Annotated in this window: 52 protein-coding genes and 1 tRNA gene (1 of these 53 only partly in view); 14 read left to right on the top strand and 39 right to left on the bottom strand. The window is 71.7% G+C overall.

Annotated elements, in window-relative coordinates; translation table 11 throughout:
- Positions 1–104, top strand: partial view of a permease prefix domain 1-containing protein gene (locus ABZS77_RS04905; protein ID WP_354817342.1) — the final stretch only. It extends 571 nt beyond the left edge of the window; the window shows 104 of its 675 coding nt (coding positions 572–675); its start codon lies off the left edge, out of view; it ends in the stop codon at positions 102–104.
- Positions 105–127: 23 nt separating this feature from the next.
- Here the strand turns inward: ABZS77_RS04905 and ABZS77_RS04900 are convergent, their stop codons facing one another.
- Entirely contained in the window at positions 128–469 is a 342-nt protein-coding gene (locus ABZS77_RS04900; RefSeq protein ID WP_354817339.1) for a helix-turn-helix transcriptional regulator, read from the bottom strand.
- 161 nt (positions 470–630) lie between these two features.
- Here ABZS77_RS04900 and ABZS77_RS04895 point away from each other — a divergent pair, with 161 nt between their 5' ends.
- Together ABZS77_RS04895 and ABZS77_RS04890 are read left to right on the top strand one after the other, a co-directional pair.
- Positions 631–1,602: a DNA primase gene (locus tag ABZS77_RS04895; protein ID WP_354817336.1), complete on the top strand. Its 972-nt coding sequence runs from the start codon at positions 631–633 to the stop codon at positions 1,600–1,602.
- A gap of 39 nt (positions 1,603–1,641) precedes the next feature.
- Positions 1,642–4,071, top strand: coding sequence for a transposase (locus tag ABZS77_RS04890; RefSeq protein ID WP_354819522.1), 2,430 nt, complete (start codon positions 1,642–1,644; stop codon positions 4,069–4,071).
- A gap of 187 nt (positions 4,072–4,258) precedes the next feature.
- On the opposite strand, the gene ABZS77_RS04885 is transcribed toward ABZS77_RS04890, so the two are convergent.
- The 4 genes from ABZS77_RS04885 to ABZS77_RS04870 all read right to left on the bottom strand — a co-directional run bounded on the left by ABZS77_RS04885 (position 4,259) and on the right by ABZS77_RS04870 (position 9,366).
- Positions 4,259–4,852: an ATP/GTP-binding protein gene (locus ABZS77_RS04885; protein ID WP_007455465.1), complete on the bottom strand. Its 594-nt coding sequence runs from the start codon at positions 4,850–4,852 to the stop codon at positions 4,259–4,261.
- A 1-nt stretch (position 4,853) separates the two neighbouring features.
- Positions 4,854–5,228: a DUF742 domain-containing protein gene (locus ABZS77_RS04880; protein WP_354817333.1), complete on the bottom strand. Its 375-nt coding sequence runs from the start codon at positions 5,226–5,228 to the stop codon at positions 4,854–4,856.
- 98 nt (positions 5,229–5,326) lie between these two features.
- Entirely contained in the window at positions 5,327–5,731 is a 405-nt protein-coding gene (locus ABZS77_RS04875) for a roadblock/LC7 domain-containing protein (protein WP_007455462.1), read from the bottom strand.
- Positions 5,728–9,366 (bottom strand): nitrate- and nitrite sensing domain-containing protein, encoded by a 3,639-nt coding sequence (locus ABZS77_RS04870; protein WP_354817330.1) that lies wholly within the window; start codon positions 9,364–9,366, stop codon positions 5,728–5,730. Before ABZS77_RS04870 ends, ABZS77_RS04875 begins: the two co-directional genes overlap by 4 nt.
- Positions 9,367–9,868: 502 nt before the next feature.
- Between ABZS77_RS04870 and ABZS77_RS04865 the strand changes: the two genes are divergently transcribed.
- A complete protein-coding gene (locus ABZS77_RS04865; protein ID WP_354817328.1) occupies positions 9,869–10,162 on the top strand; it encodes a hypothetical protein in 294 nt (97 codons plus the stop codon).
- A gap of 4 nt (positions 10,163–10,166) precedes the next feature.
- Here the strand turns inward: ABZS77_RS04865 and ABZS77_RS04860 are convergent, their stop codons facing one another.
- The gene (locus tag ABZS77_RS04860; RefSeq protein WP_354817325.1) at positions 10,167–11,240 is read right to left on the bottom strand and encodes an adenosine deaminase; all 1,074 of its coding nucleotides are present in this window, start codon (positions 11,238–11,240) and stop codon (positions 10,167–10,169) included.
- Positions 11,241–11,285: 45 nt separating this feature from the next.
- Positions 11,286–11,702, bottom strand: coding sequence for a PPOX class F420-dependent oxidoreductase (locus tag ABZS77_RS04855; RefSeq protein WP_354817322.1), 417 nt, complete (start codon positions 11,700–11,702; stop codon positions 11,286–11,288).
- Between the two features lie 58 nt (positions 11,703–11,760).
- Between ABZS77_RS04855 and ABZS77_RS04850 the strand changes: the two genes are divergently transcribed.
- Positions 11,761–12,249, top strand: coding sequence for a MarR family transcriptional regulator (locus ABZS77_RS04850; protein ID WP_354817319.1), 489 nt, complete (start codon positions 11,761–11,763; stop codon positions 12,247–12,249).
- Between the two features lies 1 nt (position 12,250).
- A complete protein-coding gene (locus tag ABZS77_RS04845; protein WP_354817316.1) occupies positions 12,251–13,261 on the top strand; it encodes a putative RNA methyltransferase in 1,011 nt (336 codons plus the stop codon).
- 2 nt (positions 13,262–13,263) lie between these two features.
- On the opposite strand, the gene ABZS77_RS04840 is transcribed toward ABZS77_RS04845, so the two are convergent.
- The 3 genes from ABZS77_RS04840 to ABZS77_RS04830 form a co-directional block, all read right to left on the bottom strand.
- A complete protein-coding gene (locus ABZS77_RS04840) occupies positions 13,264–13,944 on the bottom strand; it encodes a DUF4272 domain-containing protein (RefSeq protein ID WP_354817313.1) in 681 nt (226 codons plus the stop codon).
- A 111-nt stretch (positions 13,945–14,055) separates the two neighbouring features.
- Complete coding sequence (locus ABZS77_RS04835) at positions 14,056–15,339, bottom strand: thymidine phosphorylase (protein ID WP_354817310.1); 1,284 nt, start codon at positions 15,337–15,339, stop codon at positions 14,056–14,058.
- A 53-nt stretch (positions 15,340–15,392) separates the two neighbouring features.
- On the bottom strand, positions 15,393–16,097 hold the full coding sequence (locus ABZS77_RS04830; RefSeq protein ID WP_354817307.1) for a cytidine deaminase: 705 nt from the start codon (positions 16,095–16,097) through the stop codon (positions 15,393–15,395).
- 257 nt (positions 16,098–16,354) lie between these two features.
- Between ABZS77_RS04830 and ABZS77_RS04825 the strand changes: the two genes are divergently transcribed.
- Positions 16,355–16,849: a nitroreductase/quinone reductase family protein gene (locus ABZS77_RS04825; RefSeq protein ID WP_354817304.1), complete on the top strand. Its 495-nt coding sequence runs from the start codon at positions 16,355–16,357 to the stop codon at positions 16,847–16,849.
- Between the two features lie 54 nt (positions 16,850–16,903).
- On the opposite strand, the gene ABZS77_RS04820 is transcribed toward ABZS77_RS04825, so the two are convergent.
- From ABZS77_RS04820 to ABZS77_RS04785, 8 genes are all read right to left on the bottom strand, one after another.
- A complete protein-coding gene (locus ABZS77_RS04820; protein WP_354817301.1) occupies positions 16,904–18,184 on the bottom strand; it encodes an ABC transporter permease in 1,281 nt (426 codons plus the stop codon).
- Positions 18,185–18,187: 3 nt separating this feature from the next.
- Positions 18,188–19,564 (bottom strand): ABC transporter permease, encoded by a 1,377-nt coding sequence (locus ABZS77_RS04815; protein WP_354817298.1) that lies wholly within the window; start codon positions 19,562–19,564, stop codon positions 18,188–18,190.
- The gene (locus tag ABZS77_RS04810) at positions 19,561–21,108 is read right to left on the bottom strand and encodes an ABC transporter ATP-binding protein (RefSeq protein ID WP_354819519.1); all 1,548 of its coding nucleotides are present in this window, start codon (positions 21,106–21,108) and stop codon (positions 19,561–19,563) included. The genes ABZS77_RS04815 and ABZS77_RS04810 overlap by 4 nt, the downstream gene beginning before the upstream one ends.
- Positions 21,109–21,362: 254 nt before the next feature.
- Positions 21,363–22,430 carry a BMP family ABC transporter substrate-binding protein gene (locus tag ABZS77_RS04805; RefSeq protein WP_354819516.1) on the bottom strand — a complete coding sequence of 356 codons (1,068 nt, stop codon included), beginning with the start codon at positions 22,428–22,430 and terminating at the stop codon, positions 21,363–21,365.
- 278 nt (positions 22,431–22,708) lie between these two features.
- Positions 22,709–23,050 (bottom strand): hypothetical protein, encoded by a 342-nt coding sequence (locus ABZS77_RS04800; RefSeq protein WP_354817295.1) that lies wholly within the window; start codon positions 23,048–23,050, stop codon positions 22,709–22,711.
- 67 nt (positions 23,051–23,117) lie between these two features.
- Positions 23,118–23,933: an ABC transporter permease subunit gene (locus tag ABZS77_RS04795; protein ID WP_354819513.1), complete on the bottom strand. Its 816-nt coding sequence runs from the start codon at positions 23,931–23,933 to the stop codon at positions 23,118–23,120.
- Positions 23,934–24,034: 101 nt separating this feature from the next.
- Entirely contained in the window at positions 24,035–25,675 is a 1,641-nt protein-coding gene (locus ABZS77_RS04790; RefSeq protein ID WP_354817292.1) for an ABC transporter permease subunit, read from the bottom strand.
- Positions 25,675–26,922 (bottom strand): maltose ABC transporter substrate-binding protein, encoded by a 1,248-nt coding sequence (locus ABZS77_RS04785; RefSeq protein WP_354817289.1) that lies wholly within the window; start codon positions 26,920–26,922, stop codon positions 25,675–25,677. Before ABZS77_RS04785 ends, ABZS77_RS04790 begins: the two co-directional genes overlap by 1 nt.
- Positions 26,923–27,119: 197 nt before the next feature.
- Between ABZS77_RS04785 and ABZS77_RS04780 the strand changes: the two genes are divergently transcribed.
- On the top strand, positions 27,120–28,166 hold the full coding sequence (locus ABZS77_RS04780; RefSeq protein ID WP_354817286.1) for a LacI family DNA-binding transcriptional regulator: 1,047 nt from the start codon (positions 27,120–27,122) through the stop codon (positions 28,164–28,166).
- A gap of 74 nt (positions 28,167–28,240) precedes the next feature.
- Entirely contained in the window at positions 28,241–29,875 is a 1,635-nt protein-coding gene (locus tag ABZS77_RS04775; protein WP_354817283.1) for a glycoside hydrolase family 13 protein, read from the top strand.
- Positions 29,876–30,113: 238 nt separating this feature from the next.
- On the opposite strand, the gene ABZS77_RS04770 is transcribed toward ABZS77_RS04775, so the two are convergent.
- The 6 genes from ABZS77_RS04770 to ABZS77_RS04745 all read right to left on the bottom strand — a co-directional run bounded on the left by ABZS77_RS04770 (position 30,114) and on the right by ABZS77_RS04745 (position 34,697).
- Entirely contained in the window at positions 30,114–30,551 is a 438-nt protein-coding gene (locus ABZS77_RS04770; protein WP_354817280.1) for a hypothetical protein, read from the bottom strand.
- A gap of 80 nt (positions 30,552–30,631) precedes the next feature.
- Positions 30,632–31,018, bottom strand: coding sequence for a GntR family transcriptional regulator (locus tag ABZS77_RS04765; RefSeq protein ID WP_354817277.1), 387 nt, complete (start codon positions 31,016–31,018; stop codon positions 30,632–30,634).
- Positions 31,018–31,941, bottom strand: coding sequence for a YhjD/YihY/BrkB family envelope integrity protein (locus ABZS77_RS04760; RefSeq protein ID WP_354817274.1), 924 nt, complete (start codon positions 31,939–31,941; stop codon positions 31,018–31,020). The genes ABZS77_RS04765 and ABZS77_RS04760 overlap by 1 nt, the downstream gene beginning before the upstream one ends.
- 79 nt (positions 31,942–32,020) lie before the next feature.
- On the bottom strand, positions 32,021–32,590 hold the full coding sequence (locus ABZS77_RS04755; protein ID WP_354817271.1) for a 2'-5' RNA ligase family protein: 570 nt from the start codon (positions 32,588–32,590) through the stop codon (positions 32,021–32,023).
- Between the two features lie 25 nt (positions 32,591–32,615).
- A complete protein-coding gene (gene trpS / locus ABZS77_RS04750; protein WP_354817268.1) occupies positions 32,616–33,641 on the bottom strand; it encodes a tryptophan--tRNA ligase in 1,026 nt (341 codons plus the stop codon).
- Between the two features lie 33 nt (positions 33,642–33,674).
- A complete protein-coding gene (locus tag ABZS77_RS04745; RefSeq protein ID WP_354819511.1) occupies positions 33,675–34,697 on the bottom strand; it encodes a hemolysin family protein in 1,023 nt (340 codons plus the stop codon).
- Between the two features lie 264 nt (positions 34,698–34,961).
- On the opposite strand from ABZS77_RS04745, the gene galE reads away from it, so the two are divergent.
- Positions 34,962–35,945, top strand: coding sequence for a UDP-glucose 4-epimerase GalE (gene galE / locus ABZS77_RS04740; protein ID WP_354817265.1), 984 nt, complete (start codon positions 34,962–34,964; stop codon positions 35,943–35,945).
- Complete coding sequence (gene galK / locus ABZS77_RS04735; RefSeq protein ID WP_354817262.1) at positions 35,942–37,102, top strand: galactokinase; 1,161 nt, start codon at positions 35,942–35,944, stop codon at positions 37,100–37,102. The genes galE and galK overlap by 4 nt, the downstream gene beginning before the upstream one ends.
- A gap of 298 nt (positions 37,103–37,400) precedes the next feature.
- Here galK and ABZS77_RS04730 read toward each other — a convergent pair whose 3' ends face one another.
- The 8 genes from ABZS77_RS04730 to ABZS77_RS04695 form a co-directional block, all read right to left on the bottom strand.
- Entirely contained in the window at positions 37,401–38,696 is a 1,296-nt protein-coding gene (locus ABZS77_RS04730) for a GTP-binding protein (RefSeq protein WP_354817259.1), read from the bottom strand.
- Positions 38,696–39,607 (bottom strand): sulfate adenylyltransferase subunit CysD, encoded by a 912-nt coding sequence (gene cysD, locus ABZS77_RS04725; protein ID WP_139584194.1) that lies wholly within the window; start codon positions 39,605–39,607, stop codon positions 38,696–38,698. The genes ABZS77_RS04730 and cysD overlap by 1 nt, the downstream gene beginning before the upstream one ends.
- Positions 39,608–39,682: 75 nt before the next feature.
- On the bottom strand, positions 39,683–40,513 hold the full coding sequence (locus ABZS77_RS04720; RefSeq protein ID WP_354817256.1) for an inositol monophosphatase family protein: 831 nt from the start codon (positions 40,511–40,513) through the stop codon (positions 39,683–39,685).
- Positions 40,514–40,646: 133 nt separating this feature from the next.
- A complete protein-coding gene (gene pth, locus ABZS77_RS04715; RefSeq protein WP_354817253.1) occupies positions 40,647–41,237 on the bottom strand; it encodes an aminoacyl-tRNA hydrolase in 591 nt (196 codons plus the stop codon).
- Between the two features lie 83 nt (positions 41,238–41,320).
- A complete protein-coding gene (locus tag ABZS77_RS04710) occupies positions 41,321–42,010 on the bottom strand; it encodes a 50S ribosomal protein L25/general stress protein Ctc (RefSeq protein WP_354817250.1) in 690 nt (229 codons plus the stop codon).
- A 340-nt stretch (positions 42,011–42,350) separates the two neighbouring features.
- Entirely contained in the window at positions 42,351–43,331 is a 981-nt protein-coding gene (locus tag ABZS77_RS04705) for a ribose-phosphate diphosphokinase (RefSeq protein WP_030329105.1), read from the bottom strand.
- Positions 43,332–43,388: 57 nt separating this feature from the next.
- Complete coding sequence (glmU, locus tag ABZS77_RS04700) at positions 43,389–44,924, bottom strand: bifunctional UDP-N-acetylglucosamine diphosphorylase/glucosamine-1-phosphate N-acetyltransferase GlmU (protein ID WP_354819508.1); 1,536 nt, start codon at positions 44,922–44,924, stop codon at positions 43,389–43,391.
- 106 nt (positions 44,925–45,030) lie between these two features.
- A tRNA-Gln gene (locus ABZS77_RS04695) sits at positions 45,031–45,102 on the bottom strand.
- 300 nt (positions 45,103–45,402) lie between these two features.
- On the opposite strand from ABZS77_RS04695, the gene ABZS77_RS04690 reads away from it, so the two are divergent.
- Together ABZS77_RS04690 and ABZS77_RS04685 are read left to right on the top strand one after the other, a co-directional pair.
- Positions 45,403–46,365, top strand: coding sequence for an acyl-CoA desaturase (locus ABZS77_RS04690; RefSeq protein ID WP_354817247.1), 963 nt, complete (start codon positions 45,403–45,405; stop codon positions 46,363–46,365).
- A gap of 239 nt (positions 46,366–46,604) precedes the next feature.
- Positions 46,605–47,291, top strand: coding sequence for a TetR/AcrR family transcriptional regulator (locus ABZS77_RS04685; RefSeq protein WP_354817244.1), 687 nt, complete (start codon positions 46,605–46,607; stop codon positions 47,289–47,291).
- Positions 47,292–47,297: 6 nt separating this feature from the next.
- On the opposite strand, the gene ABZS77_RS04680 is transcribed toward ABZS77_RS04685, so the two are convergent.
- From ABZS77_RS04680 to ABZS77_RS04655, 6 genes are all read right to left on the bottom strand, one after another.
- Positions 47,298–47,774 carry a DUF4383 domain-containing protein gene (locus tag ABZS77_RS04680; protein ID WP_354817242.1) on the bottom strand — a complete coding sequence of 159 codons (477 nt, stop codon included), beginning with the start codon at positions 47,772–47,774 and terminating at the stop codon, positions 47,298–47,300.
- Positions 47,775–47,969: 195 nt separating this feature from the next.
- Positions 47,970–48,425, bottom strand: coding sequence for a DUF4383 domain-containing protein (locus ABZS77_RS04675; protein ID WP_354817239.1), 456 nt, complete (start codon positions 48,423–48,425; stop codon positions 47,970–47,972).
- A gap of 102 nt (positions 48,426–48,527) precedes the next feature.
- Positions 48,528–50,333: an ABC-F family ATP-binding cassette domain-containing protein gene (locus ABZS77_RS04670; RefSeq protein WP_354817236.1), complete on the bottom strand. Its 1,806-nt coding sequence runs from the start codon at positions 50,331–50,333 to the stop codon at positions 48,528–48,530.
- Between the two features lie 123 nt (positions 50,334–50,456).
- Positions 50,457–51,407, bottom strand: coding sequence for a 4-(cytidine 5'-diphospho)-2-C-methyl-D-erythritol kinase (locus tag ABZS77_RS04665; protein ID WP_354817233.1), 951 nt, complete (start codon positions 51,405–51,407; stop codon positions 50,457–50,459).
- Positions 51,408–51,493: 86 nt separating this feature from the next.
- Positions 51,494–52,363, bottom strand: a complete 870-nt coding sequence (gene rsmA / locus ABZS77_RS04660; protein ID WP_354817230.1) for a 16S rRNA (adenine(1518)-N(6)/adenine(1519)-N(6))-dimethyltransferase RsmA — start codon at positions 52,361–52,363, stop codon at positions 51,494–51,496.
- The gene (locus ABZS77_RS04655; protein ID WP_354817227.1) at positions 52,357–53,256 is read right to left on the bottom strand and encodes a TatD family hydrolase; all 900 of its coding nucleotides are present in this window, start codon (positions 53,254–53,256) and stop codon (positions 52,357–52,359) included. Before ABZS77_RS04655 ends, rsmA begins: the two co-directional genes overlap by 7 nt.
- A 75-nt stretch (positions 53,257–53,331) precedes the next feature.
- Between ABZS77_RS04655 and ABZS77_RS04650 the strand changes: the two genes are divergently transcribed.
- On the top strand, positions 53,332–54,570 hold the full coding sequence (locus ABZS77_RS04650) for a hypothetical protein (RefSeq protein ID WP_354817224.1): 1,239 nt from the start codon (positions 53,332–53,334) through the stop codon (positions 54,568–54,570).
- A gap of 45 nt (positions 54,571–54,615) precedes the next feature.
- Here ABZS77_RS04650 and metG read toward each other — a convergent pair whose 3' ends face one another.
- Positions 54,616–56,418: a methionine--tRNA ligase gene (gene metG, locus ABZS77_RS04645; protein ID WP_354817221.1), complete on the bottom strand. Its 1,803-nt coding sequence runs from the start codon at positions 56,416–56,418 to the stop codon at positions 54,616–54,618.
- Positions 56,419–56,817: the final 399 nt, after the last annotated feature.

Genomic DNA, 56,817 nt, shown 5'->3' with positions numbered 1-56,817 from the left:
CGCTGACCTGGCCCCCGATGATCATCGGCGTGGTGCTGGCCGGCGCGGCCTACTTCTCGCTGGCCCGCGCGGCACGCGGTTGGGTGCTGGCCACCTCGGGCTGAGCCGTGCGGGGCCGCGCCGGGGCTCAGACCGGGGCGCCGGGCGCGGCGCCGGGGTCGAGGAATCGGCCGACGGTCAACCGGAACTCGTGCCAGCCGGCGCGTTCCCCGGCCAGCGCGCGACGGCCGGCGTCGGTCAGCTGGTACGTGCGCCGCTCGCGCCCGTTGACGGTGCTCCACGTGCTCGCCACGTGCCCGGCCCGCTCCAGCCGCCTGAGCGCCGGGTAGATGGTGCCGGTGGGCAGGTCGAGGCTGCCGTCGCTGCGGGCCCGCAGGGCCTCGATGATCGCGTACCCGTGCAGCGCGCCCTGTTCGAGAACGGCGAGCAGCAGGGCGTCGAGGTGGCCGTGCAGCGCCTGGGCCTTCATGTGTAGCTACGCTACTTGTTGGGCGGCCGGTCCGCCACCGGTGGCGATCCGCAGGCCCGGGCGGGTGCGTCGAGACGCCATCGGGGTGCGGGCTCCGGTCTTCCCGAGCAGCCGACTAGGGTATGTGCCCAGAGTCACTCGCCGGTCCGAGACGCCGGCGGGTGGGCAACCCGAAGCACACGGAGGTCAGCGTGGCCCGCCAGTCGCCCCAACGGCCCGACGCCGACGAGCCCGAGCTCGACGACACCACCGGCGCGGCCGAGCCAGATGACACCGAGGACACCGGCGTCGCGCCGACGTCGGCCGACCGGTCACTCTGGGACGAGGTGCGGATCGACCCGGTGGAGATCGCCCTGCCCGCCGGCACCGGCTTCACGCTGCGCGCGTACCGGCCGGCGGGGGTGCTGACCCCGACCGACGTGACCGAGCGCGACCAGGACGACCCGTTCCTCGCCCGCCGTCAGGTCGTCGAGGAGGAGGACGACGAGACCGTCGTCATCCTCGACGAGGAACTGGCCGAGGAGTTCGCCGAGAGCGACGAGGACGACGGGGCGACGCGTCGCCGGCGGGACGGCGACGCGACCGCCGACACCGAGACCGAGACCGACGAGGCCGACGACGAGGACGCCACGGACGAGGCGGACGACGAGGAGGTGCCGGTCTTCCTCAGCCACCGCGGCAAGCTGCTGCTGTTCAAGACACCCGAGTCGCTCGTCAGTTTCATCCGGTCCGGCGCGCCCAATGATCTGTCTCAACTGGACAGCTGGAATGAATTGTCCGAACGGGTGGAGCCGGCCGATATCGCGCCGCTCGACGAGGACACGTACGAACTCGACCTCGTTGTGGAGAACCTGCGCGGCGGGCACGACGCCTGGGATTCGACCCTGCTGATCGAGGCCGGCGAGGTCGCTCGCGACCTGTCGTACGCGTTGCGGCTGCCTGCGGTACTCGACATGCTCTCCGCCGGCTCCAGCCTCGACAACCTGGACGAGGCGCTCCGGGCGACAGTCAACGGCGGGATCGGCGGATTCATGGGCCGTCGGCGGCTCAAGAAGATCGGGGCACAGACCGCGAGTCTGGGCTGGCGCACCATTGTCGGCAAGATCTCTGCGGTCGTGGACTGGCGCGACTGACCCGTTCCGGGGAGCATCAGTTGCTGGCAGAGGAAAGACCTGTCCCGGGAGGAGGACGACGCCGTGGCGCTCGTGCGCGTGTACTGCGGTCTGGCCTCGGCGGACTCGGCTGACCGACCGGCCTCGGCCGGTTCGACGCTGACGTCCGCAGTGGTCGACGACGCAGGCCGTCTGCTGCATGTCTGCGAGATCAGCGACGACGCCGCTGGCTACGCCCAGCTCGTCGCGCTGCTCGTGGAGCGGTCGGGCGGGCCGAGCGGTGCGGCCATCGCCGCCGACAGCGACGACCACACGGTCACCTCGCTGTTGAGCGCCGCCGGTCGACCCCTGGCGATCGCCGACGACGACTCGGTGGACGACTTCGCCGAGCGGTTCGCCGACGACGACTCCCTGGAGGAGATGCAGTCACCGCCGGCCGAACGACGCGCCGTGGGCCTGGCCCGCGCGTTGCAGGCGGGCGCGCTCTCCGCGGTCACCCTTCCCGCACCCCGGGACCTGGCCGGCTACAAGCAGGTGCTCGCCGCGCACGCCGCCCTGGCAAGTGGCCGGCACTCCGCCGCCGTGGCGCTGCGCGAGGTCCTGCGTGAGCTGTACCCGGCGGCGCTGCGGGCGTACCCGGACCCGGCCGAGCCCGTCTCCCTGGCGGTGCTCGACGCGCTGCCCGAGCCGGGCATGCTCGGCGGCACCGTCGCTCGCGGCCGGGAGGTGTCGGTCGCGGCGGACGCCATCGCCGCGCACCTCGCCGCGGACGGGGTGGCCGACGCCGAAGAGATCAACGACGCGGTGACCGCGCTGCGGGTCGCCATCTCCGAGACGCCCCGCCGCGCGGCGGTGAACCGGGCGCTCACCTCCGCGGTGGCCGAGACGGTCCGCCAGGCGGTCGCCTCGGTCCGAGCCTGCGACGCCGGCTGCGAGGCGCTGGTGAGCGCTCTGGGCGCCCGCGTGAGCGCTCCCGCGCCCGCCCCCGGTCGGCGTGCAGCCGCCCGCCGTGGCGAGTCGGTCGGCGAGCTGACCGGCCTGACCAACACCGGCGCCGGTCTGACCAACACCGGCGCCGGCCTGGGTAGCACCGGCACCGGCCTGCGCGCGGTCCGGCCGACGCCGGCCGGCGCCGACCCGACTCCCGGCTTGGGCCGGCGGAGCCGCCCCGAGCCCGCCCCCGGCAGCGCGCCGCTTGCCACGCCCCGCCCACTCGGGCCACCGCCGGTCGCCCCGGCCCCCGTCACCCCGCCCCCGGTCGCGCCCGCGCCGATGGCCCCGGCCGCCGTCGCCGGCCCGCCGGTGTCCGCCCTGCCGGTACGCGGCGAGCCGAGCCGGATCGACGGTCCGACCAACCGGCCGGTCTCCTCGCCGCCGCCCCCACCGCCGGGGATCACCCCGATCGCCCCGACGCAGCGGGGCACGGTGCCGCCGGCCGAGGCGGGCGAGCCGTTCCGGCCGACGCTGACCACCGCCGCGATCAACCACGCGCGGGCCGAACGGCAGCGCACGGTCATCCCGCCCCGCCCGAAGACCAACGGCGAGCCACGGCCGAGCCACCAGCAGCGCCCGGTGGACGAACCCCCCACCGGCGGGTTCAGCGCCACCGACCTCAGCATCCCCGTGCCGGCGCCCCGGCCCGGCCAGGACTCCCCGCCGCCGGGATCCCGGGCCAACTGGCCGCTGGTCAACAACCCGGAGGACCCGGGCGACAGCTCGGCGAACAACCCGGTCGCCTACCCGTACGGCGGCGGCCGTGGCGTCGACGCCCCGACCGACCCGGGTCGGGCCGACGGCCGGGTCACCCCGCCCTGGCTCGCGGACGACCTGCCGCAGGAGCCGCCCATGCTGCGGCTGGTGGAGCCGCCGCCGCTGGCCGACCGGGCGCTGCGCGAAGGGCTCAACCCACCCGCCGACGCGCATCTGGACACCCCGCCGCTGCGGCTCGTCGACCGGGAGCAGGCGGCTCGCGGTGGCCGTCCCGCACCCCGGGTCGAGCGTGCGCCCGAGCATCGCCCGTCTCCCCCGGTCGAGCACCGGCCACCACCGGTGGCCGACGAGGGCGACGGCGACCTGTTGATCTTCGCGCAGGCGAAGTCGGCCTGGTTCGTCGGGCAGACCGAGGAGACCGACCTGGACTGGTCGACCACGGCCGACACCGGGTGGCAGGCGGCCGAGCAGGCGGCCCGCCCCGCGGTGGGCGCCGAGACGACCGCTGGGCTGCCGAAGCGGGTGCCGCAGGCCAACCTGGTCCCCGGTTCACCGCTGCGCGAGGAGCGTCCACTGCGGATAGTGCGTGACGCGGCGAGTCTCGCGGAGAACACCACCGGCTACTTCCGCGGCTGGCGCCGGGGGCAGGAGATCGGGGGGTTCGCGGTGGGCGGCCGGCCGGGTCGCGAGGCCGCCGGCGGCTGGGACTTCAGCCGCGACCACGGCGACCGCGACGACGACCGGGAGTACGAGTACCGCTCCGCCGGCTACCAGTCCTGACCCCACAGTCCGTAAACGACGATCGCGCCCTCAGTCAGCCGACTGGGGGCGCGATTCGTGTACCGGTGACCGGCGCGAGCAGGGCCACGCACGAAGCCGCGCCGACCGTCGACGTGACGGCCGGCGCTGGGCAGGATGCGTCGCCCGGTGGCGGCCGGAGCCACCACCGGGCGTGGAACCGTCCCGGTCAGGCCGGGGCGACGGCGCGCGTACGGCGCATGGTGAGCACGTACTCGACCAGCGAGATCAGCACGTGCTTCGTCGACTCCCGGTTACGGGCGTCGCAGGCCACCACCGGCACGTCGCTGGAGATCGCCAAGGCGTCCCGGACGTCCTGCGGGTCGTGGTACTGCATCCCGTCGAAGCAGTTGATGGCCACCAGGTACGGCAGCCGCCGGTGCTCGAAGAAGTCGATCGCCGCGAAGCAGTCCGCCAGCCGGCGGGTGTCCACCAGCACGACCGCGCCGATGGCACCCCGGACCAGTTCGTCCCACATGAACCAGAAACGGGTCTGACCCGGCGTACCGAACAGGTACAGGATCAGGTCACGGTCGATCGAGATCCGGCCGAAGTCCATGGCCACGGTGGTCGTCGTCTTGCCCGGCACCTGCCGGGTGTCGTCGACGCCCACACCGGCCGAGGTCATGATGGCCTCGGTGGTCAGCGGCGTGATCTCCGAGACCGAGCCGACCAGCGTCGTCTTACCGACGCCGAATCCACCGGCGATAACGATCTTCGCCGACGTCACGCGGCCGCTCGGGTTCGGCGGGCGGTGCGACATGTCAGAGCCTGCGAAGTCCACTCAGCACCCTCTCCAGCAGTTCAGTGCCCACCGCGTCGTCGGAGTCGTCCAGGATGGTCGGCTCGTGGACCGCGACCAGGCCGTCCGTCGCCATATCGGCGATGAGCACCCGGGCCACACCGAGCGGGAGCTGCATCCGCGCCGCGATCTCGGCGAGCGATTGCACGCGTCCGTCACACAGCGCGGCGATGTACTGGTGTTCGCGACCACCACCGTTGCCATTGGCAGCGGCGCGACCGCGCACCGTCGTCTCGACGAGCGCCTCCAGCGCGATGTCCAGCCGGGGGCGGGTACGACCACGGGTCACGGCGTATGGACGGACCAACGCTCCGGTCGGTTCGTCACGATCGGCCATGTCGCCGCTCACCTCCTTCGCACCCGGTACCGGCTCCCACCGGTGGAACTCGTCGTTGTCGTCCTTGCAGTTGCGCCGACCTCACGATCGGCCGGGGGTCAGCCCAGCATCCCCGCGGCCGCACGCGGCTGCGGGGTCAACGCGTCGCCCACCCGGTCGACCAGCAGCGCCATCTCGTAGCCGACCTGGCCCACGTCGGAACTGCGAGCGGCCAGCACGGCGAAGGACGAGCCGTCCGAGATGGACATCAGGAACAGGAAGCCATTGTCCATCTCCACGACGGTCTGCAGCACGGCGCCTCCCTCGAAGCAGCGGGCTGCTCCCTGGGTGAGGCTGACCAGGCCGGACGCGATGGCGGCCAACTGGTCGGCCCGGTCCCGCGGCAGGTCCCGTGACGACGCGAGAAGCAGGCCGTCCGCCGAGACGGCGACCGCGTGTGCGACACCGGGTACCCGGTCGGCGAAGTTGGCCAGCAGCCAACCAAGATCCTGCGTAGTTGTCATCCTTCTTGCTCCTTCTGCCCGCTCCCGGCCGCTGGGCCTGAGCCAGACTGCGAGGATTGCTGCCCTCCCGGAGTCGCCTCCGGGCTGGTCGGGTTGTCCGAGGTGCTACGCCCTCGCTGCACGCCCCGGTGGTAGGCGGAGAGCAGGCCACGGACCGCCTCCGGGGAGCGCCGTTGGACCGAGGTGGTGGGCTTCTCCACCGCGCCCGGCACGAGCTGCGCCATCGGCTTGCGCTTCGGCAGACCGGTCGTGGTGGTCTCGGCCACCGGTACCGCGGTGGCCGCTGCCGAGGCGGCACGCCAGCCGTCGTCGGCGGCGGTCTGCCAACCGTTGGTCTGCTGCTGCTGGGGCCGGCGGTTCGGCAGGCTCTCGGCGAGGCTGGGGCGTGCGCCCCCGTTCGCTGTCGACCCGTTGTCCCGCGGCGCTCCTCCGGCCGTCGGAGTGTCTGCCATCGGTGTGTTACCTGTCGTCCCGGGTGGTGTCTTGTGGACTGCCGGTCCGCTCGCCTCGACCGTGGCGAACTGCTGCGTCGCGGCGCCGCCGTTCGTCGCCGGCTTGGCAGCTGCCGCCGCCTCCTCGGGACCCGGACGGCGGGTACGGAACCAGGCCGACTCGAGCTCCCGGAAGATCGGCAGCTCCATCGTCTCGTCCGCGTACCGCTGCCGGTTCTGGGCCTGCGGCTGTTGCGGCGCCGGCCGGCTCTGTGGCGCCGGAGCCGGAGTGGGCGCCGGGGCCGGAGTCGGCGCCGGCGGCTGGGCCGCGGTGGTCGGCTGGTCGCCGGGCCGGGGCACCCTCGGCAGCTCCGTCGTCATGTCCAGGGCGGCGGCGAACCGCTCGGGCACCGGCGGGGTCGCCGCCTCACGCTCGCCACCCGGCACCGGCGGCCAGGCCGGCGGCGCCGGTGCGCTGGGCGCCTGGGCGGGTGGGGCGGAGCGGGGCACGAAACCGCTGAACGACTGACCGGAGGAGGCCGGCGGCGCCGAGTACGGCTGACCGGAGGAGGCCGGCGGCGCCGAGTACGGCTGACCGGAGTACGGATGGCCGGACGCCGGCGAGGCCGACACCGGGGACGCCGACACCGGCGGGCCGCCGTACGGCTGACCCGACGCCGGGGCGGCGGACACCGGCGGACCGCCGTACGGCGCACCCGAGTAGGGCTGGCCCGAGTACGGCTGACCGGACGCCGGCGTGGCCGACACCGGCGCGCCGGAGTACGGCTGCGCGGAGACCGGCGGCGCCGAGTACGGGTGTGCCTCCGGGCTGCTGGGCAGCTGCCGCGGGATGGACTGCTGCTGACCGGTGTTCGGGGAATCGTCGCCGGCCCGGCGCTGCGGCAGCGGGTCGATCGGCTGGCCGTTGGCCGGGCGGGGCGTGAACCCGTCGCCGCCGTTCGTGCCCGCCGCGCCGGTCAGGTCGGACCAGGCGGGCATCGAGCGGTACCCGCCGGAGTTGGCGGGGGTGCCGGCACCGTTGCGCGGTGCTGGGTCGAACGGTCGACCGCCCAGGGTGACCTGGTTGCCGGACTCGCTCGCGCTCGGGCGGGGGCCGTTGCCCAGCGCCGGCAGCGCGCCGAAGGTGGGCGCGGGCCCACCCTGCTGGCCGCCGGCGGAGGCGGGCAGGGCCGGGGGCTGCTGCACCCGACCGGAGAGCGCCCGGGGCACCAGCACCGAGGTGGGCAGGGTCACGTCGGCGACCGTGCCCCGGTCGGAGCCGGGACGCAGCTCGACCCGGACTCCGTGCCGGGACGCCAGTCGGGCGACCACGACCAGGCCCATCATCCGGGAGACGGCCACGTCCACCTGCGGCGGAGTCGCCAGGCGCTCGTTGAGGTCCTGCAACTGCTCGCGGCTGATCCCGATGCCGCGGTCCTCGACGTAGAGCGAGGCGCGGTCGCCGACCCGACGGGCCTCGACCATCACCTGCGAGTCGGGCGGCGAGAACGCGGTGGCGTTGTCGAACAGCTCGGCTACGAGGTGCACGAGGTCGTTGACGGCGTGCGCGGCGACCTCGATGTCGCGGTCGATGACCCCGAACTCGATCCGGGTGTAGTGCTCGACCTCGGACTGGGCGGCGCGCAGCACGTCGATGAGGGCGGCCGGCTCGCGCTGCACACGCGTGGAGTCGGCGCCTGCGAGCACCAGCAGGTTCTCGTCGTTGCGGCGCATCCGGGTGGCCAGGTGGTCGAGCTGGAACAGCTCGGCCAGGCGGTCCGGGTCCTCCTCGCCGCGCTCCAGCCGGTCGAGGTGCCCGATGAGGCGGTCGACCAGGATCTGGGAACGGCGGGCCAGGTTGACGAACATGGTCGCGACGGAGGCGCGCAGCGCCGCCTGCTCGGCGGCCGTGCGGACGGCTTCCAGGTGGACGGCGTTGAACGCCTCGGTCACCTGACCGAACTCGTCCTTGCTGCGGACCGGCAGTGGCTCGGCGATCTGGTTGGCCAGCTGCACCGGGGAGAGCTGACCGACGACCTGCGGGTCACGCAGCCGGGCGACCGCCTGTGGCAGGCCGTACTGGGCGACGGACAGGGCGCCCTGGCGCAGCTCACGCAACGAGCGGGCCATCGAGCGGGCGACCAGGTAGGCGAAGAGGATGGCCAGCAGCAGCATGCTGAGCAGCAGGCCGGTCTCCAGGAAGACCTGACGTTGGACGTCGGAGCGCAGGCTGTCGGCCTCGGCGACCACGTCGTTGTCGAGTTTCGTCTCGACGGCGCGGATCAGCTTGGCGTTCGCCGTCATGGCGGACTCCCACTGGTCCGGGCCGAACGGCGCACCGCGCATGTCGCCGGTGATGTTGCCGTCGATCCAGCCGGTGTAGTTCTGCGCCTCCCGGCGGTCACCGCCGGCGACCGTCTGGTCGTGGAACTTCGCCTCGTCCGGGCTGGCCACGGCCTTGAAGCTCTGCAGTGCCTGCTGCTGGCCGGTGCCGCTGGCGATGTAGTCGGTGCGCAGCACCGGGGTCATCCGCTGCTGCGCGCCGAGCGCGCGGTGCACGACGACCCGGCGTGCGGAGAGGAACTCCTTCTCCCGGGCGACCGCCGCGGCGGCGCGCATCCGGTCGCTCAGGTCGTTGTCACCGGCGAGCTGCGTGGCCGAGTCACGGATGGCGAGCAGGTCGCTGATCAGACCCTCGTACGCCTGGATCGTCTCGGTGAGCTTGAGCTTGCCGCTGAACACCTGGCTGCGAACGCCCGGCAGGTCCTTCAGGGACTGGTCGATCCCGTCGAGCTGGCTCTCCAGGCTGCTGGGCAGGTCCTCGACCTCGGCGCGCTGCTGCCGGTAGGGGCCGGTCCGCTGGTCCACCCGGGAGTTCACCCGGCTGTAGGCCTCCTGGTACTGGGCCTTGGGCTGGGTCCCGGCCGCCTGCAGCAGCAGTACGGCGGCGGTCCGCTCGTCCTGCAGTGTGTCGACCAGGTCGCCCGAGTAGCTCGACAGGTTGGCCAGGTCGCCAGCTCGGTTGGCGTTGCTGAGGGTCTCCAGGTGGTCGACGAGACCACTGGTGCCCACGACGACCGTGGCGATGGTCGGCACGATCATGATGAGACCGAGCTTTGACCAGATCGGCATGTCCCGGAGCCGGCTGGCCGGCCGGCGCAGCCGCGACAGGAAGGAGCCCGCCGTCTTTGGCCGTTTGCTCACGTCACCGCCCTCGCGATTACAGCTTGAACGCGTTGCCCCGGGCAACGCTCAGCGACCGACCCGGCGGGTCGGACCCCCGAGATTCCATCACGACGCCCGGCAAGAAGAAAGCCCAGGTTGTCACCCGCCGAAGGTGTGATGAGATGTTGATACGATTTGATAGCAGTCCGTCTGGCCGGAGTAACTGAAGGTAATGAAACATCCGCACCGCGTTGTCCTGCTCGCCGGTCCTTCGGGCTCCGGAAAGTCGTACATTGCGCAGCAAACCGGCCTGCCGGTGCTCTGCCTGGACGACTTCTACAAAGACGGCGATGACCCTACGTTGCCGCACCGAAACGGCCAGGTCGATTGGGAATCACCCGACTCCTGGGACGCGTCGACGGCTGTGGAAACGATTGCCCAACTGGCTCGCGACGGCCGGGCCGATGTGCCGGTTTATGCGATCGGCGCAGATCGAAGGGTGGCCACCCGGCCATTTGATGTCGCCGGATCGCCAATTTTCGTGGCAGAGGGGATCTTCGCCGCCGAGATCGTCGAGGAGTGCCGTCGTCGAGGGCTCCTGGCCGGGGCGTACGCGCTGCGTCGCCCGCGTGGGGCGACCTTCGTACGGCGGCTGGCCCGCGACCTCGCCGAGCAGCGCAAGGCACCCCGGGTACTGGTCCGGCGAGGGGTGGCGTTGTTGCGGGCCGAGCCCGCCGTGCTGCGCCGGCAGACCGGGCTGGGCGCCGAGGCGGCCCGCGCGCGGGTGGTGCTGCGCAGGGTGGCCGGCCTGCTCGCCGGCCACCCGCACGGCTGAGGGATCAGGCCAGCAGCTTGGCGTACGCCGGCTTGATCACCTCGTCGATGATCCGCAGCCGTTCGTCGAACGGGATGAAGGCGCTCTTCATCGCGTTGATGGTGAACCACTGCAACTCACGCCAGCCGTAGCCGAAGGTCTCCACCAGCAGCGCCATCTCGCGGGACATCGAGGTGCCGCTCATCAGCCGGTTGTCGGTGTTGACGGTGGCCCGGAACCGCAGGTCCCGCAGCAGGCCGATCGGGTGGTCGGCGATCGAGTCAACGGCACCGGTCTGCACGTTCGACGACGGGCACAGCTCCAGCGGGATGCGCTTGTCCCGCACGTACGCGGCGAGCCGGCCGAGCGTGCCGTCGGGCGCGATGTCGTCGACGATGCGTACCCCGTGGCCGAGCCGGTCGGCGCCGCACCACTGGATGGCCTGCCAGATCGACGGCAGCCCGAACGCCTCGCCGGCGTGGATGGTGAAGTGGAAGTTCTCCCGCTGGAGGTATTCGAAGGCGTCCAGGTGCCGGGTGGGCGGGAAGCCGGCCTCGGCGCCGGCGATGTCGAAGCCGACCACCCCGGCGTCCCGGTGCCGCACCGCCAGCTCGGCGATCTCCTGGGAACGCGCGGCGTGCCGCATCGCGGTGAGCAGGGTGCCCACCCGGATGGTCAGGCCCGCCTCGACGGCCTGCGCGGTGCCCTCGGCGAACCCGGCGAGGACCGCCTCGACCACCTCGTCGAGGCTGAGGTCCTGCTCGAGGTGCTGCTCGGGTGCGAACCGCACCTCGGCGTAGACCACCCCGTCGGCGGCCAGGTCGAGCGCGCACTCGCGGGCCACCCGCCGCAGCGCCGGCGCGGTCTGCATGACCGCCACGGTGTGCGCGAACGTCTCGAGGTAGCGCTCCAGTGAGCCGGAGTCGGCCGCCTCGACGAACCAGCGTCCGAGCGCGTCCGGGTCGGTGGTGGGCAGCTCGTGGCCGACCTCCGCCGCCAGTTCGACGATCGTCGCCGGCCGCAGTCCGCCGTCGAGGTGGTCGTGCAGCAGCGCCTTCGGGACCTTGACGATGTCCTCATACCGGATAGTTGCGACCATGCTCAGACCCTAGTCAGCCTGCTGGGGCCGGCCACGCCAGCCCGCTCATCCGGGCCATCCGTAGACGCGGTCGACGGCGAGCCGGAGGACGACCCGCCCGTCGGCGACCATCGCGGCGCGGTAGTCAGCCCAGTCCGGGTGGTCGCCGCAGATCCGCCGGTAGACCTCGACGAGTTCGTCGACAGCCGCGTCGTCGACGGCCGCGGCCGGCTCGGTGAGTGTCACGGTCCCCTCGGCGACCGCGTACGCGCCGCCGTCCGGCGTGGTGACGTGGAAGCTGGCCCGGGGGTCACGGCGCAGGTTGCGCACCTTCGCCCGGTCGCCGGTGGTGGAGCAGCGGATCAACCCCGGCTCGGCCAGGTAGTCGAGGTTGGACAGTTGGGGCCGGCCGTCACGGCGCAGGGTGACGAGCACCCCACGTCCCCGCTCGCCGAACAGGTCCCACAGCCGATTCGTTGACATGTCATCGACCCTAGGAGGCGTTTCGATGACATGTCAACCAAGACGCTAGGCTGGTGCCATGGAAGCGACCCGGTGGCTGGACGAACGGGAGGACCGCGCGTGGCGCGGGTACCGCCGGATGCGTCGGCTGCTCGACCTGGAGCTGGCCCGGGAGCTGACCCAGGACGCCGGCCTCTCCGAGGCCGACTACGACGTGCTGTCCGACCTCTCCGAGACGCCGCACGGGCGGTTGCGGCTGCGGGAGCTGGCAGACCTGATGCTCTGGTCGCGCAGCCGGCTCTCGCACCACCTCACCCGCATGCAGCAGCGGGGCCTGGTGACCCGCGAGGAGTGCGCCGACGACGCCCGGGGTTCGGTCGTCGCACTCACCCCCGCCGGTCGCCTGGCCATCGAGTCCGCCGCCCCCGGCCACGTGGCCGCCGTCCGCCGGCACCTGATCGACCTGCTCACCCCGGCGGAGATCGACGCCCTCGGCGCACTCACCCACCGGGTGGTCGACCACCTCGGCGCACGGGCACCCCGGCCACGCCACGCTCCGGAGGCCTGACATGGATCCCCGGATCCTCGACCGACTGCGTTGCCCGGTCTGCGGCGAGCCACTGGCCGAGGTGACCGCCGGCACCGCCAGGGCCCTGCGCTGTCCGCGCCGGCACAGCTTCGACATCGCCCGCCAGGGCTACGTCAACCTGCTCGCCGGCCGCGCCCCGCACGTCGGGGACACCGCCGAGATGGTGGCCGCCCGGGTGGACTTCCAGTCCGCCGGGCACTACGACGTCATCTCGGCAGCCCTCGCCGCCGCCGCGACGGAGGCCACCGCCCGGCGCTCCGCACCTTCCGCCCCGCACCCGGAGCCCACCCCACCACCCCTTTGCTCTGCTTACCTCGGCGCACCGGCCTCCGCGCCGGACCGTCGCACCGAGGTAAGCAGAGCAAAGGAGCCGAACACCGGGGTACCGGTCGGACCAGAAACACCCGACGTCGAGGCGTACCCCCTGGTGGTGGATGCCGGTGCCGGCACGGGCCGCTACCTCGGCGCGGTGCTGGCGGCGCTGCCGCACGCCGTGGGCCTGGCCCTGGACGTCTCCAAGCCGGCGCTGCGCCGCGCCGCCCGGGCGCACCCGCGGGCCGCCGCGGCGCTCGCCGACACCTGGCAGCGCCTGCCCCTGGCCGACCGCTCGACGGCCGTGCTGCTGAACGTCTTCGCCCCCCGCAACGGGCCGGAGTTCCACCGGGTGCTCGACCCGGGCGGCACACTCCTGGTGGTCACACCCGCCGCCGACCACCTCACCGAACTGGTGGACACCCTCGACCTGCTCCGGGTCGACCCCGACAAGGCCGACCGGGTGGCCGCCAACCTGGGCGGGCACTTCACCCCGGTCAGCTCGACGGTGCACCGCGCCGAGCTGACACTGAACCGCACCGAGGTGGCCACCCTCGTCGGGATGGGCCCGAGCGCCTGGCACACCGACCCGGACGCCCTCGCCACCCGGCTGGCCGCGCTGCCCGAACCGGTCCGGGTCACCGTGGCGGTCCGGCTCGACGTCCTGACACCTCGCTGACCTCAGGTGGAGAGGTCGACCTCTTCCCAGCCGGGCGGCTCGTCGTGGTACGGCCCGCGCAGGATCACCGCCCACTCCAGCGCCCACCGTCGCTGGCCGATCGCGTTCGCGTCGACCAGCCCCGGCGCGCGCCGGCCGCCGCGCTCGGTCTCCAGGTACGCCCAGTCCAGGCAGTAGTGCAGGTCGAGCAGCGCCGCCGCGTCCGCCGGACGCTGCGGCGCGGTGAGGATCCGGGCCTGCCAGCGCGGAAAGGTCTCCCCCTCGGCGATGTGCGGCAGCCGCTCCACCAACCGCTCGTCCACGGCCAGGGTCGGGTCGAGCTGCTTGCTCAGCCCCAGCACCCAGGCCAGCGCGAACAGGGCGTCGTGGTGCAGCACGAACGATCGGTGGTCACCCTTGCCGCCCATCACGAACTGCCACTCCGGCGGCGTGACCATCTCGACCAGATGCGACCCGAGCAGCCAGCTCATGGCCGCCTGCGGTGGCATCCCGAAACAGCGGGCCAGGATCAGGTGCAGGACGGCGATCCGCGCCTCGATCTCCGGCGTCGGACGCAACTCGATCCCATCACCCGGCTCCCACACGAGCGGAAACTGGGCCGGCGGCAGCGGCAGGCCGAGCCGGGACAGCTCGTCCAGGCTCGCCTCACGCACCTCACGAGGGTCGGGGGCAGGTACGGTCACGGGGCAATGTCCTGTCTGCTCGCGCCGGCACAGGGCCGGTTATCCCCCCTTGGCCTGCGACAATAGCGCTCCCACGTGACCGGCACCACGCCCACCCCGACCCGCGACCGATCAGCCGATCCGCTCGATGACCAGCGGCGTCGCGGACGGCGCGGACGGCGCGATCCGCACCGCGCGCGCCGCCTCCGCCAACGCCGCCGGGATCCGCGCCGCGTCCTCGGCACGCAGCTCGTACAGCGGGTCACCGGCCCGCACCGCATCACCCGGACGCCGGTGCAGCACCACACCGGCCGGCACACTCACCGGGTCCTCCTTGCGGGCCCGGCCCGCGCCGAGCCGCCACGCCGCAACCCCCATGGCGTACGCGTCGACGGACGCCACGTACCCGTCCCGCTCGGCGCGGACCACCTCCACCTCGTCGGCGGTGGGCATCGGTGCGTCCGGGTCGCCGCCCTGCGCCCGGATCATCGCCCGCCAGGAGTCCATCGCCCGGCCGTCGCGCAGTGCCGCCTCCGGGTCGGCGTCCGGCAGGCCGGCCGCGGCCAGCATCTCCCGAGCCAGGGCCACCGTCAGCTCCACCACGTCCGCCGGGCCACCGCCGGCCAGCACCTCGACCGACTCGGTCACCTCGACGGCGTTGCCGATCGCCAGGCCCAGCGGGGTGGACATGTCGGTGAGCAGGGCGACCGTCCGCACGCCGTGCGCGCCGCCCAACTCGACCATCGTCCGGGCCAGCTCACGCGCCTGGTCGACGGACTTCATGAAGGCACCCGAGCCGACCTTGACGTCGAGGACCAGCGCGCCGGTCCCCTCGGCGATCTTCTTACTCATGATCGAACTGGCGATCAGCGGGATCGCCTCCACGGTGCCGGTCACGTCGCGCAGCGCGTACAGCTTGCGGTCGGCCGGGGCGAGCCCGGCACCGGCCGCGCAGATCACCGCGCCCACCTCGTCGAGCTGGGCGATGAACTCGTCGTTGCTCACCGTGGCCCGCCAGCCGGGGATGGACTCCAGCTTGTCGAGCGTGCCGCCGGTGTGCCCGAGACCGCGACCACTCAACTGGGGTACGGCGGCGCCGCACGCCGCCACCAGCGGGGTGAGCGGCAGAGTGATCTTGTCGCCGACGCCGCCGGTGGAGTGCTTGTCGACCGTGGGCCGGCGTACCGCCGACAGGTCCAGCCGCTCACCGCTGGCGATCATCGCGGCGGTCCACCGGGCGATCTCCGGCCCGGTCATGCCGTTCAGCAGGATCGCCATGGCCAGCGCGGACATCTGCTCGTCGGCGACGACCCCCCGGGTGTACGCGTCGACCACCCAGTCGATCTGCGCGTCCGACAGCACCTCGCCATCCCGCTTCACCCGGATGACGTCGACAGCAGCAAAACCATTACTCATCAGAAGATCTTCCTAGTCCCTTGGCGAACCGACTCCGTGCCGTGCCCTCGAGCTCAACCCCAGCGAACCGGGATCTCCGCGGGCGGCTCCCCCTCGCCGGCCCAGAAGATGGTGCCGGTGGCGTCCACCACCACCACCCGGGGCGTCCGGGCCAGGCCCCAGGTGATCGCCTCGGCCGGGTCGTCCCAGCTCGGCGCCTCCTCCAGCACTCCGGTCTCGGCGCCGGCGTCGTCGCCGGCCGACCGCTCCCAGTACGCGGTCCAGACCTGCTGGCCGGCGGACATGTCCGGGTGCACGAAGACGGTGCCGCGCCCGCGCCAGGCGGCCAGCCGCTCCGGCACCACCGGCACCGACGTCTCCCCGGTGACGGCCTCCAGGTCCTCCACACCGAAGGCGTGCGGCAGCAGCTCGGCCATCCGCAGCGGGCGGCCCTTGCTCTCGATCAGGCACTCCGGCCCGCCGTGCTCCCAGAGCAGCTGCCGACAGCGGCCGCACGGCATCAGCGGCTCACCCGTGGCGTCGACGCAGGAGAGCGCGACGAGTCGTCCGCCGCCGGTGGCGTGCAGGCTGGAGACCACCCCGCACTCGGCGCAGAGCGTCACCCCGTACGCGGCGTTCTCCACGTTGCAACCGACCACGATGCGGCCGTCGTCGACCAGCGCGGCCGCGCCGACCGGGAACGTCGAGTACGGCGCGTACGCGTGCCGCATCGCCTCGGTGGCGGCGGCACGCAACCGCGCCCAGTCAATGTCGGTCATGCCGCCATTCTGCCCAGGCAGCCCAGGTCAGGAGCGGGCAGGGCCGGGTCCACTGGCGGGCGCAGCCGCGCCAGGCATGAGTCCGACCCATCGGCCGCGCCACCCGCAGCGGTAAGCAGCGGTCAGCCGTCACCACGGTCGGAGGCGATGCCGAGGATGACGGCTCGGGGTGAAAGTGACGTTCGGCTCTGTATCTCCCGCTCGGGACAACCAACCCTGAAGCCGAGGACGGACACGTGCGACCGAGGGGACATGTGATGGCGAAGTTGGGGAGCTGGCCGTTGTCCGAGGACACTCTTCGTCGGATGTACGCGGGGGGCCGCGGTAATCCGGCGGCCCGCCGGTTCGCCCGGCTGTGGGCGGCCGTGTACGGCGCCGGCCTGCACCCGAGGCGGTGGGTGACACTCGAGGTCGTGGGACGCCGTACCGGTCAGATCACCCGGTTCCCGCTGGGTATGGCCGACTGGCAGGGCGACTGGTATCTGGTGCCGATGCTGGGCGAGAACTGCAACTGGGTCCGGAACGTACGTGCGGCCGACGGCCTGGTGACCATTCGGCACGGGCGCGCTCGGGTATGCCGCCTGGTCGAGGTGCCGGTCGACGAGCGCGCCCCGATTCTCAAGCGGTATCTGGCGACGGTCCCCGGAGCCCGGCCGCACCTCCCCGTCGACCGGCACGCGCCCCTGTCCGAGTTCGCGGCAGTCGCGGCACAGTATCCCGCGTTCCGTGTCGAGACGGCCCCCGTGAGATGACCGGCGCGCACCTCGCTGTGCCCGACGGGAGTCCCGCCGGGCACAGCTCGGCCGTCAGCCCTTGATGTACGGCTTACCGTCGGCGGCGGGTGCGCGGACCCGGCCGACCAGCCCGGCGACCGCCAGGATCGTGGCCAGGTAGGGCAGCATGGCCAGGAACTGGCTCGGGATGGAGCTGTTGATGGCGCCCAGGTAGGTGGCGAGCTGGTCGGCGAAGCCGAAGAAGAGCGCGGCGAGCAGCGCCCCCGTCGGGTTCCACCGGCCGAAGATCAGCGCGGCGAGCGCGATGAACCCCTTGCCACCGATCATGTTCTTGGTGAACGAGTAGAGCGCCAGGGTGTACGACGCGCCGCCGATGCCGGCGACGACGCCCGCCAGCAGCACGTTGCGGTAGCGCACCCGCAGCACCTTGACGCCGAGGGTGTCGGCGGCGGTCGGGTGCTCGCCGACCGAGCGGGTCCGCAGCCCCCACCGGGTCCGGAACAACCCGATGTGGATCACCAGCACCAGCAGCAGGCCGAGGTACAGGAAGATGTTGCCGCGGAACAGCGCCGGCCCGAGCACCGGGATGTCCTTGAGCAGCGGGATCTCCCAGTTGCTGAACCGGGGCGCGCTGTTGTACTTCTCCGCGTCGGTCTGCATCAGCCGCTCGTAGAGGAAGCCGGTGACGCCGACCGCCAGCAGGTTCAGCACGATGCCCATGACGACCTGGTCGACCAGGTAGCGGATGGCGAAGACGGCAAGCAGCAGCGAGATGAACGCGCCGCCGATCGCGGCGGCGACCAGGCCCACCCAGACGCTGCCGGAGAGGCTGCCGAACAGCGCGCCGCTGAACGCGCCCATCAGCAACTGGCCCTCGATGGCCACGTTGACGACACCGGAACGCTCGCAGAGCACCCCGGCGAGCGCGCCGAAGATCAACGGCAGGGCCAGGATGAACGTGCCCCGGATGATGTTGACCAGCGGCATGAAGTTCTGCCCGGCCGGTGCCGCGGAGACCTGCCAGCAGAGGAAGGAGAGCACGAAGCCGACCAGCCCGGCGGCGAGCACGGGCAGGAACCACCGCTTCGGCACCCCGGCGAGCAGCGCCGCGCCGGCGGCGATCGCGATGATCCCGAACAGGATCGCCCCGATGGTGCCGTTGATCTCCAGCGCGGCACCGGCGGCGTCGTCGCTGAGCGTGAACCGGGCCTGCTGGTCGGTGGCGAGCGCCCCGAAGAGCACCGCCGCCAGCAGTCCGAGCGCCAGCAGTGTGAGGCCGACCTTGCGGCTACGGGTCCAGAAGCCCTCGTCGACCGGGGCGACCGCGACGTCGGGGACAGCCATGGTGGACATGAGTTACCAGCCCTTCGCCAGGCTCGTCTGCAACCGGGCGGCCCGTGCGGCCCGGAGCTGGAAGATCGCCTTCACCAGGGCCGGCGCGGCGATGAAGATGACGATCAGCGCCTGGAGCACGGTCACCAACTCCAGCGAGATCCCCGAGTACGACTGCATCCGGTTGCCGCCGGCCTGGAGCGCGCCGAACAGCAGGGCGGCCAGCAGCACCCCCCACGGCTTCACCCGGCCGAGCAGTGCCACGAGGATCCCGTCGAAGCCGATCTGCGCGACCACCAGCGGCGTCAGGGCGCTGGCGGTGGAGCCGAGCACCATGTTCGAGCCGCCCAGGCCGGCCAGGATCCCGGAGAACACCATGATCAGGATGTACGTCCGGGTGACGCTGATGCCGGCGGTGCGGGCGGCGTCCGGGTTGGCCCCGACGGCGCGCAGCTCGAAGCCGAGGGTGGAGCGGTTGAGCAGCCAGGCGACCGCCCAGGTGGCCACGACGGCGAGCAGGATGCCGGCGTGCACCCGCAGGTTGTCGCCGAGCAGTCGGGGCAGCTGGGCGGAGTTGTCGACCGCCTTGCTGATCGCGTCGGTACGGGTGGGGTCCTGTACGCCGTTCTGCACGATCAGCCAGGTCAGGAAGTACGTGGCGACGTAGTTGAGCATGATCGTGTTGATCACCTCGTGTGCGCCCGCGCGCGCCTTGAGGATGCCCGGGATGAATCCCCAGAGCGCCCCGCCGAGAGCGCCTGCGAGTACGGCCACCAGCAGGTGCAGACCGGGCGGCAGCGGCAGCAGGAAACCGGCGAGCGCCGCCATGATCACGCCGATGGTCGCCTGACCCTGCGCGCCGATGTTGAACAGGCCGCCACGGAAGGCCAGCGCCACCGCCAGGCCGGTGAAGACCAACGGCGCGGTGTACGTGAGCGTCTCGGAGATCGGCGCCAGCACGGCCTGCCAGCCGTTGCTGCCGTTCAACCAGCCGGAGAACGCCTCCGGGTCGAAGACCGAACCCTTGAACAGGTTCGCGTACGCCTCACTCACCAGCGTCCAGCTCGCGTTGAACGCGTCGGCCGGGCGGGCGGTGATGTACGTGTAGGTGTGCAGCACGTCCGGGTCGGAGACGATCATCAGCACCGCGCCGACCACGATCGCCAGCACCAGCGACAGCAGGGTCACCGTGAAGGTGTTGGCGGCCCAGAGGTTGTCCAGGAACAACCGGCCCAGGGACGGCTTCGGTTCCGCCTCCGGGTCGGGCTTCGACGACGCGGGGCGGGTCGGTTCGGTCGCCGACTCGGCCTGTTCGGTGTTGCCGAGCGCGTTCTGCGCGGCCTGCGCCTCGCTCGCCGGTTCCTTGTCCGGCGAGCCGGACTGCGGGGTGGGGTCGCTCATGCCTCGTCCTCGTTCGCGGAGCCCGCGTCGCTCGCCGGGCTCCCGTCGGTGGCCGCGCCGTCGGTCGGCTCGGCGTCCGTGCCGTGCTCGTGGGCGGCGTCCGGGCTGATGCCGGCCATCAGCAGGCCGATCTCCTCGCGCGGGGTGTCCGGGCCGACGATGCCGATGATCCGCCCGCGGTACATCACCGCGATCCGGTCGGCCAGCCCGATCACCTCGTCCAGCTCGCTGGAGACCACCATGACGGCGGTGCCGACGTCCCGCTCGTGGATGATCCGGCTGTGGATGAACTCGATGGATCCGACGTCGACGCCGCGGGTCGGCTGGGCGGCGATGAAGAGCTTCAGCGGCCGGGACAACTCCCGGGCCACGATCACCTTCTGCTGGTTGCCGCCCGACAGGGTGCCCACCGACGCCTCTGCCGACGAGGTACGGACGTCGAACTGCTCGATCCGCTCCTTGGCCGACGAGGCGATCGCGTCCGGCTTGAGCGCGAGCCCGCTGCCGAACGGCGGCCGGTCGTAGATGTCCAGCACCAGGTTCTCCGCGACGCTGAACTCCTTGACCAGGCCGTCCACGCTGCGGTCCTCGGGTACGTAGCCGACGCCCGCGCGGAGCACCTTCTTCGTCTTCCACCCGTCGATGCGGTCGCCGGCCAGGCTGACCGTGCCGGCGAGCACCGGGCGCAGGCCCATGATCGCCTCGATCAGCTCGGTCTGGCCGTTGCCCTGTACGCCCGCCACGCCGAGCACCTCGCCGGCGCGTACGGTCAGGTCCACCCCGTCGACCGCGCGGATCTGCCGGTCGTCGTCGACGACCAGTCCCGCGACCTCAAGCACCGGCTCGCCCGGCGTGGCCGGGGACTTGTCCACGGTGAGCCGGACGTTGCGCCCGACCATCAGCGCGGCCAGCTCGTCCCGGCTGGCCTCCGGCGAGGCGGTGCCGACGGTCTTCCCGCGCCGGATCACCGTGATCCGGTCGGCGATGGCCTTGACCTCGCCGAGCTTGTGGGTGATGAAGACGATCGACTTGCCGGCTGCCTTGAGTGACCGCATGACCGTCAACAGCTCATCGGTCTCCTGCGGCGTGAGCACGGCGGTCGGCTCGTCCAGGATCAGCAGGTCGACGTCGCGGGTGAGCGCCTTGACGATCTCGACGCGCTGCTGGATGCCGACCGGCAGGTCCTCGATCACGGCGTCCGGGTCGACCCGCAGGTTGTAGCGCTCGGAAACCTCGGTGACCTCACGCCGGGCCCGCCGCCGGTCCAGGAAGCCGGCGATGCCGCCCTTGACCTGCTCGGCGCCGAGCATGACGTTCTCGGCCACGGTGAAGACCGGCACCAGCATGAAGTGCTGGTGCACCATGCCGATCCCGGCCGCGATCGCGTCGGAGGGGCCCTTCAGCTTCAGCGGCTTGCCGTCGACCAGGATCTCGCCCTCGTCGGGCTGGTACAGCCCGTAGAGCACGTTCATCAGGGTCGACTTGCCCGCGCCGTTCTCGCCGAGCAGGGCGTGGATCTCTCCAGGCTCCACCGTCAGATCGATGTGGTCGTTGGCGACCAGATCACCGAACCGTTTGGTGATGCCGCGCAGTTCGAGTCTCAGCGCAACCTCCTGGAGTGCGAGCGATGGTGCAGCGTAGCTGCCGGTCGACCGGGCCGGACCGGCCCGGTCGCCGTGGCGCGCGATCGGCCGCCCCGGCCCCGCGGGTGGTTGCCCGCGGTTCCGGAGCGGCCGGATCGGTCGTACGTGTTCCCCGCCGCTCCTTCGATGATCTCACCGGAGGAGCGGGCCGGTCGTCACTTGGTCGGCTGGGCCTTCGAGGTGACGGTGATGGTGCCGGCGGCGATGTCCGCCTTGATCTTGTCGACCTCGGCCTTCAGCTCGGCCGGAACCTTGCTGTCGAAGTCGTGGTACGGGGCGATCGACACGCCGGTGTTGGCCAGGGTGCCCACGAAGCCCGGCTGAGCCTGCAGCTTCTCGCCACCGGCGGCCTTGAGCACGGCCTCCTTGACGGCCTCCGGGATGTTCTTGACGACCGTGGTGATGATCGCCGAGCAGTCCGGGGTGCTCTCGCAGCCGTCCACGTCCACCCAGATGGTGTTGTACTTGCCACCCGAGGCCTTGGCCGCGGCCGTGGTGCCGAGGCCAGCGCCGCCGGCGACCGGCATGATGATGTCCGCGCCCTGGGCGACCAGCGCGTCGGAGACCTTCTTGCCCTCGTCCTGCTTGGCGAAGTCGTTGGTGAAGGAGCCCTTCTGGGTCTCCTTGTTCCAACCCAGCGCCTGGACGCTCTTGCCCTTGGTGGTGTTGTAGTACGTCACACCGTCGACGAAGCCGTCCATGAAGATCGTCACCGGCGGGATCGGGAGGCCACCGTAGGTGCCCACCTTGCCGCTCTTGGACATCCCAGCCGCCAGGTAGCCGGCCTGGAACGCGGCCTGCGCGGTGTCGAACTGCATCGGGTAGACGTTGGCGTCACCCGGGTTGGCGTCGACGATGCCGAACTGCTGGTTCGGGTTCGCCTTGGCGATCTTCGAGGTGGCGTTGGCCATCAGGCCGCCGACCGCCAGGATGAAGTCGCACTTCTGGTTGACGTACTGCGTCAGGTTCGGCTCGTAGTCGGCCTCGGCCTTCGACGCGACGTACTTGATGTCGATGTTGCCGTTGGCGGCCTTGGCGTCCTGCAGGCCCTTCCAGGCCGAGGTGTTGAACGACTTGTCGTCGATGCCACCGACGTCGGTCACCATGCAGGCGCTGAACTTCTTGGCGCCACTGCCGGCGTTGTTGTCATCATCGGGCGCCTCGCCACAAGCGGCGGCCGTGAGCAGAAGCCCACCTGCCGCGACGATCGAGGCGATCCGCATCCCACGCACCGAGCGCAAGACGTCTCCTTCCCATTGCACACCGCGCCTAGTGCGGTGGCAGCCCATCAGCCGACCTGCGGGTGTGCCGCCGGCTGTCCCACGTTACGGACGGGAGCGTACGCCCGCGCCCACCCACCGGCCGACAATCGTGCACGACTGTTGAGCGCCTGTTACCCGGGTGTAACCCTTGGGTGGGGCAAATCACTCTTCGTGCTGGTAGGTGAGCGTCGGGGCGTCCCGAACGTCCGGTTCGCAGGGGCTGATCCCCTGCCCGGACGTTACCGCCAAAAGACCGCCACCGCCGCGTTGACCAGGGTCAGCCCGACGATCGCGAGGAAGTGGCCGCGGCTGACCACGTCCCGCTTCCGGGAGAAGAAGACCATGACGAAGATCAGCAGCGCGATCACCAACTTCGTCACAAGTTTCGCCGGTGCCGGCTCGTCGCCGTCGCGCAGTGGCGCGGACAGCCCGATGCCGGTCAGCAACTGGATCACAGCCCCCCAGAGCATCGCGGGGTTGATCCGCAGCTTGCCGCTGACGTACTGGGCGATGGAGCCGCCGAGCAGCAGGGCGAAACCGATCAGATGGACGTAGAGGAGAGTCAGTCTCAGTGCTTCCACGCCGCCCATCCTCCCTCATCAACGACACTTTGTAGTAGTGGGGTCGGCCGGCCGGCGCGTCGAAGGCTCATCCCTTGACGGCGCCGGAGGTGAGGCCGGAGACGATGAAGCGCTGCAGGAACTGGAAAACCAGCACGGTGGGGATCGCGGTGAGCAGGGTGCCGGCGGCGAAGATCCCGAAGTTGGAGTTCCGCTCGCCGCCCTGCAACATGCCCCGCATGCCGACCGCGAGGGTCTTGGCGTCCGTGTCGGTGAGGAAGACGCTCGCCATCAGGAACTCGTTGACGGTGCTGATGAAGGCGAGCAGCCCGGTCACCGCGAGGATCGGCGCCACCAACGGCAGCATGATCCGGAAGAAGACCTGGGCGTGCGAGGCGCCGTCCATGGTTGCCGACTCGTCCAACTCCCGGGGCAGGGTGTCGAAGAAGCCCTTCATCAGCCAGGTGTTCACGCCCAGCGCGCCACCCAGGTAGAGCAACAGCAGGCCCCACGGGGTGTTGAAGCCGATGGCCGGCCACAGGTCGGTGATCCCGCCGAAGATCAGGAAGATCGCGACGATCGCCAGGAACTGCGGAAACATCTGGATCAACAGCAGCGACAGCAGCCCCACCCGTCGCCCCTGGAACCGCATTCGGGAGAACGCGTACGCCGCGAGCGCCGACAGGAAGACCGAGGCGAACGAGGCGCCACCGGCGATGAGCAGCGAGTTCACGAACCAGTGGGCGAACTCGGTGCGCGCGAACAGATCCCCGAAGTTGCCGAACGACACCCCGCCGGTGGGCACCAACTCGGTGGACGACAGGGTGCCGAGCGGGTTGAGCGCCGCCGAGACGACGAAAACGAGCGGGAAGAGACTGAACAGCACACCGAGCAGGCCGACCAGGTGCCGCCAGCCGACCTGGGCGAACCAGCGGCTCTTCCGCCTCCCCCCGTTGCGGTCGACCGTCGCCGGGCCGTTCGTGACGGTGGCCCCGCTGAGCGTGGTCACGCGTACACCTCCTCCTGTTGCCGGGTCCGCCGGAAGCTGACCGCCGAGACCACCGCGACGATGGCGAAGATGAACAGCGAGATCGCCGCGGCGAAGCCGAACTGGGCGTCCTGCCCGCCGAACGCCAACCGGTAGGTGTAGGTGATCAGCAGGTCGGTGGCGCCGTTGCTGGGGTTGTCCGCCGGGAACGGCGCACCCTCGGTGGTCAGGTAGATCGCGTTGAAGTTGTTGAAGTTGAACGCGAACGACGAGATCAGCAGGGGTGAGAGCGCAACCAGCAGCAGCGGCAGCGTGACGGCTCTGAACGACTGCCAGGGCGACGCCCCGTCGACCGAGGTGGCCTCGGTCAACTCCCGCGGGATGGCCTGTAGCGCGCCGGTGGCCACCAGGAACATGTACGGGTAGCCGAGCCAGAGCTGCACCAGGATCACCGCGACGCGGGCCGACCAGTCCTGCCCGAACCAGTCGACGCTGAGCCCGAACATGTTGTTGATCAGCCCGAAGTCGGTGTTGAACATGTCCCGCCAGATCAGCAGCATCGCGAAGGACGGCATGGCGTACGGCAGGATCAGCAACATCCGGTAGAGGTTGGTGCCCCGCATCCGGGGCGAGTGCAGCGCCAGCGCGATCAGCATGCCGAGGATGAACGTCCCGCCGGTGGAGCCGATCGCGAAGGCGAAGTTCCAGATCAGCGTGCCGAGAAACGGTCCGGAGATCCGCTCGTCGGTGAGTACCCGGGTGAAGTTGGACAGCCCGACGTTCACCTTCCAACCCTGGGCCAGCCGTTCACCGTCGGCGGCGACGAACGCGCCGACCTCGCCGTCCGCGGTCCAGGTTCTGCCGCTGTCGCTGTCCTTGACGCAGTCGCAGCCCGCGTCGTACGCCCGGACGGCGGTGCCCTCGTACGCCCGGGACAGGCCAGAGGACCGCAGCGCGCCGCCGGCGGTCGGCACCACCAGGTCGGTGACGTCCTTGCTGCGGGCGCTGGCCTGCCCGACGTTCAGCACGGTGTAGCCGTCTGCGGCGGTGACCTTGCCGCCCGGTGCGACGGTGGCCGCGCCGGGGTCGAGCGGACGCAGACCCCGCGCGTCGCCGACGGAGACCGTGCCGGTCTCCGGGTCGGTGACCAGGAAGACCAGCGGGCCGGTGGTCGGGTCGCCCTTGGTGGCGACTGACAACGGGTACTGGGTGGAACCCGGAACCTGCTTCACCGAGGAGCTCTGGATCGCGACGATCGCGTCGTCCTTGCTGCCCCGGTGGCCGTCGCCGAAGTTGGTGAACGCCGTGCTCGCCGTGTAGAGCACCGGCACGACCTGGAAGGCGATCAGGAAGAGCGTGCCGGGGACGAGGTACTTCGCCGGGACGTGCCGGCGGCCCAGGTACAGATAGAACAGTGCGGCGGTGGTCAGCACCAGCACTGCCAACCCGATCCACTGCTCCGCCTCCACGAGCGGGAAGGCCGCCCAGATCGCGATCCCGGCCACCAGGCCGAGCAGGACCACCTTCACGGCGAGGCCGGCCGCGGTGATCGGCGCGTGGTTCCGCGCGGTACGGGTCGTGCGCGGGGGCCCGGTGCGGCCAGGCCCCGGGCCCGGGGCCTGCTGGGCAGACCCCGGGCCGGACAGCGGTGTGCTCATTACTTGATCGAGCCGGCGATCGTCTTACCGGCCGCGGTGACCGTGCTGGTCGGGTCGGCGCCGCCGATGACGGCCGCCTCGGCCTTGCCGAACGGGTCCCAGATCGCGGCCATGGCCGGAATGGCGGGGAGCACCTGGCCGTTCTTTCCAGCCTCGATGAACTTGGCCAGGTCCGGGTCGCTGGCCTTGACCTGGTCCAGCGCGGCGGTCAGCGCCGGCGGGCGTGGGTCTGCCTGGTACAGGGCCACGGCCAGTTCCGGCTTCGCGACGTAGTTGGTGACGAACTCCTGGGCGAGGGCCTTGTTCTTGCCCTTGGCGGCCACGTAGAAGGACTGGACGCCCACGAACGGCGCGGCCGCCTTGCCGCCGGCGAAGCCCGGAACGGCGGAGACGTCGTACGTGATTCCTGCCTTCTTCACGTCGGCGGTGGCCCACGGTCCGGAGACCAGGAAGGCGCACTTCTTGCCGGTGAAGGTGGCGGTCGAGTTGGTGTCGGCGATCGAGCGCTTCAGCACGCCCTCGCCCTTCTCGCCGAGCGCGGCGATCTTCTTGAACGCGGCGATCGACTCCGGCTTGCCCACGCCGAGGTCCTTCGGGTCGTAGTCGCCGTTCGCCGTGGTGCCGAAGAGGTAGCCACCGGCCGAGGCGTACAGCGGGTAGATGTGGTACGCGTCGCCCTTCTGGCCGACCTGGAGGCAGAGGATCTCGGTGACCTTCTTCTGCGCCTTGAGCTGCTTGCCGGTGGCGACCAGGTCCTCAATGGTCTTCGGCGCCTCGGGGGCCAGCTCGGTGTTGCGGATCAGCGCCAGGTTCTCCTGCGCGTACGGCACGCCGTAGAGCTGGCCGTTGAACGTGACGGCCTTGATGGCGGTCTCGTTGAAGGCGGCCTTCTGGTCGTCGGGCAGCTGGACCGGGTCGATGGCGCCGTTCTGGACCAGGTTGCCGATCCAGTCGTGTGCGCCGATCACCACGTCCGGGCCGCCGCCCTGGCTGGACACGGTCACGAAGTTGTTCTGCAGGTCCTCGTTCGGGACGGCCTGCACCTCGACGGTGACACCGTTCTCCGTGCCGAACTTCTCGGCGAACGGCTTGAGGGCCGCGGTCCGCTTGTCGTCAGCCCAGATGACCAGTGTGCCGCCGGCGGCTTTGGGGGACTCCTTCGCGGCCGGCTCGTCGCTGTCGCCACAGCCGGAGGCGGCGAGCGCCAGGGCGAAGAGGGCGACCACACCCGCGGTACGGATGCGCATCGGTACTCCTGTCGTCATGGCGGGTCCGCCGGGGGAAGGGCGGCCCGCCGTGGAAATGCTGGAATTTCTTGCCAACCGGCACAGACGTGCTGCGCCGCAGCTTGCGCATGTTGCGGGGACGTTAGCAAGACGTTGCAGATAATGGAAGCGCTTGCAGAGTGCCCCGCAAGAACTTGCCGGTGGGCTAAAGTGCCGCCATGCGCGCTCGACTGTCCGACATCGCCCAGCAGGCCGAAGTCAGCGAGGCCACGGTGTCGCGGGTGCTCAACGACCGCCCCGGCGTGGCCCCGGAGACCCGCCAGGCCGTCCTCACCGCCCTCGACGTGCTCGGCTACGAGCGCCCGGCCCGGCTGCGCAAACGCAGCGCCGGACTGGTCGGCCTGGTGGTGCCCGAGCTGGACAACCCGATCTTCCCGGCCTTCGCCCAGGTCATCGAGTCGACCCTGGCGCAGAGCGGGTTCACACCGGTGCTCTGCACCCAGACCGCCGGTGGCGTCACCGAGGACGAGTACGTGGAGATGCTGCTGGACCGGCAGGTCTCCGGCATCGTCTTCGTCTCCGGCCTGCACGCCGACACCGCCGCCAACCACGACCGCTACCGGGCGCTGATCGCCCGCCCGCTGCCGGTCGTCATGATCAACGGGTACGTGCCGGGCATCGGCGCGCCCTTCGTCTCCTGTGACGACCGCGAGGCCGCCGAACTGGCCGTGGCCCACCTCGTCGCACTCGGCCACCGGCGGATCGGCCTGATCACCGGCCCGGACCGGTTCGTCCCGGTGCGGCGCAAGGTGGCCGGCTGGCGTGCCGCGATGACCCGGCTGGCCGGCGTGGCCGAGGCCGACCTGGGCCCGCTCGCCGAGCTGTCACTGTTCGGTGTGGAGGGTGGCGAGGCGGCTGCCGGCCGGCTGCTCGACCGTGGCGTCACCGCCGTGGTCTGCGGTTCGGACCTGATGGCGCTCGGCGCGGTCCGGGCGGCCCGCCAGCGCGGCCTGACCGTTCCTGGTGACCTCTCCGTGCTCGGGTACGACGACTCGCCGTTGATGGCCTTCACCGACCCGCCGCTGACCACCATGCGCCAGCCGGTGCCCGCGATGGCGGTCGCGGCCGTCCGGGCCCTGGTGGACGAGATCAACGGGCACGGTGCCCCGCACTCCGAGTACCTGTTCCGTCCGGAGCTGGTGGTGCGCGGTTCGACGGCGGTCGCCCCGGCCGCGGTGCGATTCCCTTACGCAAGATCTGCTTGACTCTTGCAGGGCGCTGCCGGCATATTGCTCAGACAGTCGCGCCCGAGCACGAGACAGACGGGGAACGTCAACCGATGACCGCAAGCACCACCACCCCGACCCACCCCGCCGACGACTGGTGGCGCGCCGCGGTCGTCTACCAGGTGTACGTCCGCAGCTTCGCCGACAGCGACGGCGACGGCGTCGGTGACCTCCAGGGGATCCGGGAACGCCTGCCGTACCTGCACGACCTCGGGGTGGACGCGCTCTGGCTGACCCCCTTCTACACGTCCCCCATGGTCGACGGCGGCTACGACGTCGCCGACTACCGCGACGTCGACCCGATGTTCGGCACCCTGACCGACTTCGACGCCATGATCACCGACGCGCACGCCCTCGGCCTGCGGATCATCGTCGACCTGGTGCCCAACCACACGTCCAGCGCGCACCGCTGGTTCGTCGACGCCCTCGCCGCCGGCCCCGGGTCACCGCAGCGGGCCCGCTACCTCTTCGCCGACGGCCGGGGCGAGCGGGGCGAGCTGCCGCCGAACGACTGGGAGAGCATCTTCGGCGGCCCGGCCTGGACCCGCGTCGCCGACGGCCAGTGGTACCTGCACCTGTTCGACCCGGCCCAGCCGGACCTGAACTGGCGCCACCCGGAGGTCCGCGCCGAGTTCGAGGACGTGCTGAGGTTCTGGCTGGACCGGGGCGTGGACGGGTTCCGCGTCGACGTGGCCCACGGCATGATCAAGGCCGAGGGGCTGCCGGACGTCGGCTTCAGCACCATGACGACCGGCCAGCGCCAGGTCGAACTGCTCGGCAAGGGCCGCCTGCCCTACTTCGACCAGGACGAGGTGCACGAGATCTACCGCGCCTGGCGGCCCATCCTGGACAGCTACCCCGGCGGCCGGATGGCCGTCGCCGAGGCGTGGGCCGAGACGCCGCAGCGGCTCGCCCGCTACATCGGCCCGGACGAACTGCACCAGGCGTTCAGCTTCGACTTCCTCGACGCCACCTGGTCGGCCGACTCGTTCCGCAAGGTGATCGACACCGCGCTCGCCGAGGCGGCGGTGGTCGGCGCACCCACCACCTGGGTGTTGTCCAACCACGACAAACAGCGCCACGTCACCCGCTACGGCGACGGCGTCGAGGGTCTGCGTCGGGCCCGCGCCGCAAGCCTGCTCATGCTCGCCCTGCCCGGCTGCGCCTACCTCTACCAGGGCGAGGAACTGGGCCTGCCCGAGGTGCTCGACCTGCCCGACGAACTCCGCCAGGACCCGGCCTTCCTGCGCACCGGCGAGAGCCGCGACGGCTGCCGGGTGCCCATCCCGTGGACCGGTGAGCTGGCCCCGTACGGCTTCGGACCGGCCGGCAGCGACCTGAGCTGGCTACCCGCCCCCGCCACCTGGCGGACGCTGTCCGTCACCGCGCAGACCGGCGTACCCGGCTCGACGCTGGAGCTGTACCGGGCCGCGCTGCGGATCCGCCGCGAGCATCCGGCGCTGTCCGTCGACGCCGGCGGGGTCACCTGGCTGGAGACCGGCCCCGGCGTGCTCGCCTTCTCCCGAACCGCCGGCGCAACCGTGCTGACCTGCGTGGTCAACCTCAGCGGGGCGCCGGTCCTGATCGACGGGTACGGCCAGCCGGTCGTCGCCAGCGACACCGTCACCGCGCAGGGCTCCGGTCATCTGCTGCCGGTCGACGCCGCCGCCTGGTTGGAACGCCGCTGAGCGGGTAACCCGTTCTCGACCTGGTCGTCCGTCGTGCCCCGCGCCAACGGGCGACTGGGCTACCGGCCCCTTGTGGTGGGGGGTGAGGTGGCGCCGGCGCCACGCGGATTCTACTCCGCGCGGCGCCGGTGTCCGTCTGCGCCGGCGTGTGGGCCGCCGCCGACGTGGGTACCGCGAGGTACGACGGCTCGTCGACCTGGGTGCGCGACACCCCACCCACCCGCTGACCGTCCCGGGGTCACTTCGCGGTGAGCAGCGCCGCGATCCGGGTGAAGCCGGCGCGTACCTCAGCCGCGTCCGGCGGTTCGACGGGCTCCCCGTGGCCCGCCTCGTCGGCGGCGGCGTCCAACTCCTCGTCGATCACGTCCTCGAAGTCGCCGTACAGGTCGGCCCCCTCGACCTGGCTGGCCTCGTCCTCGGCGGCGACCTGCGCGGCGGCGATCTCGCTGCGGATCTCGTCGGCCGACAACGCCGGCAGCAGCGGTTCCACCACCGCCATCAGCTGCTCGTCGGCCACCACCGCCTCGGCCAGCGCCAGCGCGTGCGGTCGCTCGTACGGCCCGCAGACCACCGGTTCCCACTCGTCGAGATCGCCGAGCGGACCGAAGGTGATGATCCACGGAAGCCCGAGCAGCGGCGAGTCCGCCGGCAGGTCAAGTGTCATGAGTGCGCCCACCGGCTCATCATGTACGCGAACGCGAGCGCCGGACGCGGTTTCGCCGCAGGACCGCCCGTCCGGCGGCGGATCCGGGGCGGTCAGCCGGGGCGCGCCGCGTCCAGGGCGGCACGGACCAGCGCGAGCGCGGTGGCGGGCGGTACGCCCAGCCGGGCCGCCTCGGCCGCGTAGCCGGCCGCCGCCCGCTGGAGCCGGTCGACGGCGTCGTCCCGCCCGGGGGCGACGAAGGTGCCGTTGCGCCCCCGGGTCTCCAGCAGACCGGCCGCCTCCAGCTCGCGGTACGCCCGGGCCACCGTGTTCGCGGCCAACCGCAGGTCGGCGGCGAGCTGCCGGACGGTGGGAAGTCGACTGCCCACCGGGAGCCGGCCGTCGCCGATCAACTCGGCGAGCTGCACACGCACCTGCTCGTACGGGGGCACCGACGAGTCCGGGTCGACCGAGATCAGCACCTGCGCACCTTCCGCCATCAGCCAGCGCCGCCCGGCGTTCCGGGATCGGTGTCCTCGTCGATGGTCGCCGCCGGGGCGCCCTCGGCCAGGTCGACCACCCGCCCGTTGGTGCTGGTCGCGAGCAGCGCGGCCCCGAACAGCACCAACTGGTTGAGCAGGTAGAGGTAGAGCAGCAGACCGACGGCGCCGGCCACCACCGTGTACGCCGGATTCCGCTCGGTGCGCACCACGTAGTACCGGCCGACGGTGTTGAGCAGGGTGATGCCGACCGCGACCAGCAGCACCACCGGCCGCAGCCGGGACCGGCTCATCCGCAGCCGGGGCACCGCGAGCAGCAACGCGGTGGCGAGCACCGCGTTGACCAGCACGCTGAGCACCGCGCTGACCGTGGTCAGTCCGACCGATCCGGTGCTGCGCAGCAGGAAACGCAGCAGTGATTCCAACGCGTCCACGGCCGCCACCGAGACGCCGAGGAGCACGAAGACGCCGATCATCACGCCGAGGTCGACGAGTCGTCGGACCACCAGGTTGCCGGGCTGCTGGTTGAGCGCGTACATGAGCCGCTGCGAGGAGCGGATCGCCTCGACCCAGCCGATCCCGGTGAAGACCAGGATGACCAGACCGACCACCCCGACGGTGCCGCTGGAGTTGGCGATCTGCTGCGCGTCGAGGAACGGCAGATTTTCCTTCAGGAAGTCGGCCGCCGCCGCGCTGACCTCGTCGTTGTCCTCCAGGATCGCGCCGAAGATCGAGTACGCGACCAGGGCGAGGGCGAACACCGCGAAGAAGCCGTAGTAGGCGATCGCCGCCGCCAGTCGACCGGCCAGCAGCTCGCCGTAGAGCGTGCCGGCGCGCCACACGTGGTCGAAGAGACCGGATCGGCTGCGCGCGGCACTCACCCAGCGGTCGATGCCCGCCTCGATCCGGCCGATCACGTTCACGCGATCATCCTCGCCGATCTCCCACCGCCGTAGTGGCAACCGGCTGCCGACGCTCGCCGATCGGCGCGTCGCCGGCCGCTCAGTCGCCGAGCCGGAAGTCCCGACGTGGCTGCCACCGGGCCTGTCCGCTGTGCGAGAAGAGGGTGAACGCGTCGACCTCGAACATCGCCGAGAAGTCGGCAAGATCCTCGTACGCCTTGTCCAGTGCCTCGGGCGCGACGTCCTGCGCGACGGTGACGTGCGGATGGTACGGGAAGCGGGTCTGGCGGTGCAGGCCCGGCGCGGCGGCGATGGCCGCGGCCAGCAGCTCACATTCGCTGATCCCGGCGGCCACCGCGACGAAGACCACCTGCGTCACCGGGCGGAACGTGCCGGTGCCCCGCAGGTGCAGCGCGAACGGCAGGTGCGCGGCGGCGACCTCGGCGAGGTGCCGCTCGATGGCGGGCAGGTTGGCCGTCGGGATCTCGGTCGGCCCGAGCAGCGTCACGTGCGCGGGCACGGCGAGCGGGTCACCGGCCTCGATCCGGCGCCGGGTGAGCTGGCCACCCCACGGCTCCGGGATGTCCACCGCGATGCCGATCTGGATGGTGTCGCCGGTGTGCGGCACCCCGCCACTGCGATCCACGCTCCGCGCCGCCTGCTCGGCCACCGACCCGCCCACCCGTCCCGCGGCGCTATTCGCCGCGTACCGGCGGGAAGAACCCGACCCGCTCGTACGCGGACCGCAGCGTCGGCCCGGCCACCGCCCGGGCCTTCTCGGCGCCGGCGGCGAGCAGCTTGTCCAGCTGCGCCGGGTCGTCGAGGTACGTGCGGGTGCGCTCCTGGATCGGGCGGACGAACTCCGCCACCACCTCGGCCAGCTCCTTCTTCAGGTCGCCGTAGCCGCGACCGGCGTACGCGGCCACCAGGTCGTCGATGCTCCGACCGCTGAGCGCCGAGTGGATGGTCAGCAGGTTCGACACACCGGGCTTGGTCTCGGTGTCGAAGACGATCTCCCGGCCGGTGTCGGTCACCGCCGAGCGGATCTTCTTGGCCGAGCGGGCCGGGTCGTCCAACAGGTCGATGATGCCGGCCGGCGAGGACGACGACTTGGACATCTTCGCCGTCGGCTCCTGGAGATCGGTGATCTTCGCGGTGTCCTTCACGATGTGCGGCGCCGGAACCGTGAACGTCGTGCCGAACAGCGAGTTGAACCGCTGGGCCAGATCGCGGGAGAGCTCCAGGTGCTGGCGCTGGTCCTCGCCGACCGGCACCGCGTTGGCCTGGTAGAGCAGGATGTCGGCGGCCTGCAGGATCGGGTAGGTGAAGAGCCCGACGCTTGCCCGCTCGTTGCCCTGCTTCTGCGACTTGTCCTTGAACTGGGTCATCCGGCTGGCCTCGCCGAAGCCGGTGATGCAGCCGAGCACCCAGGCCAGCTGCGGGTGCTCGGGCACCTGCGACTGCACGAACAGGGTGCTGCGGTCCGGGTCCAGGCCGACAGCGAAGAGCTGGGCGGCGGCCACCCTCGTCCGCTGGCGCAGCAGCGCCGGGTCGTGCCCCGCCGTGATGGCGTGCAGGTCCACCACGCAGTAGAACGCGTCGTGGGTTTCCTGGAGGGCCACCCAGTGCCGTACCGCCCCGAGGTAGTTGCCGAGGTGGAACGAGTCGGCCGTCGGCTGGATGCCGGAGAAGACGCGGGGACGGGCGGGAACGTCGGACATGGCGATAATTCTGTCAGCAAGCAACCCGGTCCGTCATGACGGGCCGGCGGGTCGCCCCCGGCCCGCCGGTGCCGGGGCGCTGACCTCGTGCGGCTCCCCCGCGTCGAGCGGGCGCGCCGGCACGCCCGGGCCGCGGCGCCGCTGCCCGGCCACCGGATCCCGGGGCTGCGCGCCGTTGGTCTCCTGCCGCTGGTCCGTCGCCCGAACGGCGGCGACCGCGAGGCGTGCCACCCGCCGCCCGTCCAACGCCAGCACCCGCAACGACCAGCCGCCCGGCGGATCGGGATCGCCCGCGACGAGCGGCTCACCGGGCACCGGCACCTCGTCGCCGGTCACCGGCAGCCGCCCCAGCGCGGCCATCACGAAGCCACCCACCGTCTCGTACGGCCCGACGGGCAGCGCCACCCCGGTCCGCTCGGCGAAGTCGGACAGGTTGAGCCGTCCGTCCACCACGGCGGGCAGGCCGGCGTGCACCGGATCGGGGGCGGCGTCGTACTCGTCGTGGATCTCGCCGACCAACTCCTCGATCAGGTCCTCCAGGGTGACGATCCCGGCGGTGCCGCCGTACTCGTCGACCACCACCGCCAGGTGCTGGCCCTCGCGGCGCATCTCGGTCAGCGCGGCCAGCACCCGCTTGCTGCCGGGCAGCCGCTTCACCTCGCGGGTCAGCTGGCCGACGGTGGCGCACGGGTCCACGTCCGGGCGCAGCAGCAGGTCCCGTAGGTGCACGAAGCCCACCACGTCGTCGTGGGTGCCGTCGGTGACCGGGTAGCGGGTGTGCGTCTCGGCGCGGACCAGTCGGGCGGCCTCGGAGATGGTCAGCCGGGCGGGGAGGAAGACCACCTCGGTGCGGGGCATCATCACCTCGCGGACGAGGCTCGCGCCGGCCACCAGGACCTCGTCGATGATCCGCCGCTCGTCCGGGTCCAGCACGGTGTTCGCGGCGACGAGGTCCCGCAGTTCGGCTTCGGAGATGCGTTCCCGGCCGGCCGCCGGGCCGGCGCCGAGCAGGTCGGTGACGAGGCGGCTGGCCCCGTCGGCGGTGCGGACCAGCATCCGGGCGACGGCCCGGGCGAGCGGGCCGGGGTCGCGGCGGGGTCGCCCCCGCACGCGTCGCCGGAGCCCGTCACGGGCCGCTTCCCGCATGACAGAGATGGTAGACACCGTTGGCCCACCCCACCGGCATTGTGCGAGTCTGTTCGAACCTGAAGGATTATGATGGAATGCCGATGGCGGCACGATCGGTCGGGGTGCCGCCACAGCCGTAGGGTGATCACCGAAGGGCCAGCCCCGGGCGGGGTCGAATCAGGAGGCAACGACGTGAAACTGCTCGTCACCGGGGGCGCCGGCTTCATCGGCAGCGTGGTGACCCGGATGCTGCTGGACGCGGGGCACGAGGTCGTCGTCCTCGACGACCTGCGTACCGGCCACCGCGCGGCACTCGCCCCCGACGCCACCCATGTCGAGGCGTCCGTCCACGACGCCGCCCGGATCGTCACCCCCGACGCCGGCTTCGACGGGGTGCTGCACTTCGCCGCCCTGATCGCCGCCGGCGAATCGATGGTCAAGCCCGAGCTGTACTGGCAGAACAACACAGTCGGCACGCTCGCCCTGATCGACGCCGTCCGGGCCGCCCGGGTGCCCCGGATGGTCTTCTCCTCCACCGCCGCCGTCTACGGCAACCCCACCGAACTGCCCATCCCGGAGACCGCCGTCAAGGCGCCCACCAACACGTACGGCGCCACCAAACTCGCCGCCGACATGGTGCTCACCTCCGAGGCGGTCGCGCACGGACTCGCCGCCGTCTCCCTGCGCTACTTCAACGTGGCCGGCGCGTACCTCGACGGCGACGTCCCGCTCGGCGAACGGCACGACCCCGAGACACATCTGATCCCGATCGCGCTGGAGGTCGCCGCCGGCCGGCGCGACAAGCTCCAACTCTTCGGCGACGACTACCCCACGGTGGACGGCACCTGCGTCCGCGACTACATCCACGTTGCCGACCTCGCCCGCGCCCACCTGCTGGCGTTGGACGCCGCCACCGCCGGCCAGCACCGCATCTACAACCTGGGCAACGGCAACGGCTTCACCAACCGCCAGGTCGTCGACGTGGTCCGCGAGGTCACCGGGCACCAACTCCCCGTCGAGGTGGCCCCGCGCCGCGAAGGCGACCCGGCCGAACTCGTCGCCTCCTCCGCGCTGGCCCGCGACGAACTGGGCTGGCTGCCGCAGAAGCCCACCCTGCACGACATGGTCGGCGACGCCTGGGCGTTCTACCGCGCGCACGTCCTGGAGCAGTCATGACCGGTGACGTCGCCCAGCGGGCAGCCGAGGGTTTCACCCACCGATACGGCGCCGACGCGGCCGGCCGCTGGGCAGCCCCCGGTCGGGTCAACCTGATCGGCGAGCACACCGACTACAACGACGGGTTCGTGCTGCCGTTCGCGCTGCCGCTGCGGACCGTGGTCGCCGCCGACCGGCAGGACGGCGAGCGGTGGACTGTCTGGTCCGAGCTGTCCGACGAGACGATCACCTTCGGCGCGGACGACGTGGCCGAGCCGGGCCGGGTCACCGGCTGGGGCGCGTACGTGGCAGGGGTGGTCTGGGCGCTGCGCGACGCCGGCCACGCCGTGCCCGGTGCCCGGCTGGCCATCGCGTCCGACGTGCCGCTGGGCTCGGGCCTGTCGTCCTCGGCCGCCCTGGAGTCGGCAGTCCTCGCCGCCCTGCTCGACCTCGGTGGGCTGGACCTGCCCGCCGAACGGCTACCGCGACTGGCCCAGCGGGCCGAGAACGTCTACGTCGGCGCCCCGACCGGGATCATGGACCAGTCCGCGTCGATCCGCTGCCGGGCCGGGCACGCGCTCTTCCTGGACTGCCGTGACGAGTCCGTCGAGCACATCCCCTTCGACCTGGACGCCGCCGGCCTGGCCGTACTTGTCGTCGACAGTCGGGCGCCACACCGGCACGCCGACGGCGAGTACGCGGCCCGCCGCCGGTCCTGCGAGGCGGGCGCGGAGGCGCTCGGCGTACCCGCGCTGCGGGACGTGACAGTCGACCAGCTCGACGCCGCGCTGGCCCGCCTCGACGACGAGGAGACCCGACGCCGCGTCCGGCACGTGGTCACCGAGGACCAGCGTGTGCTGGACACGGTGGCGCTGCTGCGCGCGGGCCGCGTACGGGACATCGGCCCGCTGCTCACCGCCTCGCACGTCTCGATGCGCGACGATTTCGAGATCACCGTCCCGGAGGTCGACACGGCCGTCGAGGCGGCGCTGGCGGCCGGCGCGCTCGGTGCGCGGATGACCGGCGGCGGCTTCGGCGGTTGCGTCCTGGCCCTGGTCGAGACCGGCCGGTCCGACGCGGTGGCCGCAGCCGTCACGGCCGCCTACGCCCAGCGGAACTTCACCCCCCCGAACACCCTCACGGTCCTCCCCTCCCCCGGCGCAACCCGCCTCCCCTGACCCCCCCAACCCACACCCACACCCCCACCGTGATCAAGAGGTTCGCGTCAGAATCCGGGCTCGCCCTGACGCAAGCCTCTTGATCACCGGGCGGGGTCGGGGGTGGGGGGTTGGGGGGTCGAGGGTGAGGGCTGGAGATCGTGCTTGTTCATGGAAGTAGTGGCCTCCCCGGAGGGGGAGGCCACTACGTCATGGATCGAGCACGATCTTGGCGGGGCAGGCGCGGGACGGGGGCGGGGCGGGGTGGGGCGGCGGCCGGGACGGGGCAGCGCCGGGCGGCCGGGCCTGTGGCGTGTCGTTAGCTGGCTTCTACGATCATGGCGGCGCCTACTGTGCGGTTGGTGGTCTCGTCGATGATGACGAAGCCTCCGGTGGTGCGGTTGCGCCGGTACTCGTCGGCCAGCAGCGGCACCGTCGTCCGCAGCCGCACCCGGCCGATCTCGTTGAGCCGCAGCTCGTCCGCCGACTCGTCGCGGTGCAGAGAGTTGATGTCCAGTCGGTAGTGCAATCCGCGCACGATGGCCCGCGCCGAGCGGGTGGTGTGCTTGATCGCGTACCGGCCGCCGACTCGCAACGGGGCGGTCTCGTCCATCCAGCACACCATCGCCTCGATGTCCTGGGCCACCGCCGGCGCGTTGTTCGGACGGCAGATCAGGTCACCTCGGGAGATGTCGATCTCGTCGGCCAGTCGTACCGTCACCGACATCGGCGGGAACGCCTCCGCGACCGGCCCGTCGGCGGTCTCCACCGCGGCGATCCGGCTGGAGAAGCCGGACGGCAGCACCATCACCTCGTCGCCCGGCTTGAGCACACCGGAGGCGACCTGACCGGCGTAGCCGCGGTAGTCGGTGACGGTCGTGGACTGTGGACGGATCACGTACTGCACCGGGAACCGGACGTCGACGAGGTTGCGGTCGCTGGCGATGTGCACCCGCTCCAGGTGGTGCAGCAGCGACGGACCCTCGTACCACGGCATGTTCTCCGAGCGGGCGACGATGTTGTCGCCGCGCAGCGCGGAGATCGGCACGACTGTCAGGTCCGGTACGTCGAGCTTCGCGGCGAACGCGGTGAACTCGTCGGCGATGCGTTCGTACACATCCTGCGACCAGTCGACCAGGTCCATCTTGTTGACGCAGAGGACCAGGTGCGGCACCCGCAGCAGGGAGCAGAGGAACGCGTGGCGGCGGGACTGCTCGACCAGTCCCTTGCGGGCGTCCACCAGGATCAACGCCAGGTCGGCGGTGGACGCCCCGGTGACCATGTTGCGGGTGTACTGGATGTGCCCCGGGGTGTCGGCGATGATGAACTTGCGCCGGGGCGTGGCGAAGTACCGGTACGCCACGTCGATGGTGATGCCCTGCTCCCGCTCGGCGCGCAGGCCGTCGGTGAGCAGCGCCAGGTTGGTGTACTCGTCGCCGCGGGCCGCGCTGACAGCCTCCACGGCGGCCAACTGGTCGGTGAAGAGCGACTTGGTGTCGTAGAGCAGCCGCCCGATGAGTGTCGACTTGCCGTCGTCGACGCTGCCGGCGGTGGCGAAGCGCAGCAGGTCCATGGGTCGGGCCTCGGCCGGCGGGGCCGCGATCTCGGTGGTCATCAGAAGTAGCCCTCCCGCTTGCGGTCCTCCATGGCGGCCTCGCTGACCCGGTCGTCACCGCGGGTCGCCCCACGCTCGGTGATCCGGGTGGCGGCGACCTCCTCGATGACCTTCTCGACGGTGTCCGCGTCGGAGCGGACAGCGGCGGTGCAGGAGGCGTCGCCGACGGTGCGGTACCGCACCTGCGCCTTGAACCGTTCCTCACCCGCGCGGGGGCGGAAGAACTCGTTGACCGCGTAGTACATCCCGTCCCGTTCGATCACCTCACGCTCGTGGGCGTAGTAGATCGACGGCAGTGGGATGCGTTCGCGGGCGATGTAGTGCCACACGTCCAGCTCGGTCCAGTTGGACAGCGGGAAGACCCGGATCGACTCGCCCGGGTGGTGCCGGCCGTTGTACAGCGACCACAGCTCCGGCCGCTGGTTCTTCGGATCCCACTGGCCGAACTCGTCGCGGAAGCTGAACACCCGCTCCTTGGCGCGGGCCTTCTCCTCGTCCCGGCGGGCACCGCCGAACAGCGCGTCGAAGCGGTGCTTCTCGACGGCGTCCAGCAGCACCGGCGTCTGGATCCGGTTGCGCATCCCGTCGCCGGACTCCCGGACCATGCCGCTGGCCAGGGCCTCCGGCACGCTCGCCACGACGAGCTGCAAACCCAGCTCGGCGACCCGCTGGTCGCGGTACTCGAGCACCTCGGGGAAGTTGTGCCCGGTGTCGACGTGCATCACGGGAAAGGGGATGTTGGCCGGGGCGAACGCCTTCTGCGCCAGGCGCAGCATGACGATCGAGTCCTTGCCGCCGGAGAAGAGCAGCACCGGGCGTTCCATCTCGGCGACCACCTCGCGCATCACGAAGATGCTCTCCGCCTCCAGGGCGTCCAGGTGGGAGACCCGGTAGGCGGCGGGGGTGGTCATGACACCGGCTCGATTCGCTCGCTCATCCGATTTCCAGACCTTTCCGGTCGGGCATGTCAAGAAAGTCCGCTCAGGCTACCCGGAATGTCTCTGCAGCGCTGCAAGCAACCGGGTGGCGAGATCCTTGCGACAGACCAGCAGGTCCGGCAGGCGTGGATCCGCCTCGTTGTATTTCAGCGCAGAACCATCGATCCGGGAAGCGTGCAGTCCGGTGGCCGTCGCCACAGCGACGGGCGCCGCCGAGTCCCACTCGTACTGGCCGCCGGCGTGGATGTACGCGTCGACCTCCCCGGTGACCACTGCGGCGATCTTGGCTCCGGCCGAACCCATCGGCACCAACTTCGCCCCCACGTCCTCGGCGAGGTCGGTGAGGAACACCGGCGGCCGGCTCCGGCTCGCCGCCAACCGGATCACCCGCGTACCGGCCGTGGCCGCCTCCACGGTCATCGGCGGGTACGCCGGCGGGTAGTCCGTGCCCAGCACCCGGTGCTGCGCCGGCAGCCCCACCGCCCCGGCAACCAGCCCGTGCGGACTCGGCGCGTTGCGCGCCCAGAGCGCGATGTGCACCGCCCAGTCCGAGCGGCCCTCCTCGGAGAACTCCCGGGTGCCGTCCAACGGGTCGACGATCCACACCCGGTCCGCGGCCAGCCGCGACACCGCCTCGGTGTTGACCTCCGCCGCCCAGGCCAGCCGCGACCCCTCATCCTCCTCGGAGAGCACCGCGTCGCCCGGCCGCCACTTCGCCAACTCGGTGCGGATCAGGTCGTGTGACACCTTGTCCCCTGCCGACTTGAGCGCGCCGGGGTCGGTGAAGCCCAACTCCGTACGCAGGTCGAGCAACGCCTGACCGGCCCGGGCCGCCAACCACCGGGCGAACGCGCCGTCGATCATCGGAGGACTGCCCATCTGTGTCCGCTCCCGTCACCTCGCCGCGGCCCGTGCCCGCACGGACGCCCCACGCGAGGCACTCCCCGGCCGCGGCCCGCCAAAAGGCGCAGACTACCGCCCATTGCTGCGGATCCGGTACGCCCCGCCCGGCTCAGACGCCGTGGTAGAGGTTCTGGGTGGGCTCCACGCCCTTGAGGATCACCGACTCCACGACGTCGGCAGCACGGTCCACCAGGAAATCCAGCTCCTTGCGCTCCGTGGTGCCGAAATCCGACAGCACGTAATCGGCCGGGTCCTGCCGCCCCGGCGGCCGGCCCACGCCGAACCGCACCCGGACGTAGTCCTTCGTCCCCAACGACTTCGACATCGAGCGCAGACCGTTGTGCCCGCCCTCACCGCCGCCGCACTTGACCCGCACCTGGCCGAAGCCGATGTCCAGTTCGTCGTGCACGGCGATCACCTGCGCCGGCGGCACCTTGTAGAACTGCGCCAGCGCGGCCACCGGCCCGCCGGAGAGGTTCATGTACGTCAGCGGCTTGGTCAGCACCAGCTTCGGACCACCGAAGCCCAGCCGCCCCTCGGCCACCTCGGCGACCGCCCGCTTGTGCCGCCCGAACCGCGCGCTCACCCGACCGGCCAACAGGTCGGCCACCATGAACCCGACGTTGTGCCGGTTCCCGGCGTACTCCCGGCCCGGGTTTCCCAGGCCGACGACCAGCCACGGCCCCGCCTCGTCCGTCACGACCCGTCCCTTCCACCGACTCCCGATACGCCGGCAGGCGCCCCCGAACGCTCGGGGACGCCTGCCAGCAGAGTACGAACCGATCAGGCCTCGGTGCGCGCCTCGTCGCCCTCGGCGGCCGGGGCGGCGTCCGCGCCCTCGGAACCCTCGGTGCCCTCGCCGACCTCGGCCTCGGCCTCGTCGGTGGCGGTCTCGACCTCGGGCAGCGTCGCCTCGAGCTGCTCGGCGGTCGGGGCGGCGGTCACCGAGGCGACCATCTGGTCCGAGTCGCCCACCAGCTCGACACCGGCCGGCAGCTGCACGTCGCCGGCGGTCACCTGGGAACCGGCCTCCAGGCCCTCGATCGACGCCTCGAGGTGGTCCGGCACCTTGGTGGCGTCGGCGGTCACCGAGAGGGTGTCGTGGTCGTGGACGATCAGGGTGTCCCGTGCGGCGTCACCGGTCAGCTGGACCGGAACCTCGACGGTGACCTTCTCGCCGCGCCGGACCAGGAGCAGGTCGACGTGCTCGAAGGTGTCCTTGATCGGGTCACGCTGGATCGCCTTCGGAAGCGCCAGCACCTGGGTGCCGTCGGTGATGTCGATCGCGAAGAGCTGGTTGGCACCGCCCTTGCGGATCGCCGCGGCGAACTCACGCGACGGCAGCGCGATGTGCTTGGGCTTCTCGCCGTGGCCGTACAGCACGGCTGGCACCTTGCCGGCCCGGCGGGTACGGCGGGCACCACCCTTGCCGAACTCGGTACGGGGCTCGGCGCTGATCTTTACCTCGGACACGGGGAAACTCCTGATGCTTTTCGCTGCGGCGGCTTGTCGTCTGGCGGTGCTGGGGCGAGGGGCTCGCTGGGGCTCATGCGTCATGAACGACTGCCCGGAGCACCGCGTCGATGACGGTGCCTCCGTGCGGCGCTTATTCAGCGGCCCGCCGGGCACCCTCGCCGTGGCAACCGCACCAGTCTACCCGAGCGGATTCCAAGGTTTCCGGCAGTCCCCGGTCACAGCTCCAGGCCGGCGCGCCGGCGGTGTTCCCGCCAGCGCGCCAGCCCCGTTTCGACCATCTTGTCAGCCCGTCCCCGTCTGCGCGCGCGACTGGCGGAAACGGGGCCCCGCGCTCAGCTCAGCTCAGGCCACCGAAGAGGGTGGTCACCGAGCCGTCGTCGAACACCTCCCGGATCGCCCGCGCCAGCAGCGGCGCGATCGACAGCACGGTCAGCTTGTCGAGCTGCTTCTCCGGCGGCAACGGCAGGGTGTTGGTCACCACGATCTCGCTGATCGAGCTGTTCTTGAGCCGCTCGGTCGCCGGGTCGGACAGCAGCGCGTGGGTGGAGGCGACCACGATCTCCGCCGCACCGGACTCCTTGAGGATGTCCGCCGCCTTGGCGATCGTGCCACCGGTGTCGATCATGTCGTCCACGATCAGGCAGACCCGGCCCTCGACCTCGCCGACCACCCGGTTCGCCACCACCTGGTTCGGCTTCATCGGGTCACGGGTCTTGTGGATGAACGCCAGCGGGCAGCCGCCCAACCGGTCGGTCCACCGCTCGGCCACCCGTACCCGCCCCGAGTCCGGTGCCACCACCGTCATCGGCCGGCCGGCGTACTTGTGTTCCACGTACTCCGCCAGGATGTCCATGGCGAAGAGGTGGTCCACCGGGCCGTCGAAGAAGCCCTGGATCTGCGCGGTGTGCAGGTCGACGGTGAGGATCCGGTTCGCACCGGCGGTCTTCAACAGGTCCGCCACGAGCCGGGCCGAGATCGGCTCCCGACCACGGTGCTTCTTGTCCTGCCGCGCGTACGGGTAGAACGGCAACACCACGGTGATCCGCTTGGCGGAGCCCCGCTTCAGCGCGTCCACCATGATCAGGGTCTCCATGACCCAGGTGTTCACCCCGTGCGTCACGGACTGCACCACGAAGGCGTCCGAACCACGCACCGAGTCCTTGAAGCGTACGAAGATCTCGCCGTTGGCGAACTCGTACGCGTCGGCCGGCGTCGGCGCCACGCCGAGCACCTCGCCGATCTCCTTGGCCAGCTCCGGAAAACCCCGTCCGGAGAAGAGCATCAGGCTTTTGCGGTTTTCGGCGACGATGCTGCCCATGGGCCCGTCTGCTCCCGTTTGTCGGCGGTACCCGGCCCGGTGGTGGTGGGTCGGGGACTAATCGGTTGCAGTATCTCCCGCGCCGGACGTACCGCCCACCGTCTCGGCCCGCCCGTGCATTGCCTCACTGTCGCTTGCGGCGCCGGCCACCTCCGACGCACCCTTCGCGTCGCCGGCCCGCTGCGCGGCCTCGGCCGCTGCCGTGCCGGCCCGCCGCTTCACCACCCAGCCCTCGATGTTGCGCTGGCGCGCCCGGGCCACACCCATCGCGCCCGCCGGCACGTCGTCCACGATCACCGAGCCGGCCGCCGTGTACGCGCCGTCGCCGACCTCGACCGGCGCCACGAACATGTTGTCCGCGCCCGTGCGGGCGTGGCTGCCGATCACCGTGCGGTGCTTGTTGACCCCGTCGTAGTTCACGAAGACCGAGGCGGCACCGATGTTGGTCTGCTCACCGATCGTCGCGTCGCCGACGTACGTCAGGTGCGGCACCTTCGAACCGGCGCCGATCTGCGAGTTCTTCACCTCGACGAACGTGCCGACCTTCGCCTTGTCGGCCAGTCGCGCCGCCGGGCGCAGGTACGCGTACGGCCCCACGCTGGCGCCCTCGCCGACCTCGGCGCCGACGGCGTGGCTGCGGACCACGGACGCCCCCGGGCCGACGACGGTGTCGACGAGCGTGACGTCCGGACCGATCAGCGCGCCGGAGCCGACGACGGTGCCGCCGCGCAGCTGGGTGTTCTGGTCGACCACGGCGTCGCGGTCCAGCGCCACGGTCACGTCGATCCAGGTGGTCGCCGGGTCGAGCAGGCTCACGCCGGTGCGCATCCACGCCTCGTTCACCCGGTCGCGCAGCAGACGCCGCAGCGACGCCAGCTCCACCCGGTCGTTGCAGCCCAACGTCTCGACGTGGTCGCCGGCGACGTGCACCGCGACCGGCTCCCCGGCCGAGCGGAGCAGGCCGAACACGTCGGTCAGGTACTCCTCGCCCTGGTCGTTGTCGGTGGAGAGCTTGCCGAGCGCGTCCCGCAACCGCACCGCGTCGAACGCGTAGATCCCGGCGTTGATTTCCCGGATCGCGCGCTGCGTCGCGTCGGCGTCGCGCTCCTCGACGATCTGCTCCAGCCGCCCGTCGGCGTCCCGGACGATGCGCCCGAGGCCGGTCGGGTCGGGCACCTCGGCGGCCAGCACCGTCGCCGCGGCGGCGGCTTCCTCGTGCGCGGTCACCAGCGCGCCCACCGTCTCGGGGCGCAGCAGCGGCACGTCCCCGTTGATCACCACGACGGTGCCGGCGCCCTCGGGGACGGCCTCCAACGCGATCCGTACGGCGTGGCCGGTGCCGAGCTGCTCGGCCTGGAGCACGGGAGTGGCGTCCGGGGCGATCTCGTCCAGGTGGCCACGGACCTGGTCAGCGCCGTGGCCCACCACCACGACGGTGCGGTCCGCGGACAGCGGCGCGGCCGCGCTCAGCACGTGGCCCAGGAGGGTACGACCGAGCAGGGGGTGCAGCACCTTGGGCAGTGTCGACTTCATCCGCTTGCCCTCACCGGCGGCGAGCACGACGACGGTACGAAGGTGGGGCTGGGGCACGATGTGGCTCCCGTCGGGACGGCGGACACTCTCGCGGCCATGCTAACCACGGGGCCCGGCACGGTTCCCTCTTACCCCCAGTAGAACCTAAAACGGACTTTGGGGGCAGCTCGGCCGCCAGGGTTCGAACCTGAAATACGGGTACCAAAGACCCGGGTGTTGCCAATTACACCACGGCCGATCATCGACGTGAGCGCGTCGCGTCAGGGGATGGGCATCCCGGGCTACACCTTAGCGCCCCTGACGCCGGACGCCACCGCTCATTTCGTCTCGCCCCGCTCCACCCGCCCGGGCAGCGTCCGGTCACGCGTCCCGGTGCGGACGAGCCGTCGCCGGCCGCCTCGCACCAGAGGCTTTTGACCTGGTTCTTTGGACGGCCTGTCGGGGCCGATCGGAACTTCCCCGTGCGATCTACGGTGCCGTAAGTTACGGTGACGTAGGCGTAGCTTCGTGATCGCTTCTCCCCCCTCTGCGAGGTTCCATGACCACCGTGCTCGAGCCCAACACCGCCGCTTCCGGCCCGAAACCGCTCACCGACGGCAGCCAGTCCACCGGGATCCTGGCCGCCCTCTGGGCGTTCGTGGTGATTCCCTTCGTGGCCCTTCTGGTCGCCGTCCCGGTGGCCTGGGGTGGCTGGCTGGGCTGGACCGACGTGATCATCGGCCTGGTCTGGTACGTGGTCTCCGGGCTCGGCATCACGGTCGGCTTCCACCGCTACTTCACCCACGGGTCGTTCAAGGCCAAGCGCTGGCTGCGCGTCTCGCTGGCCGTCGCCGGTTCGCTCGCGGTGCAGGGCGAGATCATCCAGTGGGTGGCCGACCACCGTCGACACCACGCCTTCTCCGATCTGGAGGGCGACCCGCACTCGCCGTGGCGCTTCGGCACCAGCTTCTGGGCGCTGACCCGGGGCCTGTTCCACGCCCACGTGGGCTGGCTGTTCCGGCGGGAGCTGTCCAACCGGCAGCGGTTCGCACCGGACCTGATCGCCGACCGTGACATCAGCCGGGTGGACCGACTCTTCCCGGCGCTGGTGGCCATCTCGCTGCTCGGCCCCGCGCTGATGGGCGGCCTGATCACCTGGTCGTGGCAGGGCGCGCTCACCGCGTTCTTCTGGGCCGGGCTGGTCCGGATCGGCCTGCTGCACCACGTCACCTGGGCGATCAACTCGGTCTGCCACGTCTACGGCGAGCGCCCGTTCGCGATGCGTCAGGGTGACCGCGCCTCGAACTTCTGGCCGCTGGCGATCCTCTCCTTCGGCGAGAGCTGGCACAACCTGCACCACGCGGACCCGACCAGCGCCCGGCACGGCGTGCTGCGCGGTCAGGTGGACATCTCCGCCCGGGTGATCTGGCTGTTCGAGAAGTTCGGTGCGGCGTCGCAGGTGCGCTGGCCGAAGCCGGAGCGTCTCGCGGCCAAGCTGGTGAAGCCGGTCGCACCCCGGTAAACCGGTCGGTGCACCGGGAGGCCGCCTGGCAGGATGGCCGGATGGCCGGATGGCCGGATGGCCGAGCGTCGCGGGGGGACCTGGCGACTCGGCCGGCGGGGATCCGAACCCGATCCGGGTACGGTCGGACGGCGAGGCAGGGCGGCTGGACCGCCCGCCGGTGAGGCGACGACGTGAACGGGCACGACGGAGGCACCATCCCACGGCAGGGCGTCACCAAGCGCCAGCGAGGCGGCGACATGTCCGAGGTCAGTGACGGTGTCAACGGCCGGGCGACGCCGCCGGTCCCGGCGCCGAAGCCCAAGCCAGCCTCCCGGGTCCGCATGCCGGCGGCCCAGCGGCGGGAGCAGTTGATCGCGACCGGCCGACAGCTCTTCGCCGAGCGGGGTTTCGACGCCACCTCCATCGAGGAGGTGGCGGCCCGCGCCAAGGTCTCCAAGCCTGTGGTGTACGAGCACTTCGGCGGCAAGGAGGGGCTCTACGCGGTGGTGGTGGACCGGGAGGTCCGGGCTCTGCTGGACCGGATCACCACCGCGTTGACCGCCGGGCATCCGCGGGAGCTGCTGGAGCAGGCGGCGCTGGCGCTGCTGGGCTACATCGAGGAAGAGACCAGCGGGTTCCGGGTGCTGGTCCGCGAGTCGCCGTTGATGTCCGGCACGGCCAACTTCAGCAGCGTGATGAACGACGTGGCGCACCAGGTCGAACACATCCTGGGCGCCGAGTTCAAGAGCCGCGGGTACGACCCGAAGCTCGCCGAGCTGTACTCGCAGGCGCTGGTGGGCATGGTCGCGTTGACCGGCCGCTGGTGGCTGGAGGTCCGCAAGCCGCGCAAGGAGACGGTGGCGGCGCATCTGGTGAACCTGGCGTGGAACGGGTTGTCGCACCTGGAGGCGAAGCCGACGCTGATCACCACTCGGCGCGGCTGACCCCGTTCACCGGCGGTGGGAGTCGGCCACCGGGTGCTTGCGCAGTTCCAGTTCCGCCTCGGCGTGTTCCGGGGGGCCCACCTTGTCGTACAGGCCGGTGCCGAGCAGGACCAACCCGAACAGCATCGACACGACCACCGTCGACATCGAGAAGTTGAGGAAGTTCGCCTCGGTCTGGAGCACGGACATCATCAGGATGCTGGTCACCAGGAACACCACGCCCGCGGTGAGGTTGATGTAGTGGCCGAGGTTGGTACGCCGGGACGCCCCGACGATCAGGACCACGCCGAAGATCACCGAGGCGAGTGAGAAGGCCAGGTTGGTGCGCAGCCCGAGCGCCCAGTGGCTGCCCCGGTCGAAGAGCGGGTCGCCGATCGTCTCGGCGACACCCCAGACTCCGAAGACCAGGATGTAGACGCCGATCAGACCGGCGAGGACCCGGTAGATCGGCCGAGCCGGATGGTTCACCGGAAAGTGCGGCATACCCAGACCCCCTGAATTGACCGATTCAGGAGGATTGTCCCTCGGGGCAGACCCAACTGTCCGAAGAACCCCAAAGCCGAGGCGGCCCGCCGAATGGCCGGACCAGGTCAGGTTTCGCCGGAGCCCGAGCTGCGCAGGGATCAAGCCTGACCGCCCGGAGCAGCTCGGGCTCCGGCGAAAACCGCAACAGCAACCTCAGAGCACCAGGCGGGCCTTCTGGAAGGCATCCGCCTCCTCGTCCGACCCGACCTTGCCGTACATGCCGACCATGAGCAGCACGAGAGCCGCCGACAGCACCACGATCACGGTGGTGATGCTGAAGTTGAAGATGTTCGCGTCGGTCCGGATGAACGCGAGACCGGCCAGGCCGACCACCATGAGGGCGTACGCCAGCCACTGGTTGATCGCCACGTCGATGTTGCGGCCGAGCCCGGTGCCGACCAGCACGATGAGCCCGAGCAGCACGCTGAGCAGCGAGAAGCCGAGGTTGGTGCCCTGGCCGAGGACCTTCGTGTCGTCCTGCGCGAGGACCTCGTTGCCGGCGCTCGCGATGATGCCGAGCACACCGAAGACCACCAGGTACAGACCGGTCAGCCCGCCGATCGCCCGGTAGATCGGCCGCGCGGGGTGGTTGACGGGGGTGTGGGCCATGTCTGAGTCTCCAACGCCGTGGGGTGAGGTGTCGCCGACGATTGTCCCGCATGTGGCGGTGTGACGCCGCACACGGCCCCCGGCCCGGCGCGCCCGGCCCGGTCAGCTCTCGGGAAGCTCTTCGGCGAGGGTCATCCAGGTCTCCTCGATCCGTTCCCGCTCGGCCCGCAGGTCCTTGAGCTGGGTGTCCAGTTCGGCGACCCGGGCGTAGTCGGTGGCGTCGGCGGCGAGCTGGTCGAGCAGGGTGACCTCACGCTGGTCGAGCTTGCCGAGCTGACGTTCCAGGCGGGTCAGCTCCTTGCGGGCCTGACGCACCTCGGCGGCGGACATGCCGCCCCCCGAGGAGACAGCGGGCTCGGAGGTCGAGGTGACGCCCGCCCGAGGAGAGCCGGCCCGTTCCGCGGTCCGGGCCAGGTACTCGTCGACGCCGCCCGGCAGGTGCACGAGCCGGCCGTCGCCGAACATCCCGTACGCGGTGTCGGTGACCCGCTCGATCAGGTAGCGGTCGTGGCTGGCCACAATGATCGTGCCCGGCCACGAGTCGAGCAGGTCCTCCAACGAGGCGAGGGTGTCGGTGTCCAGGTCGTTCGTGGGCTCGTCGAAGAGCAGCACGTTCGGTTCACCGGCGAGCAGCCGCAGCATCTGCAACCGGCGACGTTCACCGCCGGAGAGGTCGCTGACCGGCGTCCAGAGGCGGCGGTCGTCGAAGCCGAACACCTCGGCGAGCTGCGAAGCGGAGACCTCCCGGTCGCCGAGCTGCACCCGGCGGGCGACCTCCTCGACGGCTTCCAGGACCCGCAGGTGACCGGGCAGTTCGGCGAGTTCCTGGGAGAGGAACGCGGGCCGCACCGTGGAGCCGGTGTTGAGGCGGCCACCGTCCGGGCGGGTGATGCCGGCGAGCATCCGCAGCAGCGTGGTCTTGCCGGCGCCGTTGGCGCCGAGGATGGCGATCCGGTCGCCCGGACCGACCAGCCACGTGGTGTCGCGCAGGATCTCCTTCGGCCCGGCGTGCAGCTCGACGGCCTGCAACTCGTACACCTGCTTGCCCAGGCGCGAGACCGCCATCCGCTGCAACGACATCGTGTCCCGGGCCGGCGGCACGTCGGCGATCAGGGCGTTCGCGGCGTCGATGCGGAACTGGGGCTTGGAGGTACGGGCCGGCGGGCCACGGCGCAGCCAGGCGATCTCCTTGCGGAGCAGGTTCTGTCGGCGGGCCTCGGTGGCGGCGGCGACGCGCTCACGTTCGGCGCGGGCGAGGGTCCAGGCGGCGAAGCCGCCCTCGTACGCGCGGACCGTCTGGTCGGCGACCTCCCAGGTGGTGGTGCAGACCGCGTCCAGGAACCACCTGTCGTGCGTGACGACGACCAGGGCGCCCCGGCGGCCGACCAGGTGCCGGGCCAGCCAGTCGACACCACCGACGTCGAGGTGGTTGGTGGGCTCGTCGAGGATGAGCAGGTCGGATTCGCGGACGAGCAGCGCGGCGAGCGCCACCCGGCGTCGCTCGCCACCGGACATCGGGCCGACCGGCTGGTCGAGGCCGAGGTGTGGCATGCCGAGGCCGTCGAGGATGTTGCGGACGCCCGCGTCGCCGGCCCACTCGTGCTCGGCGCCCATGCCCTCGCCGAGCCAGGCGGTGCCGAGCACGACGTCCCGGACAGTGGCCTCGGGGGCGAGGGTGAGTTGCTGCGGCAGCCAGAGCACGCGCAGGTCACGGCGGTGGGTGACCCGGCCGTCGTCGGGCTCCTCCTGCTTGGTGAGCAGGCGCAGCAGGGTGGACTTGCCGGCACCGTTGAGGCCGACCACACCGATCCGGTCGGCGTCGTCCAAGCCGAGCGAGACGTCCGTGAGCAGCCGCCCGGCGGCGCCGTACCCCTTGGACACCCGGTCCAGATTGACGATGTTGGCCACGTTCCACCCTTCAAGATCAAGGCGTCCGGGTGCCGGCGGGCACCTCGGGACGCCTGACCCAAGGGTACGCGGGCACCCCGGTGACCCGCGCCGCGCGCCCGGGCGGGCTGACCGGACGGGCCGTCAGACCACCCGCGCGCCGGCGACCGGGCCGTGCGCGACCCGGGCATCCCGGCAGACCTCGGCGCTGGTCAGCTCGGCGGCGATCCGCTCGGCGCTCGCCGCGTCGGCGGCGAGGAAGACACACGTCGGGCCGGAGCCGGAGACGAGGCCCGTGAGCGCGCCCGCCGCCTCGCCGGCCTTGAGGGTGTCGGCCAGGGCGGGGCGCATGGCCAGCGCGGCGTCCTGGAGGTCGTTGCCGAGCGTGCGGGCGAGCACCCGGGGATCCCGCTGGCGGAGCGCGCCCAGCAGGGCGTCGGTGCTGCCCAGCGGCGCACCGGCGGTGCCGGCCTCGCGCAGCCGGTCCAATTCGCGGTACGCGGCCGGGGTGGACAGGCCGACGTCGGCGATGGCCACCACCCAGTGCCAGGACGTCGGGCGGACCAGCACCGGGCTGACCGCCTCGCCCCGACCGGTGCCCAGCGCGGTGCCCCCGTAGATCAGGAACGGCACGTCGGAGCCGAGGTCGGCGGCGATCCCGGCCAGTTCGTCCCGGGACAGTCCGGTGCCCCACAGCGCGTCGCAGGCCACCAGCGCGGCGGCCGCGTCGGCGCTGCCACCGGCAAGCCCACCGGCGAGGGGGATCTGCTTGCGCAGGTGCAGGCGGGCGTGCGGGAGCACCCCCGCGTACCCGGCGAGGGCGTGCGCGGCACGGATGACCAGGTTGGAGTCGTCAAGCGCCAGCTCGCCGGTGCCCTCCCCCTCCATGGTCAACGCCAACGTGTCGCCCCGCCGGGCGGTCAGCTCGTCGTAGATGGAGATGGCGTGGTAGACGGTGTTCAGCTCGTGGTAGCCGTCCCGCCGCAGCGGACCCACCCCGAGGTGCAGGTTCACCTTCGCGGGCACCCGCACCCGCACCGGGCCGGTGGCCCCGCGTCGCTCGTCCTCATCGTCCGGTCGCCAGGCCTCGGTCACGGGGTGACATCCCGTACGGGCAGGCGGATGTCGAACGGCTTGGCCACGATCTGCTCCTCGGCGTCCTCGGCGGGCACGGCGTCAGCCTACTTCGCGGCCGGCGTACCGACCGGAGCCGACGCGGCGATGGCGGCGAACTGCGCGACGGTCAGCGACTCCCCCCGGGCCCCGGGGTCGACGCCCGCCCCGGTGAGCGCGGCGGCGGCCCGGTCCGCGCCGCCGGCCCAGCCGGCCAGCGCCGCGCGCAGGGTCTTGCGGCGCTGCGCGAACGCCGCGTCCACCACGGCGAAGACCCGCTCCCGGGGTACGTCGGCGCGGGGCGGCTCGTGACAGGTGAAGGCGACCAGGCCGGAGTCGACGTTGGGCACCGGCCAGAACACGTTCGGCGGGACCCGGCCGGCGCCGCGGGCCTGGGCGTACCAGGCGAGCTTGACCGACGGGATGCCGTACACCTTGGAGCCGGGACCGGCGACGAGCCGGTCGGCGACCTCCTTCTGCACCATCACCAGGCCGTGCCGCAGGCTGGGCAGCGTGGCGAGCAGGTGCAGCACCACCGGCACGGCGACGTTGTAGGGCAGGTTCGCGACGAGCGCGGTCGGCGCCGGGTCGGCCAGTTCGGTGGCGTCGATCCGCAGCGCGTCGGCCCGGTGCACGGTGAGCCGGCCGGCGTCCGCGCCGGCGTGCCGAGCCACGGTCTCCGGCAGCGCCCCGGCGAGCACCGGGTCGATCTCCACGGCGTGCACGTGCCCGGCGACCGGCAGCAGCCCCAGGGTCAGCGAGCCGAGACCCGGGCCGACCTCCAGGGCGACGTCGTCGGGGGTCAGCCCGGCGGCCGTGACGATCCGACGCACCGTGTTCGGGTCGTGCACGAAGTTCTGGCCCAGCTTCTTGGTGGGCGCGACGCCCAGGCGGGCGGCGAGTTCCCGGATCTCCGCCGGGCCGAGGAGACTCACCACGGGCCGAAGGCCCGGTCGCCGGTCGCCGAGATCGCCGCGCACAGCTCGTCCAGGTCGGTGCCGGTGGTCTCGGCGAGCGACCGGACGGTCAGCGGGATCAGGTACGAGGCGTTCGGCCGGCCCCGGTGCGGCGTCGGCGTGAGGTAGGGGGCGTCGGTCTCCACCAGGAGCTGGTCCACCGGGGTGAGCGCGGCGGCCTCGCGCAGCGCGGTGGCGCTGGCGAAGGTGACGGTGCCGGCGAAGCTGAGCAGGTAGCCGCGGCGGACGCACTCGCGGGCGAACTCGGCGTCACCGGAGAAGCAGTGCAGCACCACCGTGTCCGGGGCGCCCTCGTCGTCGAGGATGCGCAGCACGTCCGCGTGCGCGTCCCGGTCGTGGATGACCAGGGCCTTGTCGTACCGCTTGGCGATGGCGATGTGCGCCCGGAAGCTGGCCTCCTGCGCGGCGCGTCCCTCGTCGCCGGTACGGAAGAAGTCCATCCCCGTCTCGCCGATCCCCCGCACCCGGTCGCGGGCGGCCAACGACTCGATCTCGCGCAGCGCCTCGTCGAGGTCGGGCAGCCGGGGCGCCTCGTTGGGGTGCAGCGCCACCGTGGCCAGCACCGCCGGGTACGCGTCGGCGGCGTCCGCGCCCCACCGGGAGGAGGCGACGTCCACGCCCACCTGGACCAGCCGGTCCACGCCGACGGCGGTGGCCACCGCGACCGCTGCGGCGACCGGGTCGTCGGCCGGCCCGCCGCCGGGCACGCCGGCCTCGCTCACCGTGATGTCCAGGTGGGTGTGGCTGTCCAGCACCGGCCGGGGCAGTGGCTCGGGGGCGGGTGGGAACTCTCCGGCCCGCCGGGCGGCACGCTCGCGGCGGGTTTCAGTCGGCTCGCTCATCAGCGACAGCATCACACACCAGGCCTGTCCATCCGCCCGCCACCCGGCGTTCACCTCGACTACGCCGCGCGACTCTAGCGTCGCCGCGTGAGCGAGCTCAGCAGTCCCGCCAGTGAACGCACCGGGCTGCGCGTGGCGTTCGGCGGCGGCGTGTACCCGGCCGAGGAGATCGCCCGGGGCGCCGCGTACGAGGTGTTCAGCGCCGACGAGGTGACCGGCTTCGAGTGGGCGCCCCGACCCGGCAGCGCCCTGCCGTGGCGCCGGTTCGTGCACGTCACCGAGGTGACCGCCGTGCACGGGGCGACGCCGCCGGCCGAGGAGCCGGAGACACCGCTGATGATGCCGGCGCACCGGGAGCGGGGCTGGGAACACCTGCACCAGCTCAGCCAGCAGCCGTCCGCCGCCGGCGACCCGCTGCTGGTGGCGGCGCGCGCGTCGGCAGTCGTACGGCGGGGCACCCGGATGGTCAAGGCGCTCTCGGCCCGCCAGCTCGCCGGGTACGTGCGGGGCTGGCTGCCGCACGGCTTCTGCTACCGGGAACACGACGTGGCGCATTTGCGTACGCCGTCGGCGACCACGGTGCTGCGCACCGACGGCGAGATCGGCCGGGACGGCTCCGACGTGGCGTACGCGCTGCGGTGGCGGGCCGCCGACCCGGGCGACTACGACGTGCCGGTCGGCGAGGCGCACCGTGGCCTGACCGCGTTGGCGTCCCGGGACCGGCTGGGCCCACCGGTGCTGGGTACGGGTTTCGTGCCGAGCAACGGTCAGCTCATCCCGGAGTTCATCACCCGGGACTTCGCGGACCTGCCGATGCCGGCGAACGCGGCCCTGCTCGCCTACCCGAGCGAGGGGGTGGAGGTGGTGCTGTACACCTACCAGGCGGAGCAGCGGGGATGGCTGCGCATGGTGGGTCCGCAGTGGCGGCACCTGATGTCCGCGGTGCCCGGACTCTCACCCGACCAGGAGTACGTGCCGACCGGGGACGCGCCGCGTTCCACGCAGCTCGTCGGCGTGCACGGCGACACCGAGTACGAGGCGGTGGCGGACCTGCCCGGCGGGTTCCGGGTGCTGGCGATGACCCGGGCCGCCCGCTACCCGGTGGACGCGGTGGCCCGCCGGCTCCGGTTCGCGCGGTGGCGGGGTGTGCCCTGCCTGGTGCTGCGCGAGGAGGCCGGCTGGCTGCGGTTGCGGCTGCGCTTCCCCGACCCGGACGCGGTGGTCACCACCGGCGCGCAGTGCCACGACCGTGGCGTCTACGAGACCTGGGCGCCGGGCGCCGAGGTGACCGACGACCAGGTGATGGACGCCCGGTACGCGATGTGACGCCGCGCGGCGGTGCGGTGTGCCCCGCCGCGCGGCCCCGTACGGTCAGCCAGCCAGCCGGGCCAGCTCCTCGTCGACGATCGACGGGTCGAGCTTGCGGAACACCGGCTTCGGCGCGGCCAGCGGCCGACCCGCCTCGATCGGCACCGACTCCCAGCGCGCGCCGACCGTGTAGTCCCCGGTCAGCACCGGGTACGACGGCCCGCCGTCGAGGTCGTCGACCTGCTCGATGACCGGCATGGGCGCGTGCACGCCGGTGCCGCCGAGCAGCTCGTGGACCTGCTGCGCGGAGTGCGGCAGGAACGGGGTGAGCAGCGTGTTGGCGTCGCTGACCACCTGGAGGGCGACGTGCAGGATGGTGCCCTGGCGGGGCTTGTCGGCCTCGCCCTTGAGCTTCCACGGCGCCTGCTCGCTGAGGTACCTGTTGGCCTCGGCGACCACCCTCATTGCCTCGCCGATCGCCTGCTTCTGCCGGTGCCGGCCGATCAGGTCGCCGACCGTGCCGAAACCGGCGCGGGCCACCGCGAGCAGGGCCTCGTCGGCCTCGGTGAGCCCCGCGGGGTCGACCGGCGGGATCGCCCCGAAGTTCTTCGCCGCCATCGAGACGGACCGGTTGACCAGGTTGCCCCAGCCGGCGACCAGCTCGTCGTTGTTGCGGCGGAGGAACTCGGCCCAGGTGAAGTCGGTGTCGTTGCTCTCCGGGCCGGCGGCGGCGATGAAGTAGCGCAGCGCGTCGGCGTCGTAGCGCTCCAGGAAGTCCCGGACGTAGATGACCACCTTGCGGGACGAGGAGAACTTGCGCCCCTCCATGGTCAGGTACTCGCTGGAGACGACCTCGGTGGGCAGGTTGAGCCGGCCCAGCCCGCCCGGCTCACCGTCGCGGGAGCCCTCGCCGGAGTAGCCGGAGAGCAACGCCGGCCAGATCACCGAGTGGAAGACGATGTTGTCCTTGCCCATGAAGTAGTAGGACCTGGCGTCCTTACCCTGACCGTCGGCGGACCACCACTTCCGCCAGGCCTCCGGGTCACCGGAGCGGCGGGCCCACTCGATCGAGGCGGACAGGTAGCCGATCACCGCGTCGAACCAGACGTAGATCCGCTTGTCGGGCCGGTCCCGCCAGTCGTCCAGCGGGATCGGCACGCCCCACTCCAGGTCCCGGGTGATGGCCCGGGGCTGGAGGTCGTCGAGCAGGTTGCGGGAGAACCGCAGCACGTTGGGCCGCCACCCGTCCCGGGTGTCCAGCCACTGCCGCAGCACGTCGGCCAGGGCGGGCAGGTCCAGGAAGAAGTGCTCGGTCTCGACGAACTTCGGGGTCTCCCCGTTGATCCGCGACTTCGGGTCGATCAGGTCGATCGGGTCGAGCTGGTTGCCGCAGTTGTCGCACTGGTCGCCGCGCGCGCTGTCGTACCCGCAGATCGGGCAGGTGCCCTCGATGTACCGGTCGGGCAGGGTGCGCCCGGTGGACGGGGAGATCGCGCCCATGGTGGTCTTCGGCACGATGTAGCCGTTGCGGTACATCCCCTCGAACAGCTCCTGCACCACCGCGTAGTGGTTGCGGGTGGTGGTGCGGGTGAACAGGTCGTAGGACAGCCCGAGGCCGTGCAGGTCCTCCACGATCACCCTGTTGTACCGGTCGGCCAGCTCGCGCGGGGTCACCCCGTCGGCGTCGGCCTGCACCTGGATCGGGGTGCCGTGCTCGTCGGTGCCGGAGACCATGAGCACGTCGTGGCCGGCCATCCGCATGTACCGGGCGAAGACGTCGGAGGGAACGCCGAAACCGGAGACGTGGCCGATGTGGCGGGGGCCGTTGGCGTACGGCCAGGCCACTGCCGCGAGAACGTGACTCATGAGCAGCAAGCCTAGTGACCCGTGCCGGGCGCCCGCGAACCAATAGGGGGTGCCGGGCCGGCGGACCGGGCCGACCACCCCGGCCGTTGGTCCGATTTGTCGCCGACACGCGTCCGAGCTGCCCGTTCCGCCTCCCCCTCCGGTGTGCAATGAACGTCGTGACTGGCAGACGAGCGGCCCGGGACCAGGACGACAGGCACACCGGGCCGGCGGTCGACGACGACGCCGGCTCCGAGGTCGGCGGGTCCCGGGCCGCCGGGGTCGCACCTCAGCCGCGGCTGGTGCCGGGCAGCGAACCGGCGGCCGGGTGCGCAGGAAGCTGGCGAGCTGGACGCGATCCACGGTGTCTCCCGGTCGGTGGGCGCCGGCGGTGGACCGGCACATCGGTTGCAACAGACG

Origin of the sequence: Micromonospora sp. NPDC005298, from assembly GCF_040607375.1 — a bacterium.
Taxonomy (GTDB): domain Bacteria; phylum Actinomycetota; class Actinomycetes; order Mycobacteriales; family Micromonosporaceae; genus Micromonospora.
Note: the sequence above shows the minus strand (reverse complement) of the source record. Positions and strands in the feature narration are given on the sequence as shown.

What these genes read in the sequence shown, in the direction of transcription:
- ABZS77_RS04875 (WP_007455462.1), bottom strand. Translation starts at nt 5,731, where the DNA reads ATGACAACTACGCAGGATCTTGGTTGGCTGCTGGCCAACTTCGCCGAC.
- ABZS77_RS04805 (WP_354819516.1), bottom strand. Translation starts at nt 22,430, where the DNA reads ATGCGGATCGCCTCGATCGTCGCGGCAGGTGGGCTTCTGCTCACGGCC.
- ABZS77_RS04830 (WP_354817307.1), bottom strand. Translation starts at nt 16,097, where the DNA reads ATGACCGACATTGACTGGGCGCGGTTGCGTGCCGCCGCCACCGAGGCG.
- metG (WP_354817221.1), bottom strand. Translation starts at nt 56,418, where the DNA reads ATGAGTCACGTTCTCGCGGCAGTGGCCTGGCCGTACGCCAACGGCCCC.
- ABZS77_RS04815 (WP_354817298.1), bottom strand. Translation starts at nt 19,564, where the DNA reads ATGAGCGACCCCACCCCGCAGTCCGGCTCGCCGGACAAGGAACCGGCG.
- ABZS77_RS04780 (WP_354817286.1), top strand. Translation starts at nt 27,120, where the DNA reads ATGCGCGCTCGACTGTCCGACATCGCCCAGCAGGCCGAAGTCAGCGAG.
- ABZS77_RS04775 (WP_354817283.1), top strand. Translation starts at nt 28,241, where the DNA reads ATGACCGCAAGCACCACCACCCCGACCCACCCCGCCGACGACTGGTGG.
- cysD (WP_139584194.1), bottom strand. Translation starts at nt 39,607, where the DNA reads ATGACCACCCCCGCCGCCTACCGGGTCTCCCACCTGGACGCCCTGGAG.
- ABZS77_RS04900 (WP_354817339.1), bottom strand. Translation starts at nt 469, where the DNA reads ATGAAGGCCCAGGCGCTGCACGGCCACCTCGACGCCCTGCTGCTCGCC.
- ABZS77_RS04705 (WP_030329105.1), bottom strand. Translation starts at nt 43,331, where the DNA reads ATGGGCAGCATCGTCGCCGAAAACCGCAAAAGCCTGATGCTCTTCTCC.
- ABZS77_RS04820 (WP_354817301.1), bottom strand. Translation starts at nt 18,184, where the DNA reads ATGTCCACCATGGCTGTCCCCGACGTCGCGGTCGCCCCGGTCGACGAG.
- ABZS77_RS04855 (WP_354817322.1), bottom strand. Translation starts at nt 11,702, where the DNA reads ATGTCAACGAATCGGCTGTGGGACCTGTTCGGCGAGCGGGGACGTGGG.
- ABZS77_RS04835 (WP_354817310.1), bottom strand. Translation starts at nt 15,339, where the DNA reads ATGAGTAATGGTTTTGCTGCTGTCGACGTCATCCGGGTGAAGCGGGAT.
- ABZS77_RS04885 (WP_007455465.1), bottom strand. Translation starts at nt 4,852, where the DNA reads ATGTCGCACCGCCCGCCGAACCCGAGCGGCCGCGTGACGTCGGCGAAG.
- ABZS77_RS04825 (WP_354817304.1), top strand. Translation starts at nt 16,355, where the DNA reads ATGGCGAAGTTGGGGAGCTGGCCGTTGTCCGAGGACACTCTTCGTCGG.
- ABZS77_RS04765 (WP_354817277.1), bottom strand. Translation starts at nt 31,018, where the DNA reads ATGGCGGAAGGTGCGCAGGTGCTGATCTCGGTCGACCCGGACTCGTCG.
- ABZS77_RS04745 (WP_354819511.1), bottom strand. Translation starts at nt 34,697, where the DNA reads ATGCTGGTCCGCACCGCCGACGGGGCCAGCCGCCTCGTCACCGACCTG.
- ABZS77_RS04680 (WP_354817242.1), bottom strand. Translation starts at nt 47,774, where the DNA reads ATGCCGCACTTTCCGGTGAACCATCCGGCTCGGCCGATCTACCGGGTC.
- ABZS77_RS04720 (WP_354817256.1), bottom strand. Translation starts at nt 40,513, where the DNA reads ATGGGCAGTCCTCCGATGATCGACGGCGCGTTCGCCCGGTGGTTGGCG.
- trpS (WP_354817268.1), bottom strand. Translation starts at nt 33,641, where the DNA reads ATGTCCGACGTTCCCGCCCGTCCCCGCGTCTTCTCCGGCATCCAGCCG.
- ABZS77_RS04690 (WP_354817247.1), top strand. Translation starts at nt 45,403, where the DNA reads ATGACCACCGTGCTCGAGCCCAACACCGCCGCTTCCGGCCCGAAACCG.
- ABZS77_RS04790 (WP_354817292.1), bottom strand. Translation starts at nt 25,675, where the DNA reads ATGAGCACACCGCTGTCCGGCCCGGGGTCTGCCCAGCAGGCCCCGGGC.
- ABZS77_RS04730 (WP_354817259.1), bottom strand. Translation starts at nt 38,696, where the DNA reads ATGACCACCGAGATCGCGGCCCCGCCGGCCGAGGCCCGACCCATGGAC.
- ABZS77_RS04845 (WP_354817316.1), top strand. Translation starts at nt 12,251, where the DNA reads ATGGATCCCCGGATCCTCGACCGACTGCGTTGCCCGGTCTGCGGCGAG.
- galK (WP_354817262.1), top strand. Translation starts at nt 35,942, where the DNA reads ATGACCGGTGACGTCGCCCAGCGGGCAGCCGAGGGTTTCACCCACCGA.
- ABZS77_RS04655 (WP_354817227.1), bottom strand. Translation starts at nt 53,256, where the DNA reads ATGCTGTCGCTGATGAGCGAGCCGACTGAAACCCGCCGCGAGCGTGCC.
- ABZS77_RS04685 (WP_354817244.1), top strand. Translation starts at nt 46,605, where the DNA reads ATGTCCGAGGTCAGTGACGGTGTCAACGGCCGGGCGACGCCGCCGGTC.
- ABZS77_RS04675 (WP_354817239.1), bottom strand. Translation starts at nt 48,425, where the DNA reads ATGGCCCACACCCCCGTCAACCACCCCGCGCGGCCGATCTACCGGGCG.
- ABZS77_RS04860 (WP_354817325.1), bottom strand. Translation starts at nt 11,240, where the DNA reads ATGGTCGCAACTATCCGGTATGAGGACATCGTCAAGGTCCCGAAGGCG.
- ABZS77_RS04785 (WP_354817289.1), bottom strand. Translation starts at nt 26,922, where the DNA reads ATGCGCATCCGTACCGCGGGTGTGGTCGCCCTCTTCGCCCTGGCGCTC.
- ABZS77_RS04880 (WP_354817333.1), bottom strand. Translation starts at nt 5,228, where the DNA reads ATGGCCGATCGTGACGAACCGACCGGAGCGTTGGTCCGTCCATACGCC.
- ABZS77_RS04850 (WP_354817319.1), top strand. Translation starts at nt 11,761, where the DNA reads ATGGAAGCGACCCGGTGGCTGGACGAACGGGAGGACCGCGCGTGGCGC.